Source organism: Novosphingobium cyanobacteriorum, from assembly GCF_029436685.1.
Taxonomy (GTDB): Bacteria; Pseudomonadota; Alphaproteobacteria; order Sphingomonadales; family Sphingomonadaceae; genus Novosphingobium; species Novosphingobium cyanobacteriorum.
The window spans coordinates 57,672-114,824 of record NZ_JAROCY010000007.1 but is presented as its reverse complement, the minus strand read 5'-3'; the positions used below and the strand labels follow the sequence as shown (position 1 = coordinate 114,824).

54 protein-coding genes (2 of these 54 running past the window's edge) are annotated in these 57,153 nt (G+C 66.4%); 27 read left to right on the top strand and 27 right to left on the bottom strand.

The features are described from left to right. The 3 genes from POM99_RS09295 to POM99_RS09285 all read left to right on the top strand — a co-directional run. Positions 1-580, top strand: the 3' portion of a protein-coding gene (locus POM99_RS09295; protein ID WP_277277038.1) for a sugar phosphate isomerase/epimerase family protein. Its footprint begins 362 nt before the window's first position; only the last 580 of its 942 coding nucleotides appear in the window; its start codon lies beyond the left edge, outside the window; its stop codon occupies positions 578-580. Between the two features lie 10 nt (positions 581-590). After that, positions 591-1,556, top strand: a complete 966-nt coding sequence (locus POM99_RS09290; RefSeq protein ID WP_277277036.1) for a sugar phosphate isomerase/epimerase family protein — start codon at positions 591-593, stop codon at positions 1,554-1,556. 317 nt (positions 1,557-1,873) lie between these two features. Continuing rightward, the gene (locus tag POM99_RS09285) at positions 1,874-2,815 is read left to right on the top strand and encodes a helix-turn-helix domain-containing protein (RefSeq protein WP_277277033.1); all 942 of its coding nucleotides are present in this window, start codon (positions 1,874-1,876) and stop codon (positions 2,813-2,815) included. On the opposite strand, the gene POM99_RS09280 is transcribed toward POM99_RS09285, so the two are convergent. Next, a complete protein-coding gene (locus tag POM99_RS09280) occupies positions 2,812-4,047 on the bottom strand; it encodes a hypothetical protein (protein WP_277277031.1) in 1,236 nt (411 codons plus the stop codon). The two genes, POM99_RS09285 and POM99_RS09280, sit on opposite strands and share 4 nt — an antisense overlap. Before the next feature lie 185 nt (positions 4,048-4,232). Between POM99_RS09280 and POM99_RS09275 the strand changes: the two genes are divergently transcribed. After that, on the top strand, positions 4,233-6,890 hold the full coding sequence (locus POM99_RS09275; protein ID WP_277277029.1) for a TonB-dependent receptor: 2,658 nt from the start codon (positions 4,233-4,235) through the stop codon (positions 6,888-6,890). A gap of 60 nt (positions 6,891-6,950) precedes the next feature. Further along, entirely contained in the window at positions 6,951-8,063 is a 1,113-nt protein-coding gene (locus POM99_RS09270) for an NAD(P)-dependent alcohol dehydrogenase (protein WP_277277028.1), read from the top strand. A gap of 76 nt (positions 8,064-8,139) precedes the next feature. On the opposite strand, the gene POM99_RS09265 is transcribed toward POM99_RS09270, so the two are convergent. From POM99_RS09265 to POM99_RS09235, 7 genes are all read right to left on the bottom strand, one after another. After that, the gene (locus tag POM99_RS09265) at positions 8,140-9,063 is read right to left on the bottom strand and encodes a sugar phosphate isomerase/epimerase family protein (RefSeq protein WP_277277026.1); all 924 of its coding nucleotides are present in this window, start codon (positions 9,061-9,063) and stop codon (positions 8,140-8,142) included. Positions 9,064-9,074: 11 nt separating this feature from the next. Next, a complete protein-coding gene (locus tag POM99_RS09260) occupies positions 9,075-10,031 on the bottom strand; it encodes a sugar phosphate isomerase/epimerase family protein (RefSeq protein ID WP_277277024.1) in 957 nt (318 codons plus the stop codon). A 442-nt stretch (positions 10,032-10,473) separates the two neighbouring features. Then, positions 10,474-10,839, bottom strand: a complete 366-nt coding sequence (locus POM99_RS09255) for a PilZ domain-containing protein (protein WP_277277022.1) — start codon at positions 10,837-10,839, stop codon at positions 10,474-10,476. Between the two features lie 89 nt (positions 10,840-10,928). Next, positions 10,929-12,380 carry a hypothetical protein gene (locus POM99_RS09250; RefSeq protein WP_277277020.1) on the bottom strand — a complete coding sequence of 484 codons (1,452 nt, stop codon included), beginning with the start codon at positions 12,378-12,380 and terminating at the stop codon, positions 10,929-10,931. Positions 12,381-12,416: 36 nt separating this feature from the next. Then, positions 12,417-12,986: an acyltransferase gene (locus POM99_RS09245; protein ID WP_277277018.1), complete on the bottom strand. Its 570-nt coding sequence runs from the start codon at positions 12,984-12,986 to the stop codon at positions 12,417-12,419. 48 nt (positions 12,987-13,034) lie between these two features. Further along, complete coding sequence (locus POM99_RS09240; RefSeq protein ID WP_277277223.1) at positions 13,035-14,072, bottom strand: glycosyltransferase; 1,038 nt, start codon at positions 14,070-14,072, stop codon at positions 13,035-13,037. Positions 14,073-14,373: 301 nt separating this feature from the next. After that, entirely contained in the window at positions 14,374-16,551 is a 2,178-nt protein-coding gene (locus POM99_RS09235; RefSeq protein ID WP_277277016.1) for a GumC family protein, read from the bottom strand. Positions 16,552-17,046: 495 nt separating this feature from the next. Between POM99_RS09235 and POM99_RS09230 the strand changes: the two genes are divergently transcribed. The 4 genes from POM99_RS09230 (at position 17,047) to POM99_RS09215 (ending at position 19,897) form a co-directional block, all read left to right on the top strand. Then, positions 17,047-17,622: a polysaccharide biosynthesis/export family protein gene (locus tag POM99_RS09230; RefSeq protein WP_277277014.1), complete on the top strand. Its 576-nt coding sequence runs from the start codon at positions 17,047-17,049 to the stop codon at positions 17,620-17,622. Between the two features lie 168 nt (positions 17,623-17,790). After that, entirely contained in the window at positions 17,791-19,047 is a 1,257-nt protein-coding gene (locus POM99_RS09225; RefSeq protein WP_277277012.1) for a TadE/TadG family type IV pilus assembly protein, read from the top strand. After that, complete coding sequence (locus POM99_RS09220; protein WP_277277010.1) at positions 19,047-19,493, top strand: TadE/TadG family type IV pilus assembly protein; 447 nt, start codon at positions 19,047-19,049, stop codon at positions 19,491-19,493. Before POM99_RS09225 ends, POM99_RS09220 begins: the two co-directional genes overlap by 1 nt. Further along, entirely contained in the window at positions 19,490-19,897 is a 408-nt protein-coding gene (locus tag POM99_RS09215) for a TadE/TadG family type IV pilus assembly protein (RefSeq protein WP_277277008.1), read from the top strand. Before POM99_RS09220 ends, POM99_RS09215 begins: the two co-directional genes overlap by 4 nt. Before the next feature lie 209 nt (positions 19,898-20,106). Here POM99_RS09215 and arsH read toward each other — a convergent pair whose 3' ends face one another. The 8 genes from arsH to POM99_RS09175 form a co-directional block, all read right to left on the bottom strand. After that, entirely contained in the window at positions 20,107-20,856 is a 750-nt protein-coding gene (arsH, locus tag POM99_RS09210; protein WP_277277006.1) for an arsenical resistance protein ArsH, read from the bottom strand. Then, positions 20,853-21,293, bottom strand: a complete 441-nt coding sequence (arsC, locus tag POM99_RS09205; RefSeq protein WP_277277004.1) for an arsenate reductase (glutaredoxin) — start codon at positions 21,291-21,293, stop codon at positions 20,853-20,855. The genes arsH and arsC overlap by 4 nt, the downstream gene beginning before the upstream one ends. Continuing rightward, positions 21,286-21,966, bottom strand: coding sequence for an aquaporin (locus POM99_RS09200; protein WP_277277002.1), 681 nt, complete (start codon positions 21,964-21,966; stop codon positions 21,286-21,288). Before POM99_RS09200 ends, arsC begins: the two co-directional genes overlap by 8 nt. Continuing rightward, a complete protein-coding gene (locus POM99_RS09195) occupies positions 21,963-22,454 on the bottom strand; it encodes an arsenate reductase ArsC (RefSeq protein ID WP_277277000.1) in 492 nt (163 codons plus the stop codon). The genes POM99_RS09200 and POM99_RS09195 overlap by 4 nt, the downstream gene beginning before the upstream one ends. A 25-nt stretch (positions 22,455-22,479) precedes the next feature. Continuing rightward, positions 22,480-22,836: an ArsR/SmtB family transcription factor gene (locus POM99_RS09190; protein ID WP_277276998.1), complete on the bottom strand. Its 357-nt coding sequence runs from the start codon at positions 22,834-22,836 to the stop codon at positions 22,480-22,482. A gap of 237 nt (positions 22,837-23,073) precedes the next feature. Next, positions 23,074-23,544 (bottom strand): YbjN domain-containing protein, encoded by a 471-nt coding sequence (locus POM99_RS09185; protein WP_277276996.1) that lies wholly within the window; start codon positions 23,542-23,544, stop codon positions 23,074-23,076. 175 nt (positions 23,545-23,719) lie between these two features. Then, the gene (locus POM99_RS09180) at positions 23,720-23,950 is read right to left on the bottom strand and encodes a hypothetical protein (protein WP_277276994.1); all 231 of its coding nucleotides are present in this window, start codon (positions 23,948-23,950) and stop codon (positions 23,720-23,722) included. A gap of 124 nt (positions 23,951-24,074) precedes the next feature. Next, entirely contained in the window at positions 24,075-24,275 is a 201-nt protein-coding gene (locus tag POM99_RS09175; protein WP_277276992.1) for a hypothetical protein, read from the bottom strand. Between the two features lie 170 nt (positions 24,276-24,445). Here POM99_RS09175 and POM99_RS09170 point away from each other — a divergent pair, with 170 nt between their 5' ends. Together POM99_RS09170 and POM99_RS09165 are read left to right on the top strand one after the other, a co-directional pair. Continuing rightward, positions 24,446-26,104: a M28 family peptidase gene (locus tag POM99_RS09170; RefSeq protein WP_277276990.1), complete on the top strand. Its 1,659-nt coding sequence runs from the start codon at positions 24,446-24,448 to the stop codon at positions 26,102-26,104. 388 nt (positions 26,105-26,492) lie between these two features. After that, positions 26,493-26,816 (top strand): GIY-YIG nuclease family protein, encoded by a 324-nt coding sequence (locus POM99_RS09165; RefSeq protein ID WP_277276988.1) that lies wholly within the window; start codon positions 26,493-26,495, stop codon positions 26,814-26,816. A gap of 125 nt (positions 26,817-26,941) precedes the next feature. Here POM99_RS09165 and POM99_RS09160 read toward each other — a convergent pair whose 3' ends face one another. Next, positions 26,942-27,265 carry a hypothetical protein gene (locus POM99_RS09160; RefSeq protein ID WP_277276986.1) on the bottom strand — a complete coding sequence of 108 codons (324 nt, stop codon included), beginning with the start codon at positions 27,263-27,265 and terminating at the stop codon, positions 26,942-26,944. A gap of 296 nt (positions 27,266-27,561) precedes the next feature. Between POM99_RS09160 and nagZ the strand changes: the two genes are divergently transcribed. The 7 genes from nagZ to POM99_RS09125 all read left to right on the top strand — a co-directional run bounded on the left by nagZ (position 27,562) and on the right by POM99_RS09125 (position 32,059). Beyond that, positions 27,562-28,578, top strand: a complete 1,017-nt coding sequence (nagZ, locus tag POM99_RS09155; protein ID WP_277276984.1) for a beta-N-acetylhexosaminidase — start codon at positions 27,562-27,564, stop codon at positions 28,576-28,578. Further along, positions 28,578-29,381 carry a segregation and condensation protein A gene (locus POM99_RS09150; protein ID WP_277276982.1) on the top strand — a complete coding sequence of 268 codons (804 nt, stop codon included), beginning with the start codon at positions 28,578-28,580 and terminating at the stop codon, positions 29,379-29,381. Before nagZ ends, POM99_RS09150 begins: the two co-directional genes overlap by 1 nt. Beyond that, positions 29,378-29,986 (top strand): SMC-Scp complex subunit ScpB, encoded by a 609-nt coding sequence (scpB, locus tag POM99_RS09145; RefSeq protein WP_277276980.1) that lies wholly within the window; start codon positions 29,378-29,380, stop codon positions 29,984-29,986. Before POM99_RS09150 ends, scpB begins: the two co-directional genes overlap by 4 nt. A 54-nt stretch (positions 29,987-30,040) precedes the next feature. Next, on the top strand, positions 30,041-30,298 hold the full coding sequence (gene tatA, locus POM99_RS09140) for a twin-arginine translocase TatA/TatE family subunit (protein ID WP_277276978.1): 258 nt from the start codon (positions 30,041-30,043) through the stop codon (positions 30,296-30,298). Positions 30,299-30,324: 26 nt separating this feature from the next. After that, positions 30,325-30,777 carry a Sec-independent protein translocase protein TatB gene (tatB, locus tag POM99_RS09135; RefSeq protein ID WP_277276977.1) on the top strand — a complete coding sequence of 151 codons (453 nt, stop codon included), beginning with the start codon at positions 30,325-30,327 and terminating at the stop codon, positions 30,775-30,777. Continuing rightward, the gene (gene tatC / locus POM99_RS09130; protein WP_277276975.1) at positions 30,774-31,571 is read left to right on the top strand and encodes a twin-arginine translocase subunit TatC; all 798 of its coding nucleotides are present in this window, start codon (positions 30,774-30,776) and stop codon (positions 31,569-31,571) included. Before tatB ends, tatC begins: the two co-directional genes overlap by 4 nt. 212 nt (positions 31,572-31,783) lie before the next feature. Next, complete coding sequence (locus tag POM99_RS09125; RefSeq protein ID WP_277276973.1) at positions 31,784-32,059, top strand: hypothetical protein; 276 nt, start codon at positions 31,784-31,786, stop codon at positions 32,057-32,059. Between the two features lie 163 nt (positions 32,060-32,222). On the opposite strand, the gene POM99_RS09120 is transcribed toward POM99_RS09125, so the two are convergent. Next, on the bottom strand, positions 32,223-33,938 hold the full coding sequence (locus POM99_RS09120; RefSeq protein ID WP_277276970.1) for an amidohydrolase: 1,716 nt from the start codon (positions 33,936-33,938) through the stop codon (positions 32,223-32,225). A gap of 209 nt (positions 33,939-34,147) precedes the next feature. After that, on the bottom strand, positions 34,148-35,056 hold the full coding sequence (locus POM99_RS09115) for an NAD(P)-dependent oxidoreductase (RefSeq protein WP_277276968.1): 909 nt from the start codon (positions 35,054-35,056) through the stop codon (positions 34,148-34,150). A gap of 170 nt (positions 35,057-35,226) precedes the next feature. Between POM99_RS09115 and POM99_RS09110 the strand changes: the two genes are divergently transcribed. The 5 genes from POM99_RS09110 (at position 35,227) to POM99_RS09090 (ending at position 44,514) form a co-directional block, all read left to right on the top strand. Beyond that, positions 35,227-35,601 (top strand): VanZ family protein, encoded by a 375-nt coding sequence (locus tag POM99_RS09110; protein WP_277276966.1) that lies wholly within the window; start codon positions 35,227-35,229, stop codon positions 35,599-35,601. Positions 35,602-35,638: 37 nt separating this feature from the next. Then, a complete protein-coding gene (locus POM99_RS09105) occupies positions 35,639-36,898 on the top strand; it encodes a threonine ammonia-lyase (protein ID WP_277276964.1) in 1,260 nt (419 codons plus the stop codon). A gap of 290 nt (positions 36,899-37,188) precedes the next feature. Next, on the top strand, positions 37,189-38,028 hold the full coding sequence (locus POM99_RS09100) for an arginyltransferase (RefSeq protein WP_277276962.1): 840 nt from the start codon (positions 37,189-37,191) through the stop codon (positions 38,026-38,028). A 13-nt stretch (positions 38,029-38,041) separates the two neighbouring features. Next, entirely contained in the window at positions 38,042-40,237 is a 2,196-nt protein-coding gene (locus tag POM99_RS09095) for an autotransporter assembly complex protein TamA (protein WP_277276960.1), read from the top strand. After that, complete coding sequence (locus POM99_RS09090; protein WP_277276957.1) at positions 40,237-44,514, top strand: translocation/assembly module TamB domain-containing protein; 4,278 nt, start codon at positions 40,237-40,239, stop codon at positions 44,512-44,514. Before POM99_RS09095 ends, POM99_RS09090 begins: the two co-directional genes overlap by 1 nt. A 252-nt stretch (positions 44,515-44,766) precedes the next feature. Here POM99_RS09090 and POM99_RS09085 read toward each other — a convergent pair whose 3' ends face one another. Together POM99_RS09085 and POM99_RS09080 are read right to left on the bottom strand one after the other, a co-directional pair. After that, positions 44,767-46,194 carry an aldehyde dehydrogenase family protein gene (locus POM99_RS09085; RefSeq protein ID WP_277276955.1) on the bottom strand — a complete coding sequence of 476 codons (1,428 nt, stop codon included), beginning with the start codon at positions 46,192-46,194 and terminating at the stop codon, positions 44,767-44,769. A gap of 119 nt (positions 46,195-46,313) precedes the next feature. Further along, the gene (locus POM99_RS09080; protein WP_277276953.1) at positions 46,314-46,463 is read right to left on the bottom strand and encodes a lmo0937 family membrane protein; all 150 of its coding nucleotides are present in this window, start codon (positions 46,461-46,463) and stop codon (positions 46,314-46,316) included. Between the two features lie 161 nt (positions 46,464-46,624). On the opposite strand from POM99_RS09080, the gene POM99_RS09075 reads away from it, so the two are divergent. Continuing rightward, on the top strand, positions 46,625-48,916 hold the full coding sequence (locus POM99_RS09075; protein ID WP_277276951.1) for a putative bifunctional diguanylate cyclase/phosphodiesterase: 2,292 nt from the start codon (positions 46,625-46,627) through the stop codon (positions 48,914-48,916). Positions 48,917-48,988: 72 nt separating this feature from the next. Here POM99_RS09075 and POM99_RS09070 read toward each other — a convergent pair whose 3' ends face one another. From POM99_RS09070 to POM99_RS09050, 5 genes are all read right to left on the bottom strand, one after another. Continuing rightward, positions 48,989-49,477 carry a CHAP domain-containing protein gene (locus POM99_RS09070; RefSeq protein WP_277276949.1) on the bottom strand — a complete coding sequence of 163 codons (489 nt, stop codon included), beginning with the start codon at positions 49,475-49,477 and terminating at the stop codon, positions 48,989-48,991. Between the two features lie 204 nt (positions 49,478-49,681). Beyond that, on the bottom strand, positions 49,682-51,091 hold the full coding sequence (gene glnA, locus POM99_RS09065) for a type I glutamate--ammonia ligase (RefSeq protein WP_277276948.1): 1,410 nt from the start codon (positions 51,089-51,091) through the stop codon (positions 49,682-49,684). A gap of 140 nt (positions 51,092-51,231) precedes the next feature. Next, a complete protein-coding gene (locus POM99_RS09060) occupies positions 51,232-51,570 on the bottom strand; it encodes a P-II family nitrogen regulator (RefSeq protein ID WP_277276946.1) in 339 nt (112 codons plus the stop codon). A gap of 260 nt (positions 51,571-51,830) precedes the next feature. Further along, the gene (map, locus tag POM99_RS09055; protein ID WP_277276944.1) at positions 51,831-52,655 is read right to left on the bottom strand and encodes a type I methionyl aminopeptidase; all 825 of its coding nucleotides are present in this window, start codon (positions 52,653-52,655) and stop codon (positions 51,831-51,833) included. 37 nt (positions 52,656-52,692) lie between these two features. Then, positions 52,693-53,514, bottom strand: a complete 822-nt coding sequence (locus POM99_RS09050) for a DUF3298 and DUF4163 domain-containing protein (RefSeq protein ID WP_277276942.1) — start codon at positions 53,512-53,514, stop codon at positions 52,693-52,695. Positions 53,515-53,579: 65 nt separating this feature from the next. Here POM99_RS09050 and POM99_RS09045 point away from each other — a divergent pair, with 65 nt between their 5' ends. The 3 genes from POM99_RS09045 to argC all read left to right on the top strand — a co-directional run bounded on the left by POM99_RS09045 (position 53,580) and on the right by argC (position 56,353). Then, on the top strand, positions 53,580-54,962 hold the full coding sequence (locus tag POM99_RS09045; RefSeq protein WP_277276939.1) for a leucyl aminopeptidase family protein: 1,383 nt from the start codon (positions 53,580-53,582) through the stop codon (positions 54,960-54,962). A 105-nt stretch (positions 54,963-55,067) separates the two neighbouring features. Then, the gene (locus tag POM99_RS09040) at positions 55,068-55,427 is read left to right on the top strand and encodes an SH3 domain-containing protein (RefSeq protein WP_277276937.1); all 360 of its coding nucleotides are present in this window, start codon (positions 55,068-55,070) and stop codon (positions 55,425-55,427) included. After that, a complete protein-coding gene (gene argC / locus POM99_RS09035) occupies positions 55,424-56,353 on the top strand; it encodes an N-acetyl-gamma-glutamyl-phosphate reductase (protein WP_277276935.1) in 930 nt (309 codons plus the stop codon). Before POM99_RS09040 ends, argC begins: the two co-directional genes overlap by 4 nt. A 108-nt stretch (positions 56,354-56,461) precedes the next feature. Here the strand turns inward: argC and POM99_RS09030 are convergent, their stop codons facing one another. After that, positions 56,462-57,153, bottom strand: the 3' portion of a protein-coding gene (locus POM99_RS09030) for an alkaline phosphatase family protein (protein WP_277276933.1). Its footprint extends 673 nt past the window's final position; the window shows 692 of its 1,365 coding nt (coding positions 674-1,365); its start codon lies beyond the right edge, outside the window; the stop codon is at positions 56,462-56,464.

The following is a 57,153-nucleotide window of genomic DNA, read 5'->3' as shown; positions in this document are numbered from 1 at the left end:
GGTGGTGATGCCGGCGCACTGCTATTCCGACACCGAGCCGGTGACGCCCGCGCGGATCGAGGTGCTGGCTGACCTGTGGAACGCCGCAGGCCGGATGGCGATGGAAAAGCATGGCATGAAGCTGGGCTGCCATCACGAATTCTGGTGCGGCATCCGGTCGCAGGAAGAGATCGACCGCTTCTATGCGCTGACCGATCCGGCTTATGTGAACCTGTATATCGACACGGCACAGCACGTGATTGCAGGGGTCGATCCGGTTGCGCTTTATCGGCGCCATGCCGGCCGGGTGAACGGCTTTCACTTCAAGGATACCCGGCACGTGGACCGCAGCGAGGACTTTCGCAGCCAGCCCGACCCCGAGCTTTGCGCGAGCACAACGCCGCGATGGTTCTGGGAAATGGGCACGCCTGGCGGACTGGTGGATTTTCCCGCGTTGATGCAGGCGCTGAAGGAGCACGGCTACGAGGGCTGGATCGGCGTAGAGCACGACAAGGCCGATGTCGGCGGGGGTAACTACCCCGAGAGCACCGCGCTGGCCATGTGGTATGCGCGCAACGTGCTCGAACCCATCTATAGCTGAGAGACCGACCATGACCCTGCGCTGGAGCTATTCGCTCAACCAGTGGAACAACGGGCACGACCGCTTCGTGCTGCGCGAGGCCCACGATCGCGCTTTCAAGACGCTGTCGGCCAGCGGGTTCGACACGGTGGAGATCCCCTGTGGATCGGGCCGGTGGGAGCCGCTGGGCCGCAAGGACTGGATCGAGCGGTTCTATGGGTCGGTCGCCGGGCTGCGCCGGGCGATGGCCGATGCGGGCATTGCCGGCGCATCAAGCTTTGTCTTCAATCCGGCGGAACCGATCTTCGAGGAAGGGGCCTTTGGGCTTTCGGTGCTGAACCCGGCGGACCACGGGCGCATCCTTGGCACTCTGGTGCAGTATGCGCAGATCCTGCCTGAACTGGGCGGTGACACCATGGTGGTTCGCGCGTTGCCCAACTGGTCTGATGCTGTGAAGGTCGATGCCGGGACGATGCAGGTTGCGGCGGATTGCTGGAATGCCGTGGGCGCCATGCTGGCAGGCCACGGGGTGGGGCTGGCGCTGAACTTCGACTGCGTGACGATGGCGCGCTCGGCTGACGATATCGGACTGCTGCTGGATCTTTGCGATGCGGGGACAATCGGCCTTTCGATCGATACCGCCGACGCCGTGATCATGGGTATAGACCCGGTGGCGCTGTTCCGGCAGTTCAAAGCGCGGACCTGCCATGTCCAGCTCAAGAACGCGCTTGCGATCGATACACTGGAAGAATACCGGCTGCCGTTTCCCGACAAGTTCATGCTGGCTGGCGGCGGTGCGCGCCGGATTCCGCGCTGGTATGGCGAACTTGAGCACGAGGACGGGCTGGTGGACATCGCCGGTTTCCACGCGGCGCTGGTCGAACATGGCTATGCCGGATGGGTGGTGGTTGAAAGTGACCAGAGCCCTGTTCCCCCAACGAGCGCCATGCTCAATGGCTGGTATCTGCGTCATCGGCTGACCCCACAATCCGCCTGAGAAGAGAACCGGCAGGGCGTAGCCGAGGGGCGGGTATTGCGGGCGTTCCAAGCCCCGGTCCCGGTCCCACCCATGCTGCACAAGGTTCGAGAGGCGACGAGCCTGGCACGCATGGCGGCTTTGCCATACGCAGTTGCGTTTCGGCATGCGGCATCGCGACTTGACCCCACAGTGTCCTTGCGGGCAGTTCAGCGCGATCGTGTGCGATGGCATACGGGACGGCGCGGAGCGCCTCGCCACGGGTTGCGGATCAGGAAATTTGCTATAAGATATAGCAATTCGTGGATGGCAACGGACATCTGGCGAGGAGAGTGGGCGTGGAGATCGTATCGACGCGGCAGGTGCGCGTGGCCGATCGGCTGGGATACTGGAACGAGGTGCTGGCCTCCACCTATCGCGGGATGGTGGTGGATGCGCAGCAGCCGCTGTTCGAGGCGCAGCTGAGCACATGGCGGCTGGGATCGCTGCGGATGGTGCGGCCGCGATCGAGCTCTGCCGTGGTGCGGCGGCACGAGACGCGCGCAACCATCGGCAGCCAGGCGACGATCATCGCGCACATCATCCACGACGGGCAGGTGCAGCTGACCCAGCGCGGGCGGCAGGTGAGCCTGGGCAGCGGCGACATGGTGCTGTGCGCGGGTGAGGAGCCTTATCGCTTTGACTGCCCCAGCGCGCACCGGCTGAGCGTGGTGGAATTTGACGGGGCGGAACTGGCGGCGGCGCTGCCGCAGGTGGAGGACTGCATCGCCAGGCGCATCCCCGGCCAGACCACGGGCGTGCGCATCTTCCAGAGCTATCTTTCGGCGCTGTGGTCAGAGGCGGGGCAGCCGTTTGAAGGGAGCATGGCGCAGACGCATTCGCAGGTGCTGGTGGAACTGCTGGGCGCGTGCCTGGCCGAGGCGGAGGCCGTGGCAGGGGCGGGTGCAGGCGGCGGTGCAGCAGATCCGGTGCTGCAGCGCATCCGCGAGGCGATTGCCGCGGGCATCGGCGATTTTGACCTGGGGCCGGCGACGATCGCGCGCGAATGCGGCATCCCGCTGCGCACGCTGCAGGCAACGGCGGCGCGGGCAGGCACGACAATTGGCCAGATGATTACCGAATGCCGCCTGCTGCGCGGCGCGGCGATGCTGCGCGCCAATCCGCGGCGCAGCGTGATCGAGGTGGCAATGGCCTGCGGCTTTGCCGACCCATCCTATTTCGCGCGGCGCTTTGCCCAGCGCTTTGGCCAGTCCCCTCGCGATTATCGGGCGATGCACTAGGCTGAAGGCGGATAGTCCGGAATTTCGGGGCAGCGGTCGAGCCGGTAGGTTCCGGCAAGGCGGCCGGCAGGGTCACGGTATTCGTAGGACATCGAGGCGCCTGACCGGATGAGCAGGTGCATGCCCTTGTTGCTGCATTCTTCCAGCTGGATGCCCCGGCCGATCCGCTGCATCGTGCCCCTGGGGATGCGGTCTGCCGGGACGTTCACGGTGTAGAGGTAGACCAGCTCGGTGCCGTTGGCGCGTGCGCCGGAGAGCACGGTGTAATTGTCGATCTGGCGGGCGCCGGCCTTGTTGATGGCCTTGGCGGTTGACTGATTGCTGTCGACGATGCGGGCGCGGGAGAAGGCGTTGATGACGCCGGCCTGGACCAGTTCCACTTCGGTGGGGCTCCAGATCGACTTGGAGGAAGTGGAGAGGGCGCGTTCGATAAATTCGGCGGGCAGGCCGGCCTTTTCATAGGCGTCGCGCATTTCCGGGCTGGACGCCTTGGCGACGTCGTCGGTCAGGCCGGCGAGCGAGGGGCTGTGAAAGCCCAGGCTGGAGCCGGATTCCGCAAACCGGTGCTTTCCGGCGAGGAAGACAATGGTGCAGGACGAGGCGCACGGGCCAACCGCCATGGTATCGAGCTTGCGGGCGGAAATGGCGGCAGCGATGCTCGTCGCCTCACGCGTGCGGCCGCCCTGCGACCTGAGCAGGATGCGGTGGACTTCGGGGTGTTTGCCAAGCAGGGCGGCAAACTGCCCCGAGGAGCCCGAGGAAATCCAGCCCGAGAGGGTAAGGGCATCACCATCGACGGTGAGCCTTGCGCTTTCACCGATGGGGTCCATGCCGGCGGCGAGCTGGGTATGATCGGCCAGAAGGGGTTCAATCCTGGCCAGCTGTACAACCTGGTTGAGAGCGCCCAGCACCATCATGGCCTTTGCCACCACGGCCCAGCCGGAGCTGCCACCCCGACCGGCGTGGCGCGATGCGGAGCGCCAGATGCCGACCGCCGCCCAGACCCAGAGCACGATCAGGAGCGCGAAGGCCACGATCCCAGCGATGGCGACGAACTGAAGCGAAAAGCTGCTATCCCGCAGCGACATTGCGGCAGCGCCGATGGCAATGTTGGCAAGGAACAGGACGATGCCGCCGTTGATCCAGTAGGAGTTCGCCAGCGGCAGGTTACCCCGCCAGTGGTCCATCACGTAGTTGCCTGTACGTTCATCCTCCGGATAGGCGTACGACATCGACATTTCCCCCCTGAAACGCCGGGAAGGTATGACCTGCGGCGCGGGCGCGGCAAGCGCGATTGCATCGAATTTGCCGGCAGCCTGGCGGAGCCCCTTGCGCGTTTGTGCGTGAAGTGGCGCGTGTGTCCGCGCTGAGGTGATTCTGCGGGGATATGGCTTCTCCCAAACAAGGGAGGTTTGCCATGAAACCAATGAAGTCCGTGAGCGCGCTGGCGCTTGCCATCGCCACTTTGCCGTTTGCCGCACAGGCGCAGGAAGCGGGGCAGCCTGCAGGGGATGCGGGCGCACCTTCGGGCGGGCAGATCGAGGAGATCGTCGTCACCGCGCAGAAGCGCGTGGAGAACGTGCAGGACGTGCCGATCGCCATTTCGGCCTTTGGCGGGACCGCGCTGAAGGAGCGCGCGGTGGCCGACATTTCCGCGCTCAGCGGCATTGCGCCCAACGTGAACCTGGATGGCGGCACGCCGTTTTCGGGTTCTTCGGCGGTGCTTTCCGCCACGATCCGCGGCATCGGATCGGACGACTTTGCATTCAACATCGATCCCGGCGTGGGCATCTACCTGGACGGCGTGTACCTGGCTCGCACCGTGGGCGCCAACCAGGACCTGCCCGACGTGGAGCGGATCGAGGTGCTGAAGGGTCCGCAGGGCACGCTGTTTGGCCGCAACACCATCGGCGGCGCGATTTCCATCGTGACGCACAACCCGGGCAAGACCTTCCGCCTGAGCGGCGACCTGACCACCGGCAGTTTCGACCTGCTGCGCGCGCGGGCGACGCTGGACCTGCCGCTGAGCGATTCCCTGGCGGCATCGGTGACCGGCGCGGTGACGAGCCGCAGCGGCTTCCAGAAGCGGATCGCCTATAACGGCACGGCCGCGGAAATGCGCGCCATCGCCAATTCCGACCCCTATACCGCGTTCAACAACGCGGACTATTCCCGGTCGAGCAGCCAGAGCGGCGACAACAACATGAGCCTGCGCGGCAAGCTGCGCTGGGACGATGGCGGCAAGTTCCGCGCGACGATCTCGGGCGACTACACCAATCAGGATTCGTCGGGGCAGAACAATTCGCTGCTGGGCGTGTCCTTCCCCGCAGGGCCGTTCGCGCCGACCAACCCGCTGCCGGGCACGGCGATCAACCCGATCAATCCGGCGGGCGGCTTCCTGTTTGCCGGGCTTTACAACTTCTGCATCGGGTCAACGCCCGACGAGATCGCGGCGCGTGGGGCGGGCGCGATCTGCGGGGCGCGCGGCACCAGCGTGAATCCGGGGCGACTGCTGAGTTCGCTGGCGGGGGTGAACACCGACGCCGACCCGAGCAACGACCGCCTGCCGTGGGACGGCCGCTTCATCACCGGCGATCCGGACAAGACCTATGCCACCGGGCCGACGCTGAACAAGCTGCGCGCATGGGGCGTGGCCGGCAACCTGGAATACGACCTGGCCGAAGGGCTGATGGTCCGTTCGATCACATCGTATCGCAAGACCAACTGGAAGGCGGGATCGGACCTCGACGGGTCGCCGCTTTCGATGCTGGAGCTGACCTTCAGCCAGAACCAGAAGCAGTTCAGCCAGGAAGTGCAGCTGCTGGGGTCCAAGCTGCTGGACGGCAAGCTGAACTTCGTGCTGGGCGGGTACTACTTCAAGGAATCGGGCGACCTGCACGATTACGTGACGTTCGACGAAGGCCTGCTGCAGGTGGACGGGCCGAACAACTTCGACACCAAGAACTATGCCTTCTTCGGCCAGCTTGATTTCCGCGTGAACGACTGGATCGGGATCACGCTGGGCGGCCGCTATACCAAGGAAACCAAGCTGTTCGAAGGCGGGCAGCAGGACCTGAACGGCGGCAACTACAAGCTGTTCAACTGCGCCAGCGCCGATGGCACGATCTTTCCGTTCGGGGATTTTCCGCTGGCGCCGCCGCAGGCTGCGGGCGGGCCGCCGTGCTTTGCCGCGCTGTCCTATCCCGATCCGAGCAATCCGGTGCGCGTCTATGTGCCTGGCGTGAACCGCAAGACCTTTTCCAACTTTGCGCCGAAGGTGGGCGTGCAGCTGCACCCCAGTGACGACGTGATGGTCTATGGCAGCTACAGCGAAGGCTACAAGACCGGCGGCTGGACCACGCGCCTGACCAACCCGCAGGGCAACGTGGCGCCCGATTTCGACGAAGAAACGGCGCAGACGTTTGAAGTGGGCGTGAAGTCGCAGTGGTTCGACCGGCGGCTGCAGCTGAACCTGGCGGCGTTTTCCACCAACTACAAGAACGTGCAGCTGAACCAGCAGGTGGGCACGTCTCCGACCATCGACAACGCGGGCACCGCGCGCATCAAGGGCGTGGAAGTGGAAGCGATCGTGGCGCCGATGAGGGGCCTGACGATCAACGGCTCGATCGGCTATCTCGACGCGCACTTCACCGCGCTTTCGGCCAGCGTGCTGCGCCCCGACGTGGCCGGGCCGATCCCCGGCCTGCGCGAAGGCGCGGTGGTGGGCGGCCAGCTGCCCAAGACGGCCAAGTGGTCGATCAACGTCGCCCCGCGCTATGAATTCGGCCTGGGCAACGGTGGCAGCATGGTGGTGCTGGCCGACTGGACCCACAAGAGCGCGGTGTGGAACGACGTGGCGCGATACCTGCCGCTGCGGCGCCAGCCGATCGATATCGTCAACGCCAGCCTGACCTATCGCGAACCGGGGGCGAAGTGGGATCTGACCGTGGGCGGGACCAACCTGACCGACGAACGATACCTGGTTTCGGCCGGGGCCAACGATGCGGCCGGGGTCTACTTCGGCAGCTACAACCGCCCGCGCGAATGGTATGCGCGCGTCGGCTTCAAGTTCTGATGCAAGAAGAAGGGCCCGGCCGCGGTGGCAGGGCCCTTTTCCATATCCGGGAGAGAGCCGATGGCGACAATGGCGAGGGCCGCAGTTTCACGCGTGGCCGGGGCGGTGCCGCAGATCGAGGCGGTGACGGTGGAAGATCCCCGCGAGGACGAGATCCTGGTGGAGATGACGGGAGTGGGCGTTTGCCATACCGACATGGTGATGCGCGACGGGCACCTGCCAGTGCCGCTGCCGGTGGTGCTGGGCCATGAAGGATCGGGCGTAGTGCGCGCGATCGGCGCTGGGGTGACCGACTTGGCGGTGGGTGACCACGTGGTGCTGAGCTTCATGTCGTGCAGCCACTGCGCTTCGTGCGACGCGCACCAGCCGGCCTATTGCCACGCGTGGGTGCCGCTTAATTTCTTTGCCACGCGGGCCGACGGATCGACCGCGCTGACCGATGCGACGGGCGCGGCGGTGCACAGCCACGTGTTCGGCCAATCCTCGTTCGCCACGCACGCGGTGGTGAACCGGCGCAACGCGGTGAAGGTGGACGCGGACCTGCCGCTGCACCTGCTGGGGCCGCTGGGCTGCGGCATCCAGACCGGTGCGGGCGCGGTGCTCAATTCGTGCCGGGTGCGCGCAGGGGCGAGCGTGGCGGTGATCGGGACCGGGGCCGTGGGCATTTCCGCGATCATGGCCGCGCGCATCGCCGGGGCAGGCACGGTGGTGGCGCTGGACATCAACGACACGCGCATCGCGCTGGCGCAGGAACTGGGCGCGACGCACGGCTTCCGCAGCGATGATGGGGATTATGGGGCATATGCCGCGGCGGCGGGGTGCGCGGCGGGGTTCGACTACATCATCGACACGACCGGAATTCCGGCGGTGGTGAACAAGGCGATCCTGGCGTTGGCGCCGCAAGGTGAACTGGCGCTGGTGGGCGCATACCCGCCGGGCGGCAACATCGTGGCCGATGCAACGCACCTGATGAGCGCAGGGCGCGTAGTGCGCGGCGTGGTGGAAGGCGGGGCAGACCCGCAGCGCTTCATCCCCGAGCTGATCGGGTATTACCGCGAAGGGCGCTTTCCCTTCGATCGGCTGGTGCAGGAGTTCCCCTTCGAGGCGATTGCCGAGGCGATCGCCGCGGGCGAGAGCGGCAGGGTGGTGAAGCCGGTAGTGCGGTTTTCCTGACAGGCTCCAAGAAGGGGGCGGCAGGCGGAGGGGCAGGGGTCCCCCTCCGCCTGCCTTGCCCCGGTGAATGCACCGGTCAGTCGTAGATCGGGCGCAGCACGGTATCGAGGTGGTAGCGGGTGAGCGCCATCGACGCGAGCAGATCGGGCGAGCCGTCGTATTCCACCGACATCCAGCCCTTGAACTCGTGCTTCTTGAGCAGACGATAGAGGCCCGGCAGATCGAGCGTGCCGAGGCCCGGTTCCCAGAACCAGCGGTGGCCGCTGTCGGTGATTTCCGGATCCTGCGCATAGCGCACGCTGTCGGGCTGGTTGGCCGACGCGGTGTCCTTCAGGTGGAAGGTGCTGATGCGATCATGGTAGTCTTCGTAGAAGGTGCAGAGGTCTTCGCCGAGGATCGAGATCTGCGCGGTATCGATGCAGTAATGCACCAGCGCCGGATCGGTGGATTCGATCAGTTCGCGGTGGTTGGGCAGGTTGATCGCGCAGAAGAATTCGTTGTGCAGGCCGATCTTCACGCCGCGGTCGGTGGCGTAGCGGCCGATCTCGTTCATCACGCGGGCGCAGTTCTGCACCTCTTCGCGGCTTAGCGGGCCGGTGCCGAAATAGTTCTGCGTGGGGCAGGTGTTCATGTAGGTGCCGCCGAACTTCACGATGGTGTCCACCGCCTCGCAACCCGAACGGACGGCTTCATCGAAGTGATCGGCGGCGTGGCTGGCATGGGCGCCGTGGAACATGCCGATGACCTCCACCCCGCGCTCTGCCGCGAAAGCAGTGAACGCTTCGGGCGAGCCGAACAGGGGCAGGATGTCGGCCAGGTCCCAGGGCGCAATCTCGATGCCGGTAAAGCCGAGCGCGGCCTGGTACTTCAGGATCGAATCCCAGTCCGAGTAATAGGCGGTGTTGGTGTTGTCCTCGTAATAGAAATCACGGAAGTTGGGGATCTGCCGATAGGGGATCGACTTCCAGTGGCACATGTTGGCGTAGCGGATGTTGGGCATCTGGGCTGACCCTAGTTCTGAAGCTGGTTGAGCAGGGCGCGGGTGCGCAGCAGCGCACGGAACGGATCGCGCGTCTGGCGGGCGCTGAGTGTGACGGGGCCGGCGTAGCCGACCGAGGCCAGCTGCGCGGCGATGCCGGGCAGGTCCACCGTGCCGGTGCCGGGATCGCGGAACACCTGCGTGGCGCGCCGTTCCGGGAATTCGGGATTGGCGGTCTTCCACGTCTCGTCATTGTCGACGAAGGCGGTATCGGTGAGGTGGACGCAGCCGATGCGGGTGATGTTGGCAGCGATGAAATCCGCGGGCGCAACGCCGGCAATCTGCAGGCTGGCGGTATCGACATCGAGCTTCACCGTTTCGGGCAGCGCGGCAAGCAGCGGCAGGATCGCTTCGCCGCGGAACAGGCCCCAGTATTCATTGCGCAGCACCAGCGCCACGCCGAGATCCTGCGCCTTGGCGGCAAGGCCACTGAGCAGGCTGACCGTGCGGGCGGTGAAGGCTTCGCGCTGGGCCTCCAGATCGGGGTGATAATGGAGCGCGCGGCCATAATAGGGCGAAGGGCTGATGGCGAAGTAATCCGCACCCATGTCGGCCGCATGGGCCAGCGCTTCACCGGCAAAGTGGCCGGACGCACCGAAGAAGAAATCGATGTTGGCGTTGCGCATGAACAGGTTGGGATCGAACGTGATCCCGGTGACACGGGCAATGCCGCGTTCGGCCAGCGCGGCGCGATAGCCGGCGGCATCACCGTACTTGGTGTTCACGCAGTAACGGTTGAAGGGGACGCCGCTGCGCCCACCAAACTGCCAGACGGGTTCATAGGGGATTTCGATGGCCGAGAAGCCCGATGTTGCGATGAGCGGATAGAGCTGTTCCCAGAAATACCGGCTTTCATACCGGTTCCGGTTCGGCTCCTGATAGTGGCGGTTGACCAGATCGAGGCTGATCGCGAAGTTTTGGATAGGCATGTCCGGCTGCAGGCTCCTCGGGCGGCCATTTTTAAATTAAAACTTCCATACTAATAATGTTGATGCCGGGTCAAGCGGGATCGTCCTGTCCGGGCATTAACCCGGCCGTGCGGTGCCAATTGTCTGGAAGGGCCCTGTCGCGCAATTGCAGCAGGCAGGCCTCAGCACTGCCACACAATTGGCCGGCGCCTCGATGAACTGATGCTGCCGCACGGCGGTGAAGGCATGATGGCGGGCGCGATGCGGCACCGAAGTGTAGTCGAAAGGGTGCGAGCTTGGTCGTTTCAAGCGCGGGGTCAGAAATCGACAGGTCAGGCTTGAATGGTGAGGGGCGGGCGGTCTGGGGGGACATGCCCGCACGTCTGCGCTGGGGGAAGGCCTGCGGTCATGCCGCAAATCGCCCGTCTCAGGGCAGGTCAAGCATGGGACAACGCAGATTCAATCAAGCGGCGAGGTTGGGGAAGGTGACGGGGTGGCGGTCCTGCATCGTCTCGGCGAGGCCGGCGGGAAGCGGTCGGGCGAACTCCAGGCCGGCCTCGCCGCCAACGCACCAGCGAACCCAGGCGGTCAGGGTAGGCTGACCCGCTGGCGCGATGGTGATGGGCGCCCCGACCAGCAGCGGACGCGCCAGCCCGGCAAGACGGCAGCCATGCTGCGACAGATCGACGATCATGGGATCGTCCGAGGGCTGCGGCTCTTCGCGCGCGCTGTCATCGACCGGCGGGCGCAGGTTGGCGGCAAGGTGGAGGCCGAAACGCGGGGTTGAGCGTCGGCGGTCCGGGTGGGGGAGGGAGGGACGCTTGGGCATGCGTATTTCTTCGCATGCGGTGGTTAACGCAAACTTGGCGGGTGCCGGATTTCGTTGAGCGTTAATGATCCGCCAAGCGGCGGGCGCGGTCAGGCGGGGCTGAGCACCTGTTGCGGCGCCGGCACGCGCCAGCGCAGGCTGGTGGCCAGCACCGGGCGACCGCGCAGGGCCAGGGCGGCGCCGGCGAGAATGCCGAAGTCCGTGCCCGGATCGCACGATGGTGCGGCGATCGAGGCGATCAGCACGCCCATCAGCATGGCCCAGGCACAGGCCGCCCCGGTGGAAAGCGAAAGGCTCTGGCTGGGGGCATAGGTGGACAGACGGTGCGGCTTGAACGCAAAGAGGAAGTGGGTGAGCAAGGCCGCCGCGCCGAGAATGCCGGTGGAGCCGAGCACCGCGGTGGCGAGACTGGAGGAACGGAAGCTGCCCGGACCGATGCCGATGCCACCGGTCTTGAGGAAGGCGTCGATCCCCTGCCACGCCCAGAACTTGCGCTGCAGGCCCGAGAAGGAGTCCTGCTTTTCCACGGTCATGCGGCGGATCAGGCCGACGAAGCTGTCAGCGAAGGACGGTTGGGCGAGCATGACGGTGCAGGCGACGACGACGAGGATTAGCACCGCCGCGCCGATCCACAGCACGCGGTCAGCCGTGACGGCGCCGGGGAACAGCAGCATGCGCATGATCACGAAGGCAAAGTAGATCGGCAGGCCGACATAGGCGGTGCTGGCGGTGGAGAAGACCAGCGCCATGGCCAGCAGCAGCGCGGCGGGCCCGGTGAAGCGGCCATCGACGCGGCGCAGCCAGCATTCGAAGTTGAACACGAACCACGTCATCGCGAAGGCCGCGTAGCTCGAGGCTTCGGGCCAGATGCCGGTCATCCGCACGAAGCCCTTCCACGAGTGATCGAGCTGCGCATAGTTGGCGTTGCGGAAGATATTCAGCACGTCGGCAATGGGCGTACCCTTGGCGGCGACGCTGGTGAAGCCGATCAGCGCGTGGAGCATGCCGACCACGGCCATGGTGCGCACCAGCGTGGCGCGGCCGCGCTCGGTACGGGAGGAGACGTGCGCGGCAATGCCGGCAAGCAGCGTTCCGAACATGTAGACCGCAGTGGTGATGTTCTGCGGCGAGGGCGCGAGGGGGCGGGTTGCGTAGAGATAGGCCTTTTCGGAGATATAGCGCGCTTCGGTACGTCCACGCAGCGGGGTGACATCGACCTGCCCGGCAAAGATGCGCGGGGCGATGAAGGCCAGCACCGCGCCCCACAGCACAAAAAGCACGAGGTAGACATTGGCGCGCGCGGCCTCTCCCACGGCGTTCATCTGCCCGGCACCGGGCACGAACAGGCGCAGGGCCATGAACACCAGCGCGAACTGCACCGGAGGGATCGACGAGCCACCGAGCGCGGGCAGGGTAAGCGCGGCAGACCCGCCGAACATGGCCGACACGAGCATGAAGCCGAACATCGCTTCGACCGAGCCGATCAGGAACAGCGCCAGCCCGAGCAGGACCTGGATAGCGCCGATGAAAGTGAGCATCATGGGAGTAGCGTTCCCTGCAAGGCCATGCCGCGCGCGTCAGCCACGCACGAAATCAGGAGAGCAGCGCACGTCCTTGACGTGAACCGCCGGGTTGCCGCGCCAGACCTGGCGCGGCGGAACGGTGCCGGAGACGACGGAGCCGGCGCCGATGACGCTGTGATCGCCGATGACGCTGCCGGGCAGGACAATGACGCCCCGGCCGAGCCAGACGTTGCGCCCGAGTATGACCGGCGCGACTCGGGCCATTTCGCCTTCGTGCACCGGGTGGTGATTGGTGTCCGATATGGTGCAGAACGGGCCGATGCGGCAGTGCGGGCCGATGGTGACGAGCTGAGCGGCGATGATTTCGGTGCCGGCGTTGATGAACGTGCGGTCGCCCAGTTCGATGCTGGCGCCGCGCGCGGCCCGCAGCCAGACCGGCGCGAGATCGCACTGCATGTTGACCCGGTAGCCGAAGTGGACATCGCCGCCGCCGGGAAACCGCGGGAAGCCATCGCGGATGAACAGGTGGCCGCCATGGGGGGTGCCGCGCGCCGCGAGATAGAGCGAGACCGCCAGCGTGCGCAGGCGGCTGAGCAGACTGAGCCGGGGGAGGGTCTGCGGCATGCCGTCAGCCGTGCCTCCACCAGCGGACGCGAACCGGGCACGGCACCATCAGACGAGCGCTTCGAGAATGCCACGGTCAAAGACTTCCGGCGCGAAATCGCGGGCGCGGGTGAGTGAGGCTGCGGGATCGAAGTGGGGCAGCCAGCGCTCCATGTCCTGCACCGCTTCGACCACGGCATCGACACTCTGTTCGGCGAAAAACTGACGGGTGCGGCCGGCAACGACGCTGTCGAGCGCGCCGCCGCGACCATAGGCGAGGACCGGTCGGCCCGAGGCCATGACCTCGACCGGAACGATGCCGAAGTCTTCCTCTGCCGTGAACACCAGCGCGCGGGCGCGGGCATAGGCGGCGCGAAGTTCGGCAAAAGACATGCGTGGAATCATGCGGATGTTGGGCCCGGCCCGCTTGCGCAGTTCCTTGGCCATGGGGCCATCACCCACAACGGTGAGCGGCAGGCCGAGCTTGTTGAAGGCGTCGATCGCAAGGTCGGCACGCTTGTAGGGAACGAGCTGGCCGACCCAGAGCCAGGAATCCTCGATATCCGGGCTGACATTGAACAGGTCGGTCTCCACCGGCGGATGGACGACTTCGGCGGGGCGACGCCAGGCCTTGGCGATGCGTTCGCGGATGAAATTGGAATTGGCCAGGAAGCGATCGACCCGCGCGGCACTCGACATGTCCCATTTGCGCAGCGAGTGGCACATCCACGGCATGACCATGCGATTCACGAAGCCGGTGGCGTCGCGGTAATCGTGGTAATGGTCCCACAGATAGCGCATCGGCGAATGGACATAGCACAGGTGCATGGCATCGGGCGCGGCGATGACACCCTTGGCCGGGCCGCTTTCGCTTGAGATCACCAGATCGTAGCCGCGCAGATCGAGGTGTTCGAGCGCCATCGGCATAAGTGGCAGGTATGACTGGTACTTGGTGGTGGCGAAAGGCAGCTTCTGGATGAAGCTGGTCTTCACCGTGTGGCGTCGGATGATGTCCGACACGGCCGAAGGATCATAGACATGGGTGAAGATGTCCGCCTGCGGGAACATCTGCAGCAGGCGTTCGAGCACGCGTTCGCCACCGCGCATGGTAACGAGCCAGTAGTGCACGATGGCCACACGCTTGAACCGGGCGCGAGGATCGACGGGCAAGCCCACCGGGTGCAGGCCACGCGTTGCAGCGGGATCGAACAGGACGCTCGCCTGGCCGCCGCTGGCGGCAACCGTGCCGGCATCGGCGCGGACAGGGCTGGAGGCGGCGTTGATCTCGGCCGTGGTCGGGAACAGCAGGGAAGGAGCGGCGGGAGCCGACGCACCGCCCGCTTCGGGCAGCAGGCCACCGGCTCCCGCCAGGAGCGTTGCCGGGGTGGATGGTCCCACAGGCAACGGCTCAGGCATAATAGGACTTGTAGGAGTTGTAGAACGCATCGTCGCCATAGCCGAAGCGGGCCTGCTTGCGCATGTCGACGCGGGTGAGGGCGACGCCGGCGAGCTGCACGCGCTCTTCCGGAAGCAGGCGCAGGGCGGAGCGCAGCGCGGCTTCCGGGGTCTTCCGCCAGCGGGTGACGAAGACCGAGGCATCGGCCTTGCCCAGCACGAGGCGGGCATCGGCGATCGGCAGGACCGGGGCGGTATCGATGATCACCGCGTGGAAGCGTTCGCGCGCCTTGTCGAGCAGGGCGTCCATCTCGTCTCCGGTGAGGAGTTCGGGCGCATCGCTGGCATCGCCGGCGACGGGCAGGACATAGAGCCCGCTGGCCTGATCGACGACGAGCGCCTGATCGAGCGTGGCGGTGCCGCGCAGCACCTCCATGAGGCCGGGCTGGCCGCTTTCCCCGCGCAGGAAGCGGCTGACGCCCTGGCGGCGCAGGTCGCCATCGATCAGCAGCACGTTGTCTCCGGCCGCGGCCATCGAGCGGGCAAGGCAGATCGAGGTGGTGGTCTTGCCTTCATCGGGCAGGGCCGAGGTGATGGCGATGACCCTGGCCATCCGGGTGTTCATGGCGATGGAGGCGCGCAGCGAGCGGAAGCTTTCGGCAAAGCCAGAGCGCGGATCCTCGAGCACGGCCATGGTCGGCGCCTGGCCACGCTGGCGCGAGACCGACTGCAGCAGCGGGATCGAGCCAAGGTAGCGCACGCCGAGGCGCTGTTCGATGTCATCGCCCGTGGTCAGCCCGCTGAAGGTCATTTCGGCAGCGAAGGCGGCGGCGATGCCGAGGCCCACGCCGAGCGCGACCGACAGGATCAGGTTGAGCAGGACATGCGGGCTGGACGGGCGGCCGGGAACTTCGGCCGGGCGCAGCAGGTCTGCATCGGCCTGTTCGGTGCCTTCGCGCGCGGTCAGTTCCTTGTAGCGGTTGAGATAGGACTGGTAGAGCGCATTCGAGGTATCGGCGCGCTGCTGCAGGTCCTGCAGGCCGACCATGGCGGCATTGTTCTGCGCCAGGGTGCCGCGCGACTGGTCAAGCGTGCCCGAGAGCGAGGCGAGGCGCTGCTGCGAGACGCGGGCGCGCGATTCGAGGCTGTCCACCACGCGGCGGGTTTCGGCGGCGATCTGCGTCTGGATCGATTCCACCGTGGCGCGGGCGCGGATCACGTCGGGGTGACGCGATCCGTAGCGGGCGGTGAGATTCGCGAGTTCGGCGCTGGCAACGCCGAGTTGGCCGCGCAGGTTGGTGATGGTGGAGGAGACGTTGACATCGTCAACCCCCCCGCGCACCGCACCGCCGGCCACCTGCCGCCGGGCCGCATCAAGGCGGGCCGCATCCTCGGCCGCCTGGGCCCGGGCATTGGCGACTTCCTGGTTGTAGCTGGAGATTTCCTGCTCGGTCAGCGTGCCCTGCGTGGTGGAAAGCAGGTTGTTGGCGATGCGATAGCGCTGCACTGCGGCGGTATCGGCCAGCGCCTGCTGGCGCAGCTGTTCCAGCCGGTTGGCGATCAGCTGCGTGGTGCCGCGGGCGGTGGCCCGCTTCGCATCGAGCGCACCCTGCGTGTACTGCCGCGCCACAGCGTTGGCGATGCGCGCCGCATCCTGCGGATCGGTGCTTTCATACGAAATGGCGATGCCATAGGTGGTGCCGATGCGCGTGGCGGTGAGGCCCGACAGGATCGTGTCGATCGCGGCGGCGCGCTGTTCGGCCGGGGTGGTGGCGCCCTGGTTGTACTGCGCGTTCTTTGCCAGGCCGAGCTGATCGACCACGGCGCCGACATTGGCCTCCGACGTGACCACCGAAACCTGCGTGTCGACATAGCCTTCGCTGGGAATGGCGCTTTCCGGCTTGTCGTTCGAGCTTTGCGGGTTGATCGAGGCGAGGCGCGCATTGAGCGCGACGTCGGCCACCGCCTCATACCGCCGCGTCTGCAGCGCGGTGAGAACGAGGCCCGCAGCGATCACCACCAGGACCACGGTGATGAAGATGCCGAGACGGCGGCGGAACATCGCCATCAGCAGGCGCAGGTCCACGCGGTCTGCCGCCGGAGGGGGTACGCGCGTTTCGAAAGGCACTGCCGGAAGGCCTGCCTGGGCCCCGCCATACATGCCGACTGCCGTTGTCGCCGCCGAGTTCACCAACGCATCTCCATCGCTTGTACCGGTCCCGAACCCCCTGTTCGGGGGACCTAACCGGAACGGTGCAAAGTCCCCTGCCGGGTCGAACGGGACACTAGGCAAGGCCGTCTGTCACGAAAGGCGAAGCGCATCCGGTTCAGAGGCAAAAACCCCATCCGTGCCGGACCATCCCCGGACCGAACCCGTCGGGACGCGCAAATCTGCCGTTAACCATCGTTACCAGACCGGCCCGCCGCCCACGCCACACCGGCACAATCACGATGGAAACTCGTGGAAATGCTTAAGGGTGTGCCTTAGGTGTAATGCCGTGGTGATGGATTTGCGCCCTTGCGCCGCAGCCCGCGCGCAGGCCGCCATGTTCCATCCACGTTCTGCGCCCCCGGACCGACTTCCTCCGATCCTGAGCTTTCGTTACGCTGCGAGCGATTGTCCTTTCCCCACGCGCGCATAGAACAAGAAGGCAACGGGAACACACCACCATCTTTGGGGAATCACATGCGCAAGTTTATCGTCGCGGCTGCATCGCTGGCGCTTTCTGCGACGCTCGTATCGGGCTGCGCGGGCAATTCCGCCCCGCCGATTTCCGCCGCCGAAGTGGCGCAAGGGCTTGAAAGCTACCGCCTGGGTGCGGGCGACAAGCTGCGCATCACGGTTTATAACGAACCCGCGCTGACCGGCGAATACAATGTGACGCCGGCGGGCGCGGTGGCGTTTCCGCTGATCGGATCGATCGAGGCGGGCAACCGCACGATCGACGAGGTGACCAAGGACCTGACCGGCAAGCTGGCCGCAGGCTATGTCAACGATCCGCGGGTGAGTGTGGAAGTGCTCAACTATCGCCCCTTCTACATCCTGGGCGAAGTGAACAAGCCGGGCCAGTATCCCTATGTTGCCGGGATGACCGTGCAGCAGGCGGTGGCGCTTGCGGGCGGATACACTTATCGCGCGAACGAGAAGACCGCGTTCCTGCGCCGGCAGACCTCGCCGGGGGAAGCGTCGGTCGAACTGCGCGGGCAGCAGGTGGGCGTGCTGCCGGGCGACACGATCCGGATCGGCGAGCGATACTTCTGATCGGGCGCCAACGCGCAGGTTGCGAAAGCCAGGACCCATCCCCTGCGGCAGGCGGGAGGACCGTGGTGGTGATGACCCGATAGGGGTTTGCGCGTAGGGGGCGTTAAGGCGCAATCACCCTGATTCGCTATACCTTTGGTTGGTAATTTTCCAACCGGGGCATTCAGCATGGCGGGCATAGTGGCGTTGCTCACCGGCAAGGCGCGGGCATTGCGGCGTGATTCCCGCGGGCAGGCGGCGATCCTCACCGCGCTGGCGCTGGTGCCGATGGTCGGCATGGTCGGGCTGGGCGTGGACGCAGCACAGATGGTGATGCTGAAGCGCGACCTGCGCAACGCGGCCGACATGGGCGCCCAGGCCGGCGCGCTGGCCAAGATCAGCTCCCAGGACGTGACGGCCTCGGTCAAGAAGGCGGTGGGATACAACGCCAAGGGCGCGATCACCTATACCGCGATCGAAGCGACGCCGAGCACCGGGCCGGGCAAGAACGATCCCTATGCCGTGCGCGTCTCGCTCAATTCGGTGCAGACGCTGCCGTTCATGGGGATCTTCATGAACAGGTCGGTGGCATTGAACGCCGAGGCGACGGCGAGCGCCTTTGCCGGGGCAGCCAACTGCGTGGTGGCGATGGACAGCAGCAACACCAGCTCGCTGGCGATCACCGGCAGCGCATCGCTGACCATGAAGTGCGGGGCGGCGTCCAACTCCAAGGCGACCGGCGCGCTGGCGGCGACGGGGCAGTACATCGACGTGCCCACGCTCTATACCGCCGGTACGGTGACGCGCGGCAATGGCATCACCAGCACCACCACGATCGCCGAAAAGATGTTTGCGCTGCCCGATCCGCTGGGCGCGCTGCCAAACCCTTCGCCCAGCTGCGGGGCGACGCAGAACTACTGGACCAAGAACAACTTCGTCGAGACGATCGGGCCGGGCTGCTACAGCTCGCTGCGCAGCAGTGGCGACCTGACGCTGAACCCCGGCATCTATTACATCATGGGTGGCGATGTGCAGGTGGACGCCAACGCCAAGCTGCGCGGCAGTGGGGTGACGCTGATCTTCCTGAACCAGAACAACCCCAGCTCGCCGGGCAAGTTCACCGCCGCCGGCACCTCGACCATCCAGCTTTCCGCTTCGACATCGGGCACTTACGCCGGCATCCTGATGTATCAGCAGAGGACCGCTTCGTACAACAACCAGACCACCTTCACAGTGACCGGGGACAACACATCTTCGTTCCAGGGCGCAATCTATGTGAAGGGCAGCATGGTGCGCTTTACCGGCAACAGCGGGATGAGCACGCCGTGCATGCAGATCGCCGCCCGCTATGTGACGTTTGGCGGCAACACCAATGTGACCAACAATTGCCCGACCAGTTCGGGCGCGGGCGCGTTCAACGGCAAGCTGGTGAGGCTGATCGGATGATGCTGCGGCGGCTCTGGCGCGATCGGGCCGGCGCGGTGCTGCTGGAAACGGCGCTGGTGATGCCGGCGCTGATGCTGGCGATCATCGGCACGATCGATTTCACCATGGCGATGGCGCGGCAGGTCTATGCCAAGCAGCTGGCCATGGCCGGCGCGCAGATGGCGGTGGCAGGCGGCCTTGCCCCGGTAAGCGACGCGCAGATCCAGGCGCAGCTGGCCAGCGACAGCGGGTGGGACGCCAGCAGCTTCGCCATCGTGAAGTGGACCGAATGCAACGGCGACGGCGTGAAGCTGGCGCAGGGGCCGTGCCCCAACGACACCGACAGCCGCGCCGACTTCGTGCAGGTGACCGCGACGACGACCTATACCCCGATCTTTGGCGGGCAGATCTACAGCAGGATGGGGCTTACCCGGCCAAAAGGCGTGGCGACGGGGCGGATGCAGTGAGCGGGCGCGGGCTTTTACGGCGGATTGCCGCCTGCCGCAGCGGAGCCACCGTGGTGGAGACCGCGTTCTGCATGCCGCTGATTCTGTTCATGCTGCTGGGCGTGATGAAGCTGGGCGAGGTGATGTATGCTCGCAACGCCATCAACCACGCGGTGGAAGAGGCAAGCCGTTATGCCACGATCTACCCCACGCCGACCGATGCCGAGATCAAGGCGCGGTTCCGGCTGCGCGGGCTGGGCTTCATTCCCAAGGCGGTGACCGCGACGGTGACCCGCACGCAGTATTCCGCCACAGTGAAGAGCATCGAGGTGAAGGCCAAGTGGAACTATACCGTGGATCTGGTGGTGATGCGGCTGGGGCCGTTCAACATCGGCGCCAAACGGCGGGTGTTCACGGCGACTTGATGGGGGGCGCTTCGCCCGCTTGTGCAGTGCTGGAACTACCCCTCCACCACCCTTCCTTCGAAAAGCTCAGGATGAGCGGGACGGTCCCACTCGCTTTGCGGGGGAGGATAAATGCATTCTGGAGAAATCCTCCCCTGGAAGGGGGGCAGTCGGCAGGCTGACGGAGGGGTAGCGAGTGGCGCAGGCCTCCCGGACAATGGGGGGCCCGATTAAACCAGCCGCGCGGATTCGACCGGGGTTTCGACCGGGCAATCGCGTTCCACGCGTTCGGAGTAGCGGTCCACCAGCCGATCGGCATGGGGACGCAGCAGGACGGTGAAGCGGACGAGTTCCTCCATCACGTCGACAATGCGGTCGTAATAGCTCGATGGCTTCATGCGCCCGGCCTCGTCGAATTCCTCGTAGGCCTTGGCGACGCTGGACTGGTTGGGGATGGTGAACATGCGCATCCAGCGGCCGAGCACGCGCAGGGTGTTGACCGAGTTGAACGACTGCGACCCCGCACTGACCTGCATCACCGCGAGCGTGCGGCCTTGGGTTGGGCGCAGGCCCTTGTAGGCGAGGGGCAGGTGATCGATCTGCGTCTTCATGATGCCGGTGATCTGGCCGTGGCGTTCCGGGCTGCACCACACCTGCGCTTCGGACCACAGCGAATGGGCGCGCAGTTCATGCACGGCGGGATGATCGTCACCCGCCACCTGATCGGGCAGGGGCAGGTCAGACGGATCGAAGATGCGCGTTTCGCAGCCGAACAGCTGCAGCAGCCGCGCGCATTCTTCAACCACCAGGCGCGAATAGGAGCGTTCGCGCAGCGAGCCATAAAGCAGCAGCACTCGCGGCGGCGGGGCCAGGTCGCCGAGGCCGAGCGCGGGGCTGGCATGGAGATAGGCGGGCTTCAGCGCGGGCAGGTGCGCCGGATCTGCCAGCGGGCGCAGCCGGGTGAAGGCGGGATCGGTCATGCCACGCGGTTTCCACTGGCATCGACCACGCGCTCGCCGTCTTCCTTGGCAAAGGCGGCGCGCTGTGGCGCGGGCAGGAGATCGAGCACTTCCTCCGACGGACGGCACAGCTTCACGCCAAGCGGCGAGACCACCAGCGGGCGGTTGATCAGGATGGGGTGCGCCATCATGGCATCGACCAGTGCGGCATCGGAGAGCGCCGCGTTGTCGAGGCCCAGTTCCGCATAGGGCGAGCCCTTTTCTCGCAGCAGGGCCCGCGGGGTGAGGCCGGCGCGCGCGATCAGGCTTTCCAGCAGCGGGCGCGAAGGCGGGGTCTTGAGGTATTCGACCACGTGCGGCTCGATCCCGGCATTGCGGATCATCGCCAGCGCATTGCGCGAGGTGCCGCATTCGGGGTTGTGATAGATCACGATATCGACGGGTGCGGCATCAGGCATCGGCGGTGGCGTCCTTGGCAAGATCGGCTTCGGGAAAGAGCGCGCGGGCGGTGGCGAGGGCCAGGACCGCGCCGGCGAACTGGCACGCGATGAAGGCGGGCGCATCGGCCGGGGCGATGCCGGCGAAAGTATTGGACAGGCTGCGTGCCAGGGTGATCGCCGGGTTGGCGAAGCTGGTGGACGAGGTGAACCAGTAGGCCGCAGTGATATAGAGCGCGACGGCGGTGGGCACGGATTGCGGGCGGTGGCGCAGCGTGCCGAGGATGGTGAGCACAAGCCCGAAGGTGGCGACGACTTCCGAAGTCCACTGGCCCGGCCCGGTGCGCGCCTTGGCCGAAAACTGCAGGATATCGAGCCCGAACATGGCGTGGGCGATCCACACGCCGACAAGGCCACCGGCGATCTGCGCCGCGAAATGGGCCAGCGCCTGCCGCGTGCCAAGCGTGCCGAGCAGGCGGAAGACGAGCGTGACCGCCGGGTTGAAATGCGCGCCCGATATCGGCCCGAACATGGTGATGAGGACATAGAGCATCGCACCCGTGGCGAGCGTATTGCCAAGCAGGGCGACGGCGACATTGCCGCCCGAAAGCGTATCGCCCATCACGCCCGAGCCGATCACGGTGGCGAACAGCAGGCCGCTGCCGACGGCTTCGGCGGCGATGGCGCGCCTCACGCTGCGCCCTCCATCTGGCCGATCGTGTTCAGCGCATCGAGCAGGTGGCGCTTTTCCATCGTTTCGAACGGAAGTGCGAGCAGGGCGTGGACGCGGGCTTCAAGCGCGGTCCACGTCATTTCGAAGGCGGCATCCACTTCTGCCTCTGTCCCTTCCACATCGGCGGGATCGGGCAGCCCCCAGTGCGCCTTGATCGGCGCGCCCATGAACACCGGGCACGCCTCGCCCGCGGCATTGCCGCAAACAGTGATGGCAATGTCGATGCGCGGGGCTTGCGCGCCGGTGAATTCGTTCCAGCTCTTGGAGCGGAAGGGCGTGGTATCGATGCCGCGGCGGCCAAGCAGGCGCAGCGCGCCGGGATGGGGCACGCCCTTGGGCTTGCTGCCCGCGCTGAACGCGGTGACGCGCCCGGCGCCCAGGTGGTTGAGGATGGCTTCGCCAAGGATCGAGCGGGCGGAATTGCCCGTGCACAGGATCAGGATGTTCATGGTTCCCCCCAAGGAATGCTGCGCTTCAGGCCGCGCCGCGTGCTTCTTCCGGTTCACAGCAGGCGGCCGCGACATCGCAGGGCAGGCCGCCACAGCAGTTTTCGGTGAGATAGCCGAGCAGCGCGTTCATGGCGGGTAGCGCTGCGGTGTAGATGATCGAGCGGCTTTGCCGGCGCGCTTCTACCAGCCCGGCGTTGGCGAGCTGGGCGAGATGGAACGAGAGCGATGAGGCCGGCAGGCCGAGCCGCGTGGCGAGTTCGCCCGCAGGCAGGCCATCGGGCCCGGCCTGCACCAGCAGGCGGAACGCGGCAAGCCGGTGTTCCTGCGCCAGCGCGGATAGCGCGCGGATGGTGTGCGCTGCAGTGGGCGGTACGGCGTTCATGGATTCTCCGACGATTCGATAAATATGGAAATATCGAAGCATGGGAGCGGGGGCAAGGGTTGCGTTCTGTCCTGCGAGCGCTGTGCGGGAATTACCCCTCAACCACTCATCGCGAGGTGAAGATATCTCGAGAGAGGAAATCCTCCCCTGGAAGGGGAACTGGCAGCCGAAGGCTGACGGAGGGGTAACGGGCCGCTGCAGCTTTTTGCCGGTCAGGCCCGCGCCCCTCCGATTGTCTCAGCCCAGCGTCTTCACCGCATCCAGGATGATCGCGCTGAAGCGGGTGGCGCAGTTGGCGATGGCTTCGGAATTGGCGCCGCGTTCCACGTCGACGTCATAGGTCACGCGGATGGTCTTGCCTTCGGGATTGGCGGCGCGGGCGAAGCGCTTGTTGGCGTTGTATTCCGCCACCTTCGACGTATCGCCATCGAAGCTGACGACGAACTGCAGCGAGGAGCAGCGGCCTGTCTTGCAGCCATAGAACAGGATGTAATAATTCACTTCGGCGGTGCCGAACTTGAACGCCGTCTTGATCAGCGGGTCGCCGCCGCTGTCCTTGCTGACCGTGGCGGTGTTGCCCGCGGCGATCAGGTCTGCGGCGACTTCCTCGCCAGTGACGCCGCCATCGGGATAGGCCTTGGCCAGCGCCGGCTGGGCGACGAGCGCGCAGGCGAGCGCGGTGGGGGCGAGAATGCGGGTGAAGTTCATGCGTGGTCCCTCTTCGTCCATGTTACGAGGAACCGCGCTGGCGCGACGACACGACCCCCGGGTCGCCGCAAGTCTCGACGGTGCTTTTGACCCCGCCAGTCCCCCTGCTGGCCAGATTAGGCCAACTGTAACGTTTCGCAATGGCCTGCGTCACACCGGGGCCATGGCGCGACGATCAGCGGTAGCGCGTGGTGTCGCTGCGATGGAAGGCGACGCGGCGCACCGGGCCTTCGATGATGATCCCCTTGAACAGCCCGCGCGCCACATCGGCGCCTTCGCTGGTCAGGCAGACGAGGTGCGAACCGCCCGACAGCAGCGGTTCGAGCGAACTGATGCGGATCGCCTTGCTCTTGCAGGCGGCAAGCACGGCCTCTTCGGTGGCGGCAAGGTTCATTGCTCGGCTCATCGGTCGTTCCTCCAGGTCGCGTTGTCGCGGGGATAAGGGCAGTGCGGGGGCCATGCGATGGGGCGCTGGCCGGGCGCGCAGGGCCGCACGTTTTCCAGAAGCGCGCGATTGCGGCGCAGTCTTTTCAAGAAAATGTGCCCACCGGGCCGATGGAGGCCGGGATGCGGCACCATTCGGGCAACGATGGCAGGCCGAAGTTGCGGCGCGCCCGCTCGATCCGCGCACGATAATGGCCGACCATGTCATAGCCACCGGCGCGAACGCCCGCTTCGGCCGCGCGCGCAAGGGCGGCGCGGTGCTGGGACTGAAGGTGATCGAGGTCCATGACCATGCTCCGGCAAGATGCGGGAGCGCGCGGTCTCTCAGCCGCCAGAGTGCAAAGCGTTTGCTGGCGATGCCACCGAGATGGGGTGTGACCTGCGCATTTACAAGTTTGCGCGGGCTGCCATACCTGTTGACCGCGGCTGCTGGTGTGCGGCCGGGCAGGAGGCTGGCATGAAGCGGGTGGCGATCGGAATTGCGGCTGCATTGACCGCAACGGCGAGCCTTGCGGCGGATGGCGATGTGCCGGCGGCGGCGAAAGCCGGATATGCCACGATCGCAGAAAGCGACCTGCGCGCGGACCTGACGTTCCTTGCTTCCGACGCGCTGCAGGGGCGCATGTCGTTGCAGCCGGGGGACGAGGCTTCGGTGCAGTGGGTGGCGGCCGAGTTCGCCAAGGCGGGGCTGCAGCCGGGCGCGGTGGGCGCGGATGGCAGGCCGAGCTTTTTCCAGCCGGTGCCGCTGGTGGAATATCGCGCGGCGAGCGCGGCCAATACGCTGACGCTGGAAGTCGGCGGCGAGGCGAAGATATGGAAAGCGCCCGATTTCCTCGGCGGCTATCGCGAGGATGTGGACATCGCCGCGCCGCTGGCCTTTGCCGGCTATGGCGTGACCGCGCCGGGCGTGGGCTATGACGACTATCGCGGGCTCGATGCGAAGGGGCGGATCGTGGTGGTGTTCGAGCACGAGCCGCAGGAGAACGACGCGAAATCGCGCTTCGGCGGCACGGGCAACACGCGCCACGCCACCAACCGGGTGAAGGCGCTGAACGCGCAGGCGCACGGCGCACTGGCGCTGGTCGTGGTGGCCGAGCCCAACCGCAAGCATCCATCGAACATCGAGCGGGTCAACCGCATCGGCGGCAGCGCGAAACGGGTGCCGCCGCTGCCATCGCAGGCGCTGGTGGACGATGAACTGCACATCCCGGTGCTGACCGTGTCCGACGCGGTGGGCGCGGCGCTGCTGGCGGGCGCGGGGGCGAGCCCGCAGGAACTGCAGGCGGCGATCGACAGGGACCTGACGCCGCAGGGCCGCGCCATTCCCGGCGCCACGGTGCGGCTGCACCTGGAAAACACCGTGCGCACGCGCGGCGCATCGGCCAACGTGGTGGGCCTGCTGCCGGGATCGGACCCCGGGCTGGCGGCCGAGACCGTGATCCTGAGCGCGCACCACGATCACGACGGGTTCAACGGACCCGAAATCTGGCACGGCGCGGACGACAACGGATCGGGTACGGTGGGCGTGGTGGAACTGGCCCGCGCCTTCATGGCCAACGCATCGAAGGGCAAGGGGGTTCGCCCGAAGCGGTCGATCCTGTTCGTGGTCTTCGCGGCGGAAGAGCGCGGGCTGCTGGGCAGCTATTACATGGCGATGCACCCGCTGCGCCCGCTGGCGACGACGCGGGCGATGATCAACTTCGACATGATCGGCCGCAACGAGGCGGCGAGCGAGCAGACCAACGGGCTGATCGAGATTCCGGCCGACACCACCAACCGGCTGAACGTGATCGGCGGCGGCTACAGCCCCGACCTCGACCGCACGATAACCCAGGCCAACAAGGGCATCGGGCTGGACCTCGACCACCGCTTCGACCGCGAGAACGCGCTCAACGTGTTCTTCCGCAGCGACCAGTTCCCCTTCGTGCTGAAGGACGTGCCGGCGGTGTGGTTCAACACCGGCTTCCACCCCGATTACCACCACACCACCGACACCGCGGACAAGATCAACTATGCGAAAATGGCCAGGATCGTGCGGCTGGCCTATCTCTCGGCGTGGAAGCTGGCGGACGGGGCAACCCCGCCGGCGTTCGTGAGCGATCCGGGTGGGGAGTAGTGGGGGCAAACTCTAGCAACCTTCCCAGCGCCCCGTGCTCGACTTATGGGATCAGTGGTACCCTGAGGCGGCGGGGCGAGGTGAGAGGGTGAGGTAGCCAAGCCCCGTGTCAAGCACGGGGCGACGGTGGGGTTAGTGGGAAGTGGACGTCCCGTTTGGTTCATTTTGATAGCGCCCAACCCCGCTCACCCTGAGCCTGTCGAAGGGTGCTGGCGCTGGCGGTGGGGGTGCGCGGTGGTGGTTCGACAAGCGCACCACGAGCGGGTTGGTTTGGCCTCGGCAAGCGAGCTGGAAAAATAGGACAGTAAAGGGAGCAACCTCCCCGTCGCCCCGTGCTTGACACGGGGCTTGGCTTTCCTCGCGACCCATCGTCTGACATGCTGGCGCGATGGAGAAGGGCGGCTGGGTCTACATCATAGCGAACCGCTATCGCGGCGGCATATACGTCGGCGTCACGTCCGACTTGATCCGCCGCGTATGGCAGCATCGCGAGGGCCAAGGCGCGATCCATGTGAAGGATTTTGGCAAGACGCGCCTGGTCTATGCCGAACGGCACGAGGAAATCGAACCCGCCATCGCCCGGGAGAAGCTGGTCAAGAAATGGCGCCGCGAATGGAAATTCGCGCTGATCGAGGCCGACAATCCCGACTGGCTGGATTTGTGGGAGCAGTGGTATCCTGAGGCGGCGGGGCAAGGCGAGAGCGCGAGGTAGCCAAGCCCCGTGTCAAGCACGGGGCGACGGTGGGTTTTGGTCGGAGGTGTTGTGTTTAGCTGGTGAGCCAAGGGTAGCCATCGGAACCATTTCTGAGAGGGCGATACAATATTAAAAAGGGGATTTCAGACTGCCGACTTTCCGTAGACGAACTCCAGCCAGTAGTCGTTCATCGCGTCCGTGTACCCAAGCAGCTCCCCCTGCCGGCGCTCAAGGGCGGGTGACCACGGTTCCTTACCAGTCATAAGATCAATCATTGCCTGCATTCGCCATTCATGGCCTGGTAGGGCGAATAATATCCAGTGAGTAATGTAGGCAGGCGTCCCTGTCTCTTCAGAAAAATGGTCCATGCGCACGAGCCGTCCCTCCGCGACATGGCGATCAAAAAGCCTCAGGTACCTTACCATGACGTCAGGAAAGCGCCCCTTGGCGTCGGCGAATGACGCCATCGGTTTCTCACCTGCAAGCATCAAACCTAGCTCTCGGTTTGTATGAACCAAATACGGCAGAGAGCGCAGTAAGGTCGGCAACATAGCCCGACATAGCTTCGCTTCAAGATGACTGCAAAGCTGATGTGTCGCGAGCAGAAGCTTTTACCCTTGAGTGCGGATGACGTGAGAAGTTGAGCCGCCGCCCATGTCAGGGCAAAAACCGGCCCTTCGATGCTAACCCACCCCACCAATTATCCCCCACGGCGCGCCGCAGCGTGCTTGCAAATGGGGCGCAAGTCCGCGATTCCTGCGCCATGCTTCCGGCGATTTTCGGCCTTTCGGGCACGGTTTTGAGCGATGACGAGCGCGCGTTCTTTCGCGATGCGGACCCGGCGGGGTATATCCTGTTCGGGCGCAACGTGGCGGATCGGGCGCAGCTGCGCGCGCTGACCGACGAGCTGCGCGCGCTGCACGGGCGGGCGCGGACCTTCATCTGCATCGACCAGGAAGGCGGGCGGGTGGCGCGGATGAAGCCGCCGGTCTGGGCGGCCTATCCGCCGGGCGAGCGCTTCGCCACGCTCTATGACACGGCGCCGGCCAGCGCGATCGAGGCGGCGCGCGCCAATGCCGAGGCGCTGGGGCTGGACCTGGCCGAAGCGGGGATCAGCGTGGACTGCCTGCCGCTGCTCGACGTGCGGCAGCCGGGGGCGCACGACGTGATCGGTGATCGCGCCTTGGGGGCCGAGCCGATGCGCGTGGCGGCGCTGGGCCGCGCCACGCTGGACGGGCTGGCGCGCGCCGGGGTGGCGGGCGTGGTCAAGCACATGCCCGGCCACGGCCGCGCCATGGCCGACAGCCACAAGGAACTGCCCACGGTGACCGCGAGCGCCGAGGAGCTGGAGCGCGACATCGCGCCGTTCCGCACGCTGGCCGATGCGGCCATCGGCATGACCGCGCACGTGCGCTATACCGCGTGGGATGCGGATAACCCGGGAACGCTGTCTCCCTTCGTGATCGGCGAGGTGATCCGGCGGCGCATCGGCTTTGGCGGCCTGCTGCTGACCGACGATCTCGACATGGAGGCGCTTTCGGGCACGGTGCCCGAGCGCGCGGCGCGGGCGCAGGCGGCGGGGTGCGACCTGGCGCTGAACTGCTGGGCGAAGATGGACGACATGGTCGGCATCGCCAGGGCGCTGGCGCCGATGGGCGCGGACACGGCGGCGCGGCTGGAGCGGGCGCTGGCGGGGACTGCGGCGTTCGACGGGCCGACCGATGTGGCGCGGCGCGAAGGCCTGGCCGAAAAGCGCGACCGGTTGCTGGCGCTGGCGTGATGGACGGGGAGGGCGCCCAGCTGGCGTTCGACGCCGATGCCGAATGGGACGGCATCGGTTCGGGCGCGACCGAGGACGCGGCGCTCTACCTTGAGCTGGACGGCTGGGAAGGGCCGCTCGACCTGCTGCTCGACCTGGCGCGGCGGCAGAAGGTGGACCTGCGGCGGATCTCGATCCTCGAGCTGGTGGACCAGTACCTCGGCTATATCGAGCGGGCGGAATCGCTGCGGCTGGAGCTGGCGGCGGATTACCTGGTGATGGCGGCGTGGCTGGCCTGGCTGAAATCGCTGCTGCTGCTGCCGCGCGATCCGGAAATGCAGCCAAGCCCCGAGGAACTGGCGCTGAAGCTGCAGCTGCGGCTGCAGCGGCTGGGCGCGATGCGCGAGGCGGGGGCGCGGCTGATGGCGCGAGACCGGCTGGGGCGCGACGTGTTCAGCCGGGGCGCGCCCGAGGGGCTGCGCGTGGACCGGCGCAACCGCTGGCACTGTGATCTGTTCGATCTGATCCAGGCCTATGGCCAGGTGAAGGCGCGCACCGCGCCGGTGGTGCACATGGTGCGTGAACGGCCGGTGATGACGCTGGAATCGGCGCTTTCGCGCGTGTCCTCGCTGCTCGGGCTGGCGCTGGACTGGACCGACCTGCGGCAGTTCCTGCCGGTGCTTTCGCGCGATGACGATCCCCGGCTGGTGAAATCGGCGCTGGCGTCGAGCTTCGTGGCGGCGCTGGAACTGGCCAAGCAGGGCAAGGCGGACATCGCGCAGAGCGAGACGTTCGGCCCGCTGATGCTGCGGGCGGCGAAATGATCGATGACCTTGTCAGAGCGGTGGAGGCGACGCTGTTTGCGGCCGAGGCGCCGATGACCCCCGAGGAGATTTCGCGCCACCTGAACGGGGCGGCGGTGAAGGATGCGCTGGCGGAGCTGGCGGCGCACTATCAGGGGCGCGGGGTGGAGCTGGTGGAGCGCGGCGGGCGCTGGCATTTCCAGACCGCGGCGGACCTTGCCCACCTGCTGCGGCGGGAAAAGGAAGACCTGCGCCGGCTGACCCGCGCGGCGACCGAGGTGCTGGCGATCGTGGCCTATCACGAGCCGGTCAGCCGCGCCGAGATCGAGGCGATCCGCGGGGTGCAGACCGCCAAGGGCACGCTGGACGTGCTGATGGAGGCGGGCTGGGTGCGCGTGGCCGGGCGGCGCGAGGTGCCGGGGCGGCCGACGATCTATGGCACCACGCCCGAATTCCTCGCGCATTTCGGGTTGGAATCGCGGCGCGACCTGCCGGGAATCGACGAATTGCGCGCCGCCGGGCTGCTCGATCCGGTGGACGACGCCTATGCCAGCTTGACGGCGGAAGGCCCGGCAGACAGTGCGGCAAACGGGGCGCGCCCTGAAAAGGATGGCGAATCTGCCTGAAAAGGTGGCGGATCGCCGCGAATGCTCCTATCTGGGGGCCGAAGGAGAATTACGATGGGTGGCCTTTCCCTACCGCACCTGATCATCCTGGCGCTGGTGGTCCTGATCCTGTTCGGCCGTGGCCGGATTTCCGAAATGATGGGCGATTTCGGCAAGGGAATCAAAGAGTTCAAGAAGGGCGTGAATGAGGGCACGGAAACCCCGCTGACCCCGCCCGCCGCGCAGATTCCGCAGACCCCGCCGCCGCCGCCAGCAGCGGCCGCGCCGCAGCCGGTTCAGACCGAGCAGCAGAACAGCGGCCCGACCGCCTGATCTTGCTGCATTTTTCAGGCATCTGAATGTTCGACATCGCGCCTTCCGAGCTGCTGCTGGTCGTCATCGTGGCGATCGTAGTGATCGGCCCGAAGGACCTGCCGCTGGCGCTGCGCACCGCAGGCCGGTGGATCGGCAAGGTTCGCCGCGTTTCCAACCACTTCCGCGCGGGGATCGAAACCATGATCCGCGAGGCGGAGATGGAGGAGCTGGAGAAGAAGTGGCGCGAGCAGAACGCGGCGATCATGGCGGCCAACCCGACCCCCGATCCAGCCGCCGGGCAGACGGTGGAGGCGGCGGCCGACCAGAATATCGTTAAGGATCATGCGGTTGACCCGCTGATCGCGGCCCACGCGCCGACCGATCCGGTCCCTGCATTGACCGGGGGTCAAGATGGACTGAGCGGGGGTCAAGACGGACTGAAGCCGGTTGAGGGCACCCTGAGTGGACCTGAGACGGGCGGGGCCGAAACGCGATGATCAGCGACATCGACGAAACGCAGGCGCCGTTGATGGACCACCTGCTGGAACTGCGCACACGGCTCCTGCGCTGTGTCTATGCGCTGGCGATCACTTCGGCGATCTCGTACTATTGCGTGGATCAGATCCTGGCGATCCTGGTCCACCCGCTGTCGGAAGCGTTCCCCGCCGGGCATGGCCGGCTGATCTATACCAAGCTCTATTCCGCGTTCTTCGTGAACCTGAAAGTGGCGCTGTTCAGCGGGTTCCTGTTCAGTTTTCCCATTGTCGCCAACCAGTTGTGGGCCTTCGTTGCGCCGGGGCTCTATGCCCGTGAAAAGAAGGCGTTCCTGCCGTTCCTGATCGCCACGCCGGTGCTGTTCGGCATGGGAGCGAGCCTTGCCTACTTCATCGTGATGCCGACCGCGTTCAAGTGGTTCATCGGCTTTCAGGGTGACAAGGGCGGGCTGCAGCTTGAGGCGCTGCCGGGGATCGAGGAATACCTGGCGCTGGTGATGCAGTTCATCCTCGCCTTCGGGGTCAGTTTCCTGCTGCCGGTGCTGCTGATGCTGCTCAACCGCGCCGGAATTATCACGCGCGCCCAGCTGGTTGCGGCGCGGCGATACGTGATCGTGGCGATCACCGCGCTGGCCGCCGTGATCACCCCGCCCGACGTGGTCAGCCAGCTGATGCTGGCGATCCCGCTGCTGGTGCTGTTCGAAGGCACGCTGGTGGTGATGCGCTTCGTGGAAAAGAAGGACGCCGAGGAAAAGGCGAAAGCCGAGGCGGAAGGCGGGGCGGTGGTGGTGCCATAACCTTCTGCGGCTGCCCGATTGCAACAGACCCGCTTACCCTGCGCTCATCCTGAGCCCGTCGAAGGACGAAGGGTGCTGGCACAAACCTTGAGGTTGGGTGTGGTGGTTCGACAGGCTCACCAGGAGCAGTTTCGGGGTGGAGCTTCCCCCCTTTTGGGCTGTTCGGCCTTTTGAGTATTGCGGCGGTTGTGCGGATGGTGAGTAATCTGCCGATGCCGTTCTACCGCTTCATGATCCATGGTCGCGATGTTGGCTGTTCGAACGACGTACGCGGGTTTTATACGACGCGTCACGCCTATGGCGCGACAAGGGAGAAGGCAGCGGCGAAGGTGCTTTCCCGGCTGGCGAAGGAATTCACCGTCGGCGCTTCGGCTGCAATTTGGGGCAGTGAACCGCCCAGCCTGACAATCGATGACAGCTGGCAGATCGGTATCCTCCAGCTGCTTTCTGCACACAACAAGGGTAGCACATTTTACGACGAGCGATGAGCGGCCACCCCATGAAGTTTCGGCGGGGGCGCTGGGCCCCCGCCTGAAGGAATGGGTATTTTCCCCTGTGGGGTGCGCCGTGGCGGGGGAGGGAAGGCCCGGCGGCGCAACGCAGCGTCTGGGTGCCTGGAGATGCTCCCGTTCGCCTTCCGCGTCGGGCGGGTTAACGCTTCTTCTTTGAATCCGGTTCCCCGCTCGCGCTCGCGCCGCCTTCAGGGTGGTCAGCGTCCCACACCTTGCCGCCGCCGACCCAGGTCTGGAAGACTTTGGTCTTGCGGATCTGTGCGGGCGTGGCGGTGGTGGGGTCGGTATCGACGAGGATGAAATCTGCGCGCTGGCCGGGGGTGAGGCGGCCGAAGCGGGCTTCGGCAAAGCCGGCCCATGCGGCGTCCCTGGTGTAGGCGGACAGGGCGGTGGCGCGGTCGACGCGTTCCTGTGGCTGCCAGCCGCCGGGAGGGGCACCGGTTTCGTCCTCGCGGCTGATCGCGGTGGCAAGGCCGGCCCATGGGTCGGGTAGCTCGACCGGGCTGTCGGACCCGAAGGCAAGGCGCGCGCCGGCGGTCTTGAGTGATTTCCACGCATAGGCGCCGGCAAGGCGATCGGGGCCGAGGCGGGCTTCGGCCATGAGGCGATCCGAGGTCTGGTGGACCGGCTGCATCGAGGCGACGACCCCGCCGCTGGCGGCGATGCGGGTGACGATGGGCCAGTCCTTCGGATCGATCACCTGCGCATGTTCCAGCCGCCAGCGGCGATCGCCCTTGTAGGTTTCGGTCAGATCAGCAATCGCGCCGAGCAGCACGGCGTTGCCTTCATCGCCGATGGCGTGGACGGCGACCTGGAAGTTGTCCATCGCGGCGCGGCTCATCAGGTTGCCGAGCTGGGTCTGGGTGAGCTGCGGCAGGCCGTGCGTATCAGGCTTGTCGGCATAAGGCGCTTTCAGCCATGCGCCGCGCGAGCCGAGCGCGCCATCCATGTAGAGCTTCACCCCGTTGAGCCGCAGGCGATCCGCATAGAGCCACGGCGAGGGGCCGGGGCCGCCGATGAGCACCATGTTGTCCACGCCCGAGGCATAGGACATGATCCGCACATAGAGCTGGTTGGCGTCGCCCGCGCGGCGGAAGGCCTGCCAGTCCTTGAAATCGGTGCCCATGTCGGCAACGGCGGTGAGACCGCGCCGGAAGAAATCGCGCTGGGCCAGCTGCAGCGCGGCGTCATAATCACGGGGCGTGGGGGCGGGGACGACCTTGTCCATCAGTTCCATCGCGGCATCGACGAGGACGCCGGCGGGGGCACCATCGGCCTTGCGCTCGATCGAGCCGCCCGAAGGGGCCTGCGTGGTGGCGATGATGTTGGCGGCCTTGAGCGCGGCGGTGTTGGCCCAGCCGGCGTGACCATCGACACGCTGCAGCCAGACCGGACGGCCGGGGACGACCATGTCAAGCTCGGCCGCGGTGGGGAAACGGCCGAGGTTCCAGCGCTCCTGGTTCCAGCCGCGCCCGATGATCCACGCGCGATCGGGGTGCGCGGCGGCGAAGGTGCTGATCCTGTTGAGCGCGTCGGCGAGCGAGGTGGTTTCCGACAGGTCCAGCGTCATGGCGGCAAAGCCGGTGGACATGACATGGACGTGCGCGTCGATCAGGCCAGGCAACAACACGCGACCCTGGCCATCGACGTGGAACTTCACGCCCTTTTTCGAAGGCTTCTGGCCGGGGGCGTAGACGGCGGTGATGACGCCGGCATCGTCGAAGGTGAAGGCGGCGACCGGCTGCACCGAGCCGTCATCGGCGATGCGCTGACCCTTCACGTTGTCGACAAGGGTGTCGGCCAGCGCGGGGGTGGTAAAGGCGAGCAGGACGGCGGCGGTGAGGAGGAGGCGCATGGGCGGGGCTCTCGGGGTTGGGCTGCGCTTGGTGTCTCGACTTCGCTCGACACGAACGGGGTTGGGATGGAGGTAGGTGTAGTGTCGTTTGCGCTGGGTTTGAAGGCCCACCCCGCTGCGACCAGGCCTCACCTTCGGTTCGGCAAGTCTCGCTCCCCTCCCTCCTTCGACAAGCTCAGGATGAGCGGGAGGGGTTGGGGGTGGGGTTTTCAGGCGCTGCCCTTTTTGGGCAGGCGGCGGATGAGGGCGCTGGTGTCTTCGCGGCCGCCGCCGAGCGCCTGGACATCGGCGTAGAACTGGTCGATCAGCGCGGTGGTGGGCACGCTGGCGCCGAGGTTGCGCGCTTCCTCGATCGCGAGGCCGAGGTCCTTGCGCATCCAGTCCACGGCAAAGCCGAAGTCGAATTCGCCCTTCACCATGGTGTGCCAGCGGTTGTCCATCTGCCACGATTGGGCGGCACCGCCGGAGATCGCCTCGAACACCTTGTCGGGATCGAGCCGCGCGGCCTGGGTGAAACGGATCGCTTCGGACAGGCCGGCAAGCGCGCCGGCGATGCACATCTGGTTGGCCATCTTGGCGGTTTGCCCAGCGCCCGATTTGCCGACATGGACCACGCGCTTGGCATAGGCGGCGAGCACCGGGCGGGCGGCGTCGACCGCCTTTTCGCTGCCGCCGCACATGATGGCGAGGGTGCCGGCCTCTGCGCCGGACTGGCCGCCGGTGACCGGGGCATCGACGCAGAGCAGTTCCTTGTCACGCCCTTCCACCGCGATCTGGCGGGCGATCCGCGCCGAAACGGTGGTATGGTCGATGAACAGCGCGCCGCGGCGCAGCGTGGTGAAGGCGCCGGTGGGGCTGAGCACGACATCGGCGAGATCATCGTCGTTGCCGACGCAGGTGATCACTGCATCCGCGCCCTCGGCCGCTTCGGCAGGGGTGGAGGCGACGTGCGCGGCGAGGCCGGGATTGGCGGCGAGCCATGCCTCGGCACGGGCGGGCGAGCGGTTGTAGATGGTAAGGCGGTGGCCGGCCTTGCCGAGGTGGCGCGCCATGGCGCCGCCCATTACGCCGAGGCCGATCATCGAGACGTTGAGGGGGGAGGAGGTCGTTTCGGTCATGCCTGCGACACTTACCGGGTTTGGCGGCGCGCGCCAGAGTGTTGATGGGGCGGGGGGCTGGATGATCGCTGAACGACCCGCCCCATGCGGGCCACGCCCGGCGCGAACTGGCTCCGGTTGCGAGCGGATCGGGCTTGCGCGCAGGGAGGCGGCGTGTCAGCCAACCATTCATGTTGCAGCGCAATACGTTGAGCCTCGCCGAAAAAATCGCCTTCTGGCTGGTACTTGCCTTTGCCGTGACGATGGCGGTGCTGCCCCATCCACCGCACCTGGCGCTGGACCGGTGGGGTGACAAGGCCGAGCACATGATCGCCTTCGGCACGATGACCATGCTGGCGGCCTTCGCCTTTCCGGCGATGCCGCGCTGGCGCATCGCCGAGCGGCTTTCATTCGTGGGCGCGCTGATCGAAGTGGTGCAGTCGGTAAAGTGGCTGCGCCGTGACTGCGACATCCGCGACTGGGTGGCCGACACCATCGCGATCCTGGCGGTGCTGGGCGTACTGTGGCTGCTCAAGCTGCCCAAGGCGGCATTCACGCGGGATTGAGGTTCCCTTTCGCCCCGCTTTGGACTAGGGGCCGCGCATGGAAAACCGTGCTTTCGCCACCGCCGAAGTCGCGCCCGAAGAGGCCGCGACGCTGACGCTCGCCGATGTTCGTGCGGCGGCGGCGCGAATTAGCGGGCAGGTGGTGCGCACGCCGACGCTTTACAGCAAGACCTTGAGCAAGATCACCGGCGCGGAAATCTGGCTGAAGTTCGAGAACCTGCAGTTCACCGCCGCGTACAAGGAACGCGGGGCGCTGAACGCGCTGCTGCAGCTGACCGAGGAACAGCGCGCGAAGGGCGTGATTGCCGCGAGCGCGGGCAACCACGCGCAGGGGCTGTCGTATCACGGCACGCGGCTGGGCATGCCGGTGACGATCGTGATGCCCAAGACCACCCCGGTGGTGAAGATCATGCAGACCGAAAGCGTGGGCGGCACGGTGGTGCTGGAAGGCGAGACCTTCGACGAAGCCTATGCCCATGCGCGCGCGATGGAACGGCAGATGGGGATGACCTTTGTCCACCCCTTCGACGATCCGCAGGTGGCGGCGGGCCAGGGCACCGTGGCGCTGGAAATGCTGGAAGACGCGCCCGAGATCGAGACGCTGGTGGTGCCGATCGGCGGCGGCGGGCTGCTGACCGGGATGGGCGTGGCGGCGCGCGGGATCAAGCCTTCGATCGGGCTGGTGGGCGTGCAGGCATCGCTGTTCCCATCGATGTATGCGCATCTCAAGCATCTCGACATGCCATGCGGCGGGGACACGCTGGCCGAAGGCATCGCCGTGAAGGCGCCGGGCCTGTTCACGTCGGCCACGCTGGCCGGGATGGTGGACGACGTGGTGCTGGTGAGCGAGGCCGCGCTGGAAACCGCAGTGGCGCTGCTGCTGCAGATCGAGAAGACCGTGGTCGAAGGTGCGGGTGCGGCGGGGCTGGCCGCGGTGATGACGCACAAGAAGCGTTTTGCCGGGCGCAAGGTGGGCATCGTGCTGACCGGCGGGAACATCGATACGCGCCTGCTGGCCAATGTGCTCCTGCGTGACCTGGCGCGGTCGGGCCGGCTGGGCCGCCTGCGCATCACGCTGCAGGACCGGCCGGGCGCGCTGTTCAAGGTGGTGGAGGAGTTCAACCGTTTCCAGGTGAACATCCTGGAAGTGTGGCACAACCGCATCTTCACCAGCCTGCCGGCCAAGGGCCTGACGGCCGAGATCGAATGCGAAGCTCGCGATCGCGAGCAGATCGACCGGCTGGTGGAGGCGCTGCGGGGCAAGGGGTACGAGCTGGAGCAGGTGGAGCTGGGCTGAATTGGCTGCGCGCCGGTTCTCGCACCCCACCATTCCCGCTCCACCGCAGCCACACTCACGGGCATTGAGCTTTGCGAACGGCCGGATGGAACAGTTGGCGTTAACTTCTGGCGTCGGGTGCGTCCCGGGGCGGGACAGCGGGCCGGGCGGCAACGTTTGCCGGTTCAAATCGTCAAGAGTTAACCACTAATGTTGGTTAAGGCGCTTTTACCTCTTGCGCCAGCCGGGCATTGTCCTTTCATAGACGCACCGCCGGATGGGCCGGCGGGCGAGAGGATCAAGACCCGGCCGTGACTGCGCCCGTCCGCTTTCCCCGCTTTTTCGTGACCAGCCCGGCGCCGTGCCCGTATCTGCCGGGCCGCAACGAGCGCAAGGTGTTCACCGAGCTGAAGGGGCCGAACGCCGACGACCTGAACGATGCGCTGGGCCGCATCGGATTCCGCCGCAGCCAGACCGTGGCCTATCGCCCCAGCTGCATCGATTGCACCGCCTGCGTATCGGTGCGCGTGGTGGCGAACGAGTTCCGGCCCAGCTCTTCGCAGAAGAAGGCGATCAAGCAGAACCAGGATCTGATCGTCACCGCGTGCAAACCTTGGTCCACCTCGGAACAGTTCGAGCTGTTGCAGCGTTATCTTGCCGCCCGCCATCCGGGAGGGGGCATGGCCACCATGGACGAAATGGATTTCGCCGACATGGTGGAACATACCCCGGTGAAAAGTTATGTGATCGAGTACAGGGAGCCCAATGCCGACGGCAGTCCGGGGAAGTTGGTGGGGGCCTGCCTCACCGATCACCAGGGCGACGGCCTCTCCATGATATACAGTTTCTACGATCCCCATCACGAGACGCGGACCGGGCTTGGCACTTTCATCATCCTCGATCACATCCTCCACGCCACGCGGATCGGATTGCCCTACGTGTACCTCGGCTATTGGGTCGAAGGATCGGCGCGCATGCAGTACAAGGTGCGCTATCGCCCGCTGGAGCGGCTGGGCCGCGAAGGCTGGACGCGCTTTGAGCCCGACGAGCAGGCCAGCGCCATCGACCGTGCCGTGGCCCTGCGGCGCGACGATATGGCCCCGCCCACGCGCAAGGACGAGCTTCCCGAAGCGGATCGCCGCCGCGCCTGACGCGATCTGGCGGGTGATTGCTGCGGTTGCGGTATCCGGCGCGGTACTGGCCGCGCCGCTGCCTTCGTGGGCGCAATCGCGCGATGCGGACAAGGAACTGGAAGACCTGATCCCGGATGTGGCGCTGGACAATGCCGAGGCCTGGGCCAAGGACACCGATGCCGCAAAGGTGAAGGTGCCGGACGTTTCCACGCTGCTTTCACCCGACACGGTGCCGCCGCTGCCCGACATCCCCGAGATCACGATACCCTGGCCCGACACGGCGGAGATGCCGAAGATCGAGCTGCTGACGCCGGACCCCGACATCGGCACGGCCGAAGAGCAGGCCAAGGCAGCGGAAGAGGCGCTGGACAAGGTTCTGCCCGAAGGTGACGTGGGCCGTGCGACCATTGCCAACGCGGTGGTGGAGAAGGTGGGCAACCAGGTGGAACTGGCCTTCCCGCCGGAAGCGGAGTTCCCCGAGCGCGAGGACGTGGTGACGCGCTTTGGCGGGCTTTCCAGCCTGAAGGCGCTGGACAAGGAAGACGACAACCTGGCCCAGCTTTCCCGCCGGGCGAAGGAAGACGCCGAACTGCTGCAGCAGGTGATGCGGCTTTACGGATACTACGACGCGCAGATCATCCAGTCGCTTTCCGGCTTCGAGGCACCGGCCGAGGGCAGCGACCAGCGCGGGCCGGTGGACGTGAACAAGGTGGTGGTGCGTTTCGACTTGGTGCCGGGGCCGCGCTATACCCTGGCGAAGATCGACCTGGGCGACGTGGACCGCGCGGATATCTACAAGCCCGGCGATGCGGCGATGCTGCGCGAAAGCTTTGCCCTGCACACGGGCGACCCGGTGAACACCGACCGTATCGGCGAGGAGCGGCTGCATCTCGATCTCAAGCTGGGGCGCAGCGGCTATGCCTTTGCCAAGGTGGGCGCGCCGCACCTGCTGATCAACCACGAGCCGCGCACCGGCGACCTGACGATCCCGGTGACGACGGGCGGCAGATACCAGTTCGGCAAGGTGAACAGTTCGCTGCCCGAATATCTGTCATCTCGCCACCTGCAGACGATCGCCCGGTTCAAGCCGGGCGAGGTCTATGACCGGGTGATGGTGGACGACCTGCGGCAGGCGATCCTGGCGACGGGGCTGGTATCTTCGGTGACGGTGCAGAGCCGCGAGGCGGCGGCGCCGGCCGGCACGCAGCCGGGCACGGTGGATCTGGACGTGACGATGGCCAAGGCGCCGCAACGGACCATTGCCGGGCTGATCGGCTTTTCCAGCGGCGAAGGCGTTCGGCTGGAGGCAAGCTGGGAGAACCGCAACCTGTTCCCGCCTGAAGGCATGTTGCGGCTGCGCGGCGTGGCGGGCACGCGCGAGCAGCTGGCAGGGGTGACGTTCCGCCGCAACAACTTCCTCAGCCGAGACCAGGTGCTGACCGCAGACCTTTATGCGCAGACGCAGAAGACGCTGGCGTTCGACGCGCGCACCGCATCGTTCATCACCACGCTGGAAAAGCAGACGACGCTGATCTTCCAGAAGCCGTGGGTCTATTCGGTTGGGCTGCAGGTGATCGCCACGAGCGAGCTGCAGAACGCATCGGCCCAGCGCAACACCTATTTCATCGGCGCGCTGCCCTTGCATGCGGGGTATGACGGCAGCAACGACCTGCTTGACCCAACGCGCGGTTTCCGCGTGAGCATGGCGGTGAGCCCCGAGATCTCGGTGACCGACGGGCGCAGAAGCAAGTATGTGAAGGCGCAGCTGGACGCCAGCTACTACCAGCCAGTGGCCGAGAAGGTGGTGATCGCCGCGCGCACGCGGGTGGGCACGATCCAGGGCACGGTGCTGGAAAACATCGCGCCATCGCGGCGGTTCTATGCCGGCGGCGGCGCATCGGTGCGTGGCTATGCCTTCCAGGCGGTGGGCCCCAAGGATGCCGAGGGCGATCCCATCGGCGGGCGCAGCCTGACCGAATTCTCGCTCGAGGCGCGGGTGAAGACCGGGCTGGTCGGCGGGGCAGTGAGCGTGGTGCCGTTCGTTGACGCGGGCACCGTGGGCAATGGCACGACACCCACGCTTTCAGGCATGCAGTATGGCGTGGGGCTGGGCGTGCGGTATCAGACCAACTTCGGCCCGATCCGCATCGACGTGGGCACACCGCTGACGCGGCGCAAGGGTGACCCGCGCATCGGCGTGTACGTATCGCTGGGGCAGGCGTTCTGATGGCGGAGGAGACGACACCGCCGCCTGCCGCGCCGACTGCTGTTGCGGAGCACAGCGAAGCAGAGCCACAGACGACCGCGGAGCGCAGCGAAGCAGAGCCACAGACAGCGGTCCGCAGGCTAGGCCTCTGGTGGCGCGCGCTGCGGTGGACGCAGCGGGTGGTGGTGGCGCTGGCGCTGCTGGCCGGGCTGGTGCTGGGCGCGGTGGCGGTGCTGGACAGTTCGGTGGGGCACCGATTGGTGGTGGACCGCATCGCGGCGCTGACGCCGGGATCGGGCCTGCGCATCCGCATCGGGCGGATCGAAGGTTCGCTTTATGGCACGGCGACGCTGCGCAACGTGGTGCTGAGCGATCCGCAGGGCCGGTTCATGACCATTCCCGAGGCGGAGCTGGACTGGCGGCCGCTGTCGTGGATGAAGCGCGGGCTGGATATCCGGCGGCTGGAACTGCACCGGGGCACGCTGCTGCGTACGCCGCGCTTCAACCCCGGCGATCCCAACGCACCGATCCTGCCCAACTTCGACATCCGGGTGGACCGGTTCGTGGTGGACAACCTGACGGTTGCGAAGGGCGTGATGGGCGAGCCGCGGCGCATTGACCTGACCGCCAGGGCCGACATCCGCGGCGGGCGGGCGCTGCTGGACGTGAACGGCCGGCTGGGCGGGCGTGACAAGCTGGTGCTGCATCTGGACAGCGAGCCGGAGCGCGACCGCTTTGAGCTGGGCCTGCTGTACAACGCGCCCAAGGACGGCGTGCTGGCGGCGCTGACCGGGGTGAAGCGCGATGTGGTGGCGCGGATCGGCGGCAACGGGCGGTTCAAGCAATGGCGCGGGTTTGGCTGGGCATCGCAGGACGGGCGCAAGCTGGCCGCGTTGCTGATCGACAACCGCGAAGGGCAATACCGGGTGGCCGGGCAAGCCTGGCCCGACGGACTGGTGAGCGGCACCACCAAGGGCGCGGTGGGGGACAAGCTGTCACTGGTCTATGAAGGGACGCTGGTGAACAGCGTGCTCGACGGACGGCTGCTGGCCAAGGGTGGCGCGTTCCTGGCAGCGGTGCAGGGCGGGCTGGACCTGGGCAACAACCGCGCCAACGAGCTGGGTTTCAAGCTGGCGCTGACCCGGCCGGAGCGCGTGCTGGCGAACCCGGCGGTGCAGGGGGTGCGTGCCGACGGGATGCTCGACGGGCAGTTTACCGACCTTTCCATCCGGCACGATGTGCGGGTTGGCCGGCTGCAATCGGGCGACATTCTGGCCGAAGGGCTGCGCACTGCCGGCACCGCGCACTGGGACGGCAAGGCGCTGCGCCTGCCGGTGGCGCTGACGGCGCAACGGGTGAAGACGGGCCAGCCGCAGATCGACCCACGCTTTGCCGGCGGATCGGTGAACGGCACGCTGGTGCTGGCTGGCAACAGCCTGACCTCTGACGGCATTGCGGTGAACCTGCGCGGGCTTTCGGCGCGGCTGGTGCTGCGCGGTGACATTGCGCGCGGCGGCTATGCTTTGGCGGGGCCGGTGCAGGCGCGGGGCTTTGCCCTGCCCAACCTGGGGCTGGTGGACGCCAATGCCAAGATCCTTGCCAAGTTCGGCAATGGCGTGCCGTGGAGCGTGCAGGCCAACGCCGCCGGGCGGATGACACGGATCGACAATGCCACGCTGGCCAACCTGACCGGCGGCAACGTGCGCTTCAACGGCGGGGTGACGGTGGGGCAGGCGATCCCGCTGGTGTTCCGCAAGGCGCGGCTGACCTCCACCAAGCTGCAGCTGGCGCTGGACGGCAAGGTTGCCACCGATGGCAGCACCACCGTGGCGGGATCGGGCCGGCATGTCGATTACGGCCCGTTCACGGTGGAAGCCAACGTGGCGAAGGACGGGCCGCACGCGGTGCTGGTGTTCGCCAGCCCGCTGCCGGCGGCGGGGCTGAAGGACGTGCGCGTGGCGATCGAACCGACGCCAGACGGTTTCACCATCGACACCAAGGGCGATTCCCGGCTGGGGCCGATCGCCGGGCTGCTGGATCTGACCGCGCCCAAGAACGGGCCGACCCGCATCGGCATTCGCCAGTTCAACGTTTATCAGACCAATGTGACCGGCGCGGTAACGCTGGACAAGGCGGGTGTGGCGGGCGATCTGACCCTGACCGGAGGCGGGCTGGACGGCACGGTGCATCTGGCGCCGAGCGCCGAGGGGCAGACCGTGGTGGCGGACCTTTCCGCGCGCAATGCCAAGTTCGGCGGGGCCAAGCCGATCTCCATCGGTGCGGCCAAGGTGACGGTCAACGGACTGTTCGCCAAGGATAATTCGACCATCGAGGCGCACGTTGAGGCGCAGGGCATCGCCACGGGCAAGCTGTTCGTGGGCCGCATGGTGGCCGATGCGACGATCGTGAACGGCAGCGGTTCGGTGACGGCATCGCTGGCCGGGCGGCGCGGCACGCAGTTTGCGCTGCAGGGCACCGCGGCGTTCGAACCGGGCAAGGTGATCGCGTTCGTTTCGGGCGATTATGCGGGGCGCGAAATCTCCATGCCCCGGCGCGCGGTGATCGAACGCGAGGGCGAGGGCGATAGCGCGGGCTGGCGCCTGCAGCCCACGCAGCTGAATTTCGGGCGCGGCGCGATTATCGCCAGCGGGCGCGTGCTGGGCGGGCCGACCGCGCTGAACATCGCGGTTTCGCGCATGCCGCTGTCGGTGATCGACATCGTGGTGGCGGACCTGGGGCTGGGCGGGCTGGCATCGGGCACGATCGATTACCGCAACGACCACACCGGAGCGCCATCGGGCCACGCGGCGCTGCAGATCAAGGGGCTGACGCGATCGGGCCTGGTGCTCACCTCGCGCCCGCTGGACATCGCCCTGGTGGCGACGCTGGACGAGCGCGCGCTGCAGGCGCGGGCAGTGGCCAAGGACGGAACCAGCATGCGAGGGCGGCTGCAGACGATCGTCAGCGATCTGCCCCGCGGCGGCACGATGATCGAACGGCTGCGCGCCGGCAAACTGCGCGGGCAATTGCGCTATTCCGGCCCGGCGGATGCGCTGTGGCGGCTGACCGCTGTGGAAGTGTTCGACCTGACCGGGCCGATGGGCGCGGCGGCGGACGTTTCCGGCACCATCGACAACCCGACGATTTCGGGCGCGGTGGCCACCAATGCGCTGCGCGTGCAGAGTTCGCTGACCGGATCGGACATACGCGATGTGCAGGCGGTGGGCGTGTTCGCGGATTCGCGGCTTTCGTTGGCCAGCTTTGCCGGCACCACGCCCAACGGCGGGCGGGTGAGTGGCAGTGGCGCGATCGACCTGTCGAACCTTTCGACCCAGGGCGTGGCGCTGGACCTGCGGCTGGCCGCCGGCAATGCGCAGCTGATCAACCGGCCCGACATGGCGGCGACGATCACCGGGCCGCTGCGGGTGATGTCCAACGGCGTGGGGGGCACGGTGGCGGGCCGCGTGCGGATCGACCAGGCGAAGTGGGTTCTGGGCCGGGCCAGCGGCGCGACCGCGCTGCCAACCATCGCCACCGACGAGATCAACGCCCGGGCCGATATCGCGCCGCCGCGCGCGCGTTCGGCCCCGTGGCGCTACCTTATCGACGCCAGCGCGCCCAACCGCATCGACGTGCGCGGTCTGGGGCTGGACAGCGAATGGGGCGCGGACATCCGCCTGCGCGGCGACACCGCCAACCCGCAGATCTTCGGCGATGCGGAGTTGATCCGCGGCGGCTATGAATTCGCGGGCAAGCGCTTTGAGCTGACGCGCGGCAAGATCCGCTTTACCGGCGAAGTGCCGGTGGACCCGCGGCTGGACATCGTGGCCGAGGGCGACGCCAATGGCGTGGCGGCAAAGATCTCGATCGGCGGATCGGCGCAGAAGCCGATCATCAGCTTCACCTCCACCCCGGCAATGCCCGAAGAGGAACTGCTCAGCCGGCTGCTGTTCGGCAGCTCGATCACCCAGATCTCCGCGCCCGAAGCGCTGCAGCTGGCCTCTGCGGTGGCAAGCCTGCGCGGGGGCGGGGGGCTGGACCCGATCAACAAGCTGCGCAGCGCAATCGGACTGGACAGGCTGCGCATCATCGGCGCGGACGCGACGACCGGGCGCAGCACCTCGATCGCGGTGGGCAAGTACCTGGGGCGGCGGTTCTTCGTGGAACTGGTGACCGACGGGCGCGGATACAGCGCGACCTCGATCGAATTCCGCATCACCCGCTGGCTGGCGCTCCTCGGCACGATTTCCACGCTGGGCGATGAATCGATCAACCTGAAGGCGAGCAAGGATTATTGAGGGCTGCGTGCAGTGCCGCCCTGGATTGCTTCGCTTCGCTCGCCATGCCTATTCGATCGGGGTTGGATTCAGTGGCTGGCGGAGAGAGTTTCAGCCAATCCCGCTGTGACTGGGCCTTGCTGCGCAAGACCAAGCCTCGCTGCCCCTCCCCTCTGGGGTGGGGTTGGGGTGGGGGTTCGGCGGCTGCGTTAGAGCGCATGAGAAAAGGGCCCCGCCTTGCGACGGGGCCCTTTCGCTAGTTCGATGCGCCGGTCAGGCGTTGACGATGGTTTTCACTTCCATGAAGTCCTTCAGCCCGTGGCGCCCGCCTTCGCGGCCGTTGCCGGACTGCTTGTATCCGCCGAAGGAGCCACCCTTCACGCCGCCCCACTGGTTCACCCCGACAAGGCCGGCGCGCAGGTCGCCGACGATCGGGCGTGCCTCTTCCGGATCACCGGTGACGGTGGCGGAAAGGCCGTAGGAGGTGCGGTTGGCGAGTTCGACGCCTTCATCCAGCCCGTTGTAGGTCGTGATGGTGGCGACCGGGCCGAAGGTTTCCTCTCGGAAGATGGTCATGTCCGGCGTTACGTCGGCGAACACGGTGGGACGGATGTAGAACCCGCGGTTGACGTTTTCGGGCAGGCCGGGGCCGCCTTCGAGCAGGGTCGCGCCTTCCTCGATGGTCTTTTCGATCAGGCCCTGCACCTTTTCCCACTGCGCCTTGTTGACCACGGGGCCGATATGCGGGCCTTCCTCGTGCGGGTTGCCCACCTTCACCGCCGCGAAATAGTTCTTCACGAAGGCGGCGGTCTCGTCCTTGCGCTCCGCCGGCACGAGCAGCCGGGTGGGGGCGATGCAGCTCTGGCCGGTGTTGGCGACAACGCCCTGCAGCGTGCCGGGCAACTGCGAGGCGAGATCGGCACCGGGCAGGACCAGGTTGGGCGACTTGCCACCCAGTTCCTGGTGCACGCGCTTGACCGTGTCGGCCGCGTTCTTGGCAATCTGGATGCCGGCGCGGGTGGAGCCGGTGAACGAGACCATGTCGACATCGGGATGGACCGTCAGCGCCACGCCCACGCCGGGGCCATCACCCTGCACAAGGTTGAACACGCCGGCAGGCACGCCGGCCGCGTCGAGCACTTCGGCAAAGATCTTGGCGTTGGAGGGGCATTCCTCCGAAGGCTTCAGCACCACGGTGTTGCCGGCAAGGATGCAAGGTGCAACCTTGGCGCAGATCTGGTTCAGCGGCCAGTTCCATGGGGTGATCGCGGCGACGACGCCGATCGGTTCATAGACGATGCGCGCGTTGGGAGCGCCGGGGATTTCCTCTTCCCAACGGAAACCGTCGAGCGCTTCGAGCGAACCCATGATGTAGCCCATGCCTGAGCCGACCTGTGCGGTGCCGGCAAAGCTGATGGGGGCGCCCATTTCCTCGCTGATCACGGGTGCGAAATCGGGGATGCGGCGCTTGTATTCGGCAAGGATGCGTTCCAGCAGCGCCTTGCGCTCTGCCACAGGGGTCTTGCTGAAGGTCTTGAACGCACGCTTGGCGGCGGCGACCGCCTTGTCCACATCGGCCTGGCTGCCGAGCATGATGGCGGCGCAGGGCTCTTCGGTAGCGGGGTTGATCACGAGGTGGCGACGCCCGCCCTCGCTGTCTACCCATTGGCCGTTGATGTAGTGTTGAAGCAGTTCGCGCATGGGATTCCTCCGGGAGAAGCAGGTTCCGAGCAGGTCGGGTCACCCCCGAAGGATTGCAAGGGGTTGCCGTGAAAGCAACCCCTCCTAATCGAACACTTAAAGGGCAGGGTGGTGTGCGGTCAGACGGTTCGGCGGCCGCGGAACAGCTGGATCAGGCCGACCACGATCGCAACGATCAGCAGAAGGTGGATGACGCCGGCAGTAACCTTGAACGCAAAGACGCCGAGCGCCCAGAGCACGAGCAGAATGAGGGCGATGGTCATCAGCATGGCGGATTCTCCCAAAAAAAGGTCCGGATCGGACTGGGTAGCTTGGCCGAACAACCACCTGTGGCGGCTCCGGGTTCCCTGAACGGGGTGAAGCCCGGCCTCCGCACGCTTACGTATCCGCGCTAACCAATTCTTTGGATGGGCAAGTTTATGCCAGTTGCATGGGGTTGGGTCTCATCACGCGCGCCGCTACCGCACGCCGCATGGTCGAAAGCCTGCGTACCGGGTGGGTGGCGTTGGCCACGTTCCTGGCGTTGCTGGCTTTTTCCGGCGCGCTGGTGGGCGCCTTCAGCCATTCCACGCGCGTGGCGGACGACCTCGCCCGTACCGACGAACGCGCCCTGGTGGCCCGCTACATTGCGCGGGTCAGCGCTTCCAGCGTACTGGCGCAGCAGAGCCTGCTGAGCTGGGACGAAACGGTGAAGCGCACCCGCCCGGTGGTGGACAAGGACTGGGTCGATCGCGAATTCGGGCAATTCTTCCATTCCAACCTGGCGATCGATGCGGCGTTCCTGGTGCATGCAGACGGCACTGTCGCGGGCGCCTGGCATAACGGACAGTCGGCCCCGCTGTCGGATTTTGCCGACGTGCGCGCACAGGCGGTGGCGCTGATCGCCAAGTCGCAGGAGCCGGGTCGGGAAGTAGGACGCGCGACCGGCAGGACGCTGATCGCCGGAATGCCATGGACGATCGGCAGCGACGGTTTGCCGCTGCCACGCGCTGCTGGTGGAATCGTGCGCCACAAGGGCATGCCCGCGATCATCACCGTGGCAACCGTGATGCCTGATCGTGACATTGCGCTGCTGGGTGACCGCCGGCCCGATTATCTCGTGGCGATCCGCAACCTGCAACCTGTGCTGCTGCGGCAGATGGCGCAGGACCTCGTGCTGAATGACGTGGCGATCATGCCTGCGGATGGCGACAAGGCGCAGGGCCGCAATTTCATACCACTGCTCACCGGTTCGGGCGAGAGGGTGGGCCTGCTGACATGGTCCGCCAAGACGCCGGGCCCCACGATCGTGCGCCGCACCGCGCCATTGCTGGCCACCTGGATCCTGTTCTTCATCGGCGTGGTGGTGGGTGGCACGATCCTGCTGCGCCGCAGCCGCCGCACTGCGCACGAACTTGAGGCGAGCGAGGCGCAGGCCCAGCACAATGCGCTGCACGATGCGATGTCGGGCCTGCCCAACCGCCAGCACTACATGCAGCGGCTGCGCGCAGAGCTGGCCGATTGCGCCTTGGGCCACGGGCCGGGCGATGTGTTCGTGGCTTATATCGACATCGACAGCTTCAAGGTGGTGAACGATACGCTGGGCCACCACGTGGGTGACGAGCTGGTGCGCCAGGTGGCGCTGCGGCTGCGCCGGGCGCTGCCGCCGGGTGACTTCATCTCGCGCTTTGGCGGGGACGAGTTCGTTCTGCTGCGCCGTGCCGAGGGTGGGCGCATTGCCGCCGATGCGCTGGGCATGCAGGTGATGGCGCTGATGCGCGAACCTTTCGTGATTTCGGGCAACAACCTGGAAGTGAGCTGCAGCTGCGGCATTTCGTGGGGGCCAGAGCAGAGCGAGGATCCGGGCGAACTGCTGCGTCGTGCGGACATTGCGCTCTATCGCGCCAAGCAGCGCGGACGGGCACGCTATCGGCGCTTCACACGCGACATGGACGCATCGGTAAAGCTGCGCCGCGAAATGGAAACCGAGCTGCGCCGCGCCATCGCGCGCGACGAACTGTCGGTGGCGTTCCAGCCGATCGTGGGAACGGTGCAGGGCGATGTCCGCGGGTTCGAGGCGCTGCTTCGCTGGTCGCATCCCGAACGTGGCGAGATCCGCCCCGGGCTGTTCGTGCCGATTGCCGAGCAGAGCGGGCTGATGATCCCACTGGGCAACTGGATGCTGCGCCGCGTGTTCAACGAATGCCGCAACTGGCCGCAGTGCGACATCTCGGTCAATCTTTCGCCATTGCAGATCATGGCATCGGATTTCCTGCCAACCATTGGCGGCATCCTGGCCGAAACCGGGATCGATCCGCGCCGGGTTGTGCTGGAGATCACCGAGGGCGTGATGCTCGACCGGTCGGACCACGTGGTGCGCGTGCTGCGCGAGCTGAACCGCATGGGCTTCCGCATCGCGCTCGACGATTTCGGCATCGGCTATTCTTCGCTGTCCTATCTGCGCTCGTTCCAGTTCGACCGAATCAAGATCGACCGTTCGTTCGTGCAGAACGTGGAGGGCGACATGGATGCGCAATCGATCCTCGGCGCGATCGTGTCGCTGGGCCATACCCTGCGCATGAAGGTGGTGGCCGAAGGGGTGGAGACCGAGGTGCAGCGCCGGCTGGTGCAGGCGGCGGGCTGCGAACTGGTGCAGGGCCACCTGTTCTGGCGGGCGATGCCCACCGAAGATGCGCGGGCGCTGATTGACCGGCAGAACGAACGGATGCGGCTGGCGAGCTGACGGGCAAGCGATCCGCTGGCAGATACGAAAAAGGGCGCCGATGGGCGCCCTTTTTCGTACCTGCAAAGGCGATCAGCCGTTGGTGCGGGCGGTTTCGTTCGCGGCGGTCACGGTGGCGCTGGCCGGATAGATGAAGCCGAAGGTGGGCGAGGGGCGCAGGCCGAGCGAGCCGGTGGGGCCATACCACACGCGCACCTGGCTCCAGTCACCCGCAGGGGAAACGTCAACCGCCATCACGCCGCGTTCGATCATGCCGGGGCGCGACCAGTTGGCGTGGTTGATCAGGATGTGGCGATCGTCGACCACCTTGGAAACGACGGCGACGTGTCCATACGGCATGGCCGAAGTGCCGCGGAAGGCCAGTACCGCGCCGGGGCGAGGGCGTTCGCCACGGGCATAGACGCCTTCGGCATTGACCCACCAGTCACGCCCGTTGCCCGAAAGCTGCACTTCGCCGATCTGGCGCGCATAGGCCACGCACTGCAGGCGGGCCTGGGCCTCTGCCGGCATGGCGAGGAGCGTGAGCAGGGCGACAAGGCTGGAAAGCGCGACACGAAGCATGGGAGCCTTCGTAAGGAATCCAGCGGATTCGAGAACCCGCCCCCGGCTCGGCTGGCCGTGGACTCCAAACGATTCATCCCGCAGTTGCGAACACTGTGGAAAAAATCACAGCGTCGCGCGTTGATAGGGCTTTTTGCGAGCTGGAATAGAAAAGGGCGCCCGGTTTCCCGGACGCCCCTTCGTGCTTCGGATGATCCGCGCGGATCAGGCCGAATAGTACATGTCGAATTCGACGGCCGACGGCGTGGTTTCCCAGCGCAGCACTTCGGGCCACTTCAGTTCGATGTAGGCTTCGATCTGGTCCTTGGTGAACACGCCACCCTGCAGCAGGAAGTCGTGGTCGGCTTCGAGCGATTCCAGGGCTTCGCGCAGCGAACCGCAGACGGTCGGCACGGCGGCGAGTTCGGCCGGCGGCAGGTCGTAGAGGTTCTTGTCCATGGCTTCGCCCGGGTGGATCTTGTTCTTGATCCCGTCGAGACCGGCCATGAGCAGCGAGGCGTAGCACAGGTAGGGGTTGGCCATCGCGTCGGGGAAGCGGAATTCCACGCGCTTGGCCTTCGAACCGGCGCCATAGGGGATGCGGCACGAAGCCGAACGGTTGCGGGCCGAATAGGCCAGCAGCACCGGCGCTTCATAGCCCGGCACCAGACGCTTGTAGCTGTTGGTGGTCGGGTTGGTGAAGGCGTTCAGCGCCTTGGCATGCTTGATCACGCCACCGATGAAGTACAGGCACATGTCCGACAGGCCGGCATAGCCGTTGCCGGCGAAGAGCGGCTTGCCCGAATCCCAGATCGAGATGTGGGTGTGCATGCCCGAGCCGTTGTCGCCCTTGATCGGCTTCGGCATGAAGGTGGCCGACTTGCCATAGGCGGCGGCAACCTGCTGCACGACGTACTTGTAGACCTGCATGCGGTCAGCCGTCTGGACGAGCGTGCCGAAGGTGAGGCCCAGTTCGTGCTGCGCGGCGGCCACTTCGTGGTGATGCTTGTCGCAGGGCAGGCCCATTTCGAGCATGGTCTTGACCATTTCGCCACGGATGTCGACGCAGCTGTCGACCGGCGCAACGGGGAAGTAGCCACCCTTCACGCCCGGACGGTGGCCGAGGTTGCCGCCTTCATAGTCCTTGTTGGTGTTGGTCGGCAGCTCGATGTCGTCGATGCGGAAGCCGTTGCCGTCGTAGCCGTCATAGAACTTCACGTCGTCGAACAGGAAGAACTCGGCTTCGGGGCCGACATAGACGGTGTCGCCGATGCCCGAGGCCTTGACGAAGGCTTCGGCGCGCTTGGCGGTGGAACGCGGATCGCGCGAGTACAGCTCACCGGTCGAGGGTTCGACGATGTCGCACGTGATGATCAGCATCGGCGTGGCCGAGAACGGATCGACGAAGACCGAGTCGAGATCGGGCTTCAGGATCATGTCGGACTCGTTGATCGCCTTCCAGCCTTCGATCGACGAACCGTCGAACATCAGGCCATCTTCCAGCTCGTCTTCGCCGAGCACCGAGGCGACCATGGTCAGGTGCTGCCACTTGCCCTTGGGATCGGTGAAGCGCAGGTCGACCCATTCGATTTCCTCGTCCTTGATACGGGCGAGAATGTCCTTTGCACTTGCCATCGCTGGTCCTTCTTCTTGACCCCGCGTCGACCATCCGCCGGCGGGGCATTACAGGGGTGGATGTGATTGGAGGCCGCCCGTCCCGAGGCCACCCCCTCCGATTGCCGCGCCGCGCCCATCGGAACGCGGCGGCGTCAAGTTCAGATCGCCGCGTCGTCGCGTTCTCCGGTGCGGATGCGCAGCGCGCTTTCGACCGGGATGACGAAGATCTTGCCGTCGCCGATGCGGCCGGTCTGCGCGGCGGACGCGATCGCTTCCACCACGCGGTCGACCAGGGCATCGCCAACCACGACTTCCAGCTTCACCTTCGGCAGGAAATCGACGACGTATTCGGCGCCGCGGTAAAGTTCGGTGTGGCCCTTCTGCCGGCCGAAACCCTTGGCTTCGGTAACGGTGATGCCGGAAACGCCGATTTCGTGCAGCGCCTCCTTCACCTCGTCCAGCTTGAAGGGCTTGATGATCGCTTCGACCTTCTTCACTCGATCAGACCCCGCACGGGCCGGCCCGTTCCCGAAGGAGGCCGGCGGTTTTCCCTAGTGCCACCATCTTATCCAAGAATCGTGCCACGCTCTGCTGCAATGCACTAGGCCATCGCCCGCCTTCGCGAAAGCGGGAAATGCGCGGGCGCGGCAAGAAGAGAATCGATTTCACGCGCCCTGCATTGCGCATGTTGCGCAATGACGAACGAATAATGCACAAATTTTGCGCAAGGCTGCCTGATTTTTAGGCAGGCAACCCGTCAATATGGCGGCTTGTCGAGACCCTTCGGGCTCAGGGTGAAGATCTCGCAACCATCTTCGGTAATGCCGATGGAGTGCTCGAACTGGGCCGAGAGCGAACGGTCGCGCGTCACCGCCGTCCAGCCGTCGTCAAGGATCTTCACCGCCGCCTTGCCGAGGTTGATCATCGGCTCGATCGTGAAGAACATGCCGGGGCGCAGTTCCGGCCCGGTGCCGGCGCGCGCGGCGTGGATCACCTCGGGCGCATCGTGGAACAGCCGGCCAAGGCCGTGGCCGCAGAATTCGCGCACCACGCCATAGCGCTGCTTTTCGGCATGGGCCTGGATCGCCGCCCCGATATCACCCAGCCGCGCGCCGGGGCGGGCCTGCTCGATGCCGATCATCAGGCATTCGTGCGTCACATCGACCAGCCGCCGCGCCTTCAGCGGCACATCGCCGACCAGGTACATGCGGCTGGAATCGCCGTGCCAGCCATCGAGCAGCGGGGTCACGTCGATGTTGACGATGTCCCCGTCCTTCAGCGTCTTGTCCGAAGGGATGCCGTGGCAGACCACGTGATTGATCGAAATGCAGCACGAATGGGCATAGCCGCGATAGCCGAGCGTGGCGGGAATCGCGCCGCCATCCAGCGTCATCTGCCGCACCACGTCGTCAAGGTAGTCGGTGCGCACGCCAGGGACGACCAGCGGAGCCAGAGCATCGAGGATTTCCGCAGCCAGCCGCCCGGCCTTGCGCATGCCTTCGAAGCCCGCAGGCCCGTGCAGCTTGATGGTGCCGTCGCGCGGCAGCACTTCGGTATCGTCGGCGATCACATAATCGGTCATGCAAGCGATGTAGCGACTTTGCGAACGAATTGCGAGATCAAGGCGCGGCGAATGCGGTTCTAAATTCAGGTTTTACCGCAGCCAGCACCGCAGGGGTGACCGGAACCGTCACCTCGTAATCCCCTTCTGCATAAGGGCCGGCGTTGTAGGGTGCGATCAGGAAGCCGACGCGGTCGAAGCCCTTGCGGCCCTTTGATCCAAGGATGACGACCTGTTCAAGCGGATCGACGCATTTGACGAAGTCGTTCATGTCGTCTCCCCACTCGGTGCCATAATCCACCGAGCCGCGCTTCTTGATGCGTTCCTTGTCCAGCCCGGCGCAGAAGGGCTTGAGGATGGCGGCCTTGAACGCTGCCTTCGAGGTGAACAGGTCCAGCGGCTGGCGGCGGACATTGGCGGCCTTGTCCCACAGCACCGTGTCGAAGACATAGTTGGGATGCGCGCCGCCGGTGTAGCTGCCGACGATCGTGGAGAGGCTGAGCCAGCCGGGCAGGTCGGTCACCACCTGCCAGTCCTTCGATGCGCTGTAGGCGTTGTAGGGGAAGCCGCCCTGCTTGGCCTCCTTGCGGCCTTCGCGCGCATCGGCGAGCAGGCTGGCCTTCGCCGCATCGAGGTCCTTGTCCAGCCAGTCCTTCAGGGCAGGTATGGCGGCAGCTTCCCTTGGGTAGGCATAATCGAATTCGTAGAGGCTGCTGGCTTCGCTGACCTTGCGCGCTTCCGCAGCAGAAGCGGGCGGGGCGGCAGGCGCGGCTGGTGCGGATGGTTGGGCGGAAGCGCTGCCGGTTGGCTCCGGCGCAGGAGACTTGCCGGAGCAGGCGGCGAGCGCGGCCGCCGCGATCAGCACAGGAAAACTACGCATAAGGGCTGGCATCGCACCAATTTCCTCTCGCAACCGCCGCTTCCCTGCGGCAGGGTTATGGCAAGATGACTGACAGACACGCGTTGATCCAGCCCGATCGTGGCCAGAAGGCCGTTCCGCTCCACCTTGTCGACAAGACGACCTTTCCCGACTGGCTCAAGGGCCTGAACGGCGGGCAGCGCGCGGCAATAGCGGCGCAGAAGTTCGAGGGCGGCGGTTTCGAGACGGCGATCGTGCCCGATGGCGATGATTGGTTCGCAGTGGGCGGGGTGGCCGATGCGGGCGCGCTGTCCGGCTGGTGCCTGGCCAAGCTGGCCGAGGTGCTGCCCGGCGGCACCTATCGCCTGGCGAAGGGCGATGCCGGAAAGGCGATGCACGGCTGGCTGACCGCGCAATACCGGTTCGATCGCTATCGCAAGGATCCCAAGCCGAACGATCCGCGCATCCTCCTGACGCAGGACGTGAAGGCGATCGAACCCGCGTTGGCCGAGGCGGCGGCGGTGATGATGGTGCGCGATCTGGTCAATACGCCGGCAGAGGATATGGGCCCGGCCCAGCTGGAGGCAGAGGCGCGCGCGCTGGCCAAGGCGCACCACGCCACGGTCCACGTTGTTTCGGGCGATGCGCTGGAGCGGGATTACCCGATGATCCACGCCGTGGGCCGCGCCGCTTCACGCCATCACGCGCCCCGCCTGATCGAGCTGGAATGGGGCGATGCCAGGCATCCGCGCGTGGCCATTGTGGGCAAGGGCGTGTGCTTCGATTCGGGCGGGCTGGACCTGAAGCCTTCGAGCGGCATGGCCCTGATGAAGAAGGACATGGGCGGCGCGGCCCATGCGCTGGCGCTGACCGGGCTGGTGATGCAGGCGGGCCTGAAGGTGCGGCTGCACCTGCTGGTCCCCGCGGTGGAGAACGCCGTTTCGGGCAACGCCATGCGTCCGGGCGACATCCTGCGCACGCGGCAGGGGATGAGCGTGGAAGTGACCAACACCGATGCCGAAGGGCGGCTGGTGCTGGGCGATGCGCTGGTCCGCGCGAGCGAGGAGGAGCCGGAGCTGGTGATCGACTTCGCCACGCTGACCGGCGCGGCGCGCGTGGCGCTGGGGCCTGACCTGCCGGCCATGTTCGCGCGCAGCGATGCCACGGCCGAAGGCCTGCTGCGCGCCGGGATCGAACGCGATGATCCCTGCTGGCGGCTGCCGCTTCACGATGGCTATCGCGAATACCTGAAAAGCGACGTGGCCGATATTCTCAACAGCCATGCCAATGGCTTTGCCGGGGCCAGCGTGGCGGGCCTGTTCCTCGATCGGTTCGTGGGTGAAGGCCTTGATTGGGCGCACTTCGATACCTTCGCCTGGCGGCCGGTGGGCAAGCCCGGGCGGCCCAAGGGGGGCGAGGCGCTGGGCCTGCGCGCGGCATGGGGGCTGCTGCAGGCGCGCTTTGGCTGATCGGCAGGGGAATGGGCGTGGTAATCGGCGTGGACAAGGGATCGCTTGAACGTGGGGGCCAATACCAGTAAGCGCGCGGCTTTCCTGCTTGGGGACCAGACAGACTTGACCGCAGCGACCGACCTTGACCTGATCGAACAGCCGCTGGCCGGCCGCGAGCTGGCGTTGACCGTGCCTTCGGTGAAGCTCGATCCGCTGCACCGCCCGGTGCGTGGCGATCTGGCGCATATTGCCCTGGCCGGAAAGGTCTTCGTGCCGCACTATGCCGTGCCGATGCCCCATGCCGTCAACGCCGGCGGGGCCACGCTGCGCGCGGCGGGCCGCGCCGATGGTGAGGCGATCTGCGAGCTGCCGGCGGGCGAGACGTTCAACGTGCTCGACATGGCGGGCGGCTGGGCCTGGGGCCAGCAAGGTGATGACGGCTTCGTCGGCTATGTGCCGCTGGATGCGGTGACCGTGCTGTGACGACCACGGTCTTCATCGACGGTGCGGTGGGCACCACCGGGCTGGAAATCGCCGAGCGGCTGGCCGGGCGCAGCGAATTTGCGCTGATCACGCTGGACGAGGCGCGGCGCAAGGACGATGCGGCGCGGCGCGAGGCGATCAACGACGCCGACGTGGTGATCCTGTGCCTGCCCGATGATGCGGCCAAGGCGGCGGTGGGCATGATCGCCAACGACCGTACCCGCGTGATCGACGCCTCCACCGCGCACCGCGTGGCCGAAGGGTGGACTTATGGCCTGCCCGAAGTGATCGGCCGCGATGCCGTGGCGCAGGCGAAGCGCGTGGCCAATCCGGGGTGCTATCCCACCGGGTTCATCGCGCTGCTGGCGCCGCTGGTGCGGGCCAACCTGCTGCCGGTGGCCTGGCCCTATTCGTGCAACGCAGTCTCCGGCTATTCGGGCGGGGGCAAGGCGCTGATCCAGCGGTTCGAAGAAGATGGCGACATCGCCTGGCGCGGATACGGGCTGATCTTCGGGCACAAGCACGTGCCGGAAATGCAGGCCTATGCCCACCTCGCCATCGCGCCGCTGTTCAGCCCGGCGGTGATCAACGCGCATCGTGGCATGGTGGTGGAAGTGCCGCTGCCGCTGTCGATCATCCCCGGCGCGCCGCATCCCGACCTGCTGCGCGAGGCGCTGACCCGGTTCTATGAAGGATCGCCGGTAATCACCGTGGCGCAGGACCTGCCGGCCGAGGGCGAACTGCTGCTGCGCGCGTCTATGGAACCGTGGGACGGGCTGCGTCTTCACGTGATGGGCAGCAAGGATGGCGAACAGGCGCGTCTGGTCGCCGTGCTCGACAACCTGGGCAAGGGCGCCAGCGGCGCTGCTGTGCAGAGCCTGAACCTGATGAGCGGGCTGGACGAGACGGCGGGCCTGCGGCTTTAATTCCTTCCCCTCAACGTCCGTTCGTGTCGAGCGAAGTCGAGACACCTGTTCGCAGTGTCTCGACTTCGCTCGACACGAACGGGGTTGTGATTCTTTCTCCTTCGATCCCTACTTCGCCAGATCCAGCGCCTGCACCTGCGCATCGGGCAGGGTGCCGCCCATTGCCCTGGCCAGCGTGGGGGCGATCGCGCGCATGTCGATTTCGCCCAGGTTCCGCCCCTTGGCCACGCCCGGTCCCATCGCCAGGAAGGTGCTGCGCATCTCCGGCGCGGCGGGGAAATAGCCGTGCATCCCCTTGCTGGGCGATGGTATGGTCAGCGGCGTATCGGCGGTGATGAACGGGGCGGCAACCGCGCCCAGCTTCAGGTTCACATAGAACGTGGCCTGCGGGTTGGCCCCTGCCTTGGCGATGGCGTCCTTGCCGATCACTTCGGCAAAGCGCGCGGCGGGATCGGCCTGCAGCCTGGCCAGCAGGGCGCCGACCTTGTCCTTCAGCGCGGCGTCGTCGGGGCGGGCGAGCATGATCGCGAACGACCCGCCTGAGGCCCAGGGCACCGCATCCCACGCCTTGATCCTGCCCTTGTCGTCCAGCGTGACCAGCCCGGCGTCGATGAACGCGCGGTAGAGGTTCACCACCGTATCGACGGGGGCGAACCCGTGGTCGCTGACCACGCTGACCAGCGCATCGGGATGCGCCTTCGCCTCGGCGGCGACCATATCGCCCACCAGCGCGTCGATCGCCTCCAGCGTGCGGTTGGCCTCGGCCGAGCCGGGCCCGGTGGCGTGTTCCTGGTGATCCA

Coding starts and splice junctions, on each gene's coding strand:
- POM99_RS09290 (WP_277277036.1), top strand. CDS start 591: ATGACCCTGCGCTGGAGCTATTCGCTCAACCAGTGGAACAACGGGCAC.
- POM99_RS09280 (WP_277277031.1), bottom strand. CDS start 4,047: ATGTCGTACGCCTATCCGGAGGATGAACGTACAGGCAACTACGTGATG.
- POM99_RS09275 (WP_277277029.1), top strand. CDS start 4,233: ATGAAACCAATGAAGTCCGTGAGCGCGCTGGCGCTTGCCATCGCCACT.
- POM99_RS09270 (WP_277277028.1), top strand. CDS start 6,951: ATGGCGACAATGGCGAGGGCCGCAGTTTCACGCGTGGCCGGGGCGGTG.
- POM99_RS09265 (WP_277277026.1), bottom strand. CDS start 9,063: ATGCCCAACATCCGCTACGCCAACATGTGCCACTGGAAGTCGATCCCC.
- POM99_RS09260 (WP_277277024.1), bottom strand. CDS start 10,031: ATGCCTATCCAAAACTTCGCGATCAGCCTCGATCTGGTCAACCGCCAC.
- POM99_RS09255 (WP_277277022.1), bottom strand. CDS start 10,839: ATGCCCAAGCGTCCCTCCCTCCCCCACCCGGACCGCCGACGCTCAACC.
- POM99_RS09250 (WP_277277020.1), bottom strand. CDS start 12,380: ATGATGCTCACTTTCATCGGCGCTATCCAGGTCCTGCTCGGGCTGGCG.
- POM99_RS09245 (WP_277277018.1), bottom strand. CDS start 12,986: ATGCCGCAGACCCTCCCCCGGCTCAGTCTGCTCAGCCGCCTGCGCACG.
- POM99_RS09240 (WP_277277223.1), bottom strand. CDS start 14,072: ATGCGCGGTGGCGAACGCGTGCTCGAACGCCTGCTGCAGATGTTCCCG.
- POM99_RS09230 (WP_277277014.1), top strand. CDS start 17,047: ATGCGCAAGTTTATCGTCGCGGCTGCATCGCTGGCGCTTTCTGCGACG.
- POM99_RS09225 (WP_277277012.1), top strand. CDS start 17,791: ATGGCGGGCATAGTGGCGTTGCTCACCGGCAAGGCGCGGGCATTGCGG.
- POM99_RS09220 (WP_277277010.1), top strand. CDS start 19,047: ATGCTGCGGCGGCTCTGGCGCGATCGGGCCGGCGCGGTGCTGCTGGAA.
- arsH (WP_277277006.1), bottom strand. CDS start 20,856: ATGACCGATCCCGCCTTCACCCGGCTGCGCCCGCTGGCAGATCCGGCG.
- arsC (WP_277277004.1), bottom strand. CDS start 21,293: ATGCCTGATGCCGCACCCGTCGATATCGTGATCTATCACAACCCCGAA.
- POM99_RS09195 (WP_277277000.1), bottom strand. CDS start 22,454: ATGAACATCCTGATCCTGTGCACGGGCAATTCCGCCCGCTCGATCCTT.
- POM99_RS09190 (WP_277276998.1), bottom strand. CDS start 22,836: ATGAACGCCGTACCGCCCACTGCAGCGCACACCATCCGCGCGCTATCC.
- POM99_RS09185 (WP_277276996.1), bottom strand. CDS start 23,544: ATGAACTTCACCCGCATTCTCGCCCCCACCGCGCTCGCCTGCGCGCTC.
- POM99_RS09180 (WP_277276994.1), bottom strand. CDS start 23,950: ATGAGCCGAGCAATGAACCTTGCCGCCACCGAAGAGGCCGTGCTTGCC.
- POM99_RS09175 (WP_277276992.1), bottom strand. CDS start 24,275: ATGGACCTCGATCACCTTCAGTCCCAGCACCGCGCCGCCCTTGCGCGC.
- POM99_RS09170 (WP_277276990.1), top strand. CDS start 24,446: ATGAAGCGGGTGGCGATCGGAATTGCGGCTGCATTGACCGCAACGGCG.
- POM99_RS09165 (WP_277276988.1), top strand. CDS start 26,493: ATGGAGAAGGGCGGCTGGGTCTACATCATAGCGAACCGCTATCGCGGC.
- POM99_RS09160 (WP_277276986.1), bottom strand. CDS start 27,265: ATGGCGTCATTCGCCGACGCCAAGGGGCGCTTTCCTGACGTCATGGTA.
- nagZ (WP_277276984.1), top strand. CDS start 27,562: ATGCTTCCGGCGATTTTCGGCCTTTCGGGCACGGTTTTGAGCGATGAC.
- POM99_RS09150 (WP_277276982.1), top strand. CDS start 28,578: ATGGACGGGGAGGGCGCCCAGCTGGCGTTCGACGCCGATGCCGAATGG.
- scpB (WP_277276980.1), top strand. CDS start 29,378: ATGATCGATGACCTTGTCAGAGCGGTGGAGGCGACGCTGTTTGCGGCC.
- tatA (WP_277276978.1), top strand. CDS start 30,041: ATGGGTGGCCTTTCCCTACCGCACCTGATCATCCTGGCGCTGGTGGTC.
- tatB (WP_277276977.1), top strand. CDS start 30,325: ATGTTCGACATCGCGCCTTCCGAGCTGCTGCTGGTCGTCATCGTGGCG.
- tatC (WP_277276975.1), top strand. CDS start 30,774: ATGATCAGCGACATCGACGAAACGCAGGCGCCGTTGATGGACCACCTG.
- POM99_RS09125 (WP_277276973.1), top strand. CDS start 31,784: ATGCCGTTCTACCGCTTCATGATCCATGGTCGCGATGTTGGCTGTTCG.
- POM99_RS09120 (WP_277276970.1), bottom strand. CDS start 33,938: ATGCGCCTCCTCCTCACCGCCGCCGTCCTGCTCGCCTTTACCACCCCC.
- POM99_RS09115 (WP_277276968.1), bottom strand. CDS start 35,056: ATGACCGAAACGACCTCCTCCCCCCTCAACGTCTCGATGATCGGCCTC.
- POM99_RS09110 (WP_277276966.1), top strand. CDS start 35,227: ATGTTGCAGCGCAATACGTTGAGCCTCGCCGAAAAAATCGCCTTCTGG.
- POM99_RS09105 (WP_277276964.1), top strand. CDS start 35,639: ATGGAAAACCGTGCTTTCGCCACCGCCGAAGTCGCGCCCGAAGAGGCC.
- POM99_RS09090 (WP_277276957.1), top strand. CDS start 40,237: ATGGCGGAGGAGACGACACCGCCGCCTGCCGCGCCGACTGCTGTTGCG.
- POM99_RS09085 (WP_277276955.1), bottom strand. CDS start 46,194: ATGCGCGAACTGCTTCAACACTACATCAACGGCCAATGGGTAGACAGC.
- POM99_RS09080 (WP_277276953.1), bottom strand. CDS start 46,463: ATGCTGATGACCATCGCCCTCATTCTGCTCGTGCTCTGGGCGCTCGGC.
- POM99_RS09075 (WP_277276951.1), top strand. CDS start 46,625: ATGGGGTTGGGTCTCATCACGCGCGCCGCTACCGCACGCCGCATGGTC.
- POM99_RS09070 (WP_277276949.1), bottom strand. CDS start 49,477: ATGCTTCGTGTCGCGCTTTCCAGCCTTGTCGCCCTGCTCACGCTCCTC.
- glnA (WP_277276948.1), bottom strand. CDS start 51,091: ATGGCAAGTGCAAAGGACATTCTCGCCCGTATCAAGGACGAGGAAATC.
- map (WP_277276944.1), bottom strand. CDS start 52,655: ATGACCGATTATGTGATCGCCGACGATACCGAAGTGCTGCCGCGCGAC.
- POM99_RS09050 (WP_277276942.1), bottom strand. CDS start 53,514: ATGCGTAGTTTTCCTGTGCTGATCGCGGCGGCCGCGCTCGCCGCCTGC.
- POM99_RS09045 (WP_277276939.1), top strand. CDS start 53,580: ATGACTGACAGACACGCGTTGATCCAGCCCGATCGTGGCCAGAAGGCC.